Origin of the sequence: Microbacterium sp. (assembly GCF_035556355.1) — a bacterium.
GTDB lineage: Bacteria > Actinomycetota > Actinomycetes > Actinomycetales > Microbacteriaceae > Microbacterium.
Window position 1 is genome coordinate 1 of sequence record NZ_DATMFG010000006.1, and the last position, 54,621, is coordinate 54,621.

The 54,621-nt window shown below is 69.3% G+C and carries 56 protein-coding genes and 1 tRNA gene; 30 read left to right on the forward strand and 27 right to left on the reverse strand.

Annotated elements, in window-relative coordinates; translation table 11 throughout:
* The 3 genes from VNR19_RS00730 to VNR19_RS00740 all read left to right on the forward strand — a co-directional run.
* On the forward strand, positions 1-137 hold a 137-nt coding region (locus tag VNR19_RS00730; protein ID WP_325723015.1), incomplete at its 5' end, for an integrase core domain-containing protein.
* Positions 138-500: 363 nt separating this feature from the next.
* On the forward strand, positions 501-1,643 hold the full coding sequence (locus tag VNR19_RS00735; RefSeq protein WP_325722912.1) for a zinc-dependent alcohol dehydrogenase: 1,143 nt from the start codon (positions 501-503) through the stop codon (positions 1,641-1,643).
* 20 nt (positions 1,644-1,663) lie between these two features.
* On the forward strand, positions 1,664-2,245 hold the full coding sequence (locus VNR19_RS00740; RefSeq protein ID WP_325722914.1) for a hypothetical protein: 582 nt from the start codon (positions 1,664-1,666) through the stop codon (positions 2,243-2,245).
* 1 nt (position 2,246) lies between these two features.
* On the opposite strand, the gene VNR19_RS00745 is transcribed toward VNR19_RS00740, so the two are convergent.
* The 5 genes from VNR19_RS00745 to VNR19_RS00765 all read right to left on the reverse strand — a co-directional run bounded on the left by VNR19_RS00745 (position 2,247) and on the right by VNR19_RS00765 (position 5,588).
* Complete coding sequence (locus tag VNR19_RS00745) at positions 2,247-3,092, reverse strand: glycosyltransferase family A protein (protein WP_325722916.1); 846 nt, start codon at positions 3,090-3,092, stop codon at positions 2,247-2,249.
* Positions 3,093-3,259: 167 nt separating this feature from the next.
* Positions 3,260-3,820 carry a peptide-methionine (S)-S-oxide reductase MsrA gene (msrA, locus tag VNR19_RS00750; RefSeq protein WP_325722918.1) on the reverse strand — a complete coding sequence of 187 codons (561 nt, stop codon included), beginning with the start codon at positions 3,818-3,820 and terminating at the stop codon, positions 3,260-3,262.
* The gene (gene msrB / locus VNR19_RS00755) at positions 3,817-4,290 is read right to left on the reverse strand and encodes a peptide-methionine (R)-S-oxide reductase MsrB (protein WP_325722920.1); all 474 of its coding nucleotides are present in this window, start codon (positions 4,288-4,290) and stop codon (positions 3,817-3,819) included. Before msrB ends, msrA begins: the two co-directional genes overlap by 4 nt.
* A gap of 508 nt (positions 4,291-4,798) precedes the next feature.
* Entirely contained in the window at positions 4,799-5,161 is a 363-nt protein-coding gene (locus tag VNR19_RS00760) for a cupin domain-containing protein (protein ID WP_325722922.1), read from the reverse strand.
* Positions 5,162-5,201: 40 nt separating this feature from the next.
* Complete coding sequence (locus VNR19_RS00765) at positions 5,202-5,588, reverse strand: nuclear transport factor 2 family protein (RefSeq protein WP_325722924.1); 387 nt, start codon at positions 5,586-5,588, stop codon at positions 5,202-5,204.
* A 36-nt stretch (positions 5,589-5,624) separates the two neighbouring features.
* On the opposite strand from VNR19_RS00765, the gene VNR19_RS00770 reads away from it, so the two are divergent.
* Positions 5,625-5,993, forward strand: coding sequence for a DUF2200 domain-containing protein (locus tag VNR19_RS00770; RefSeq protein WP_325722926.1), 369 nt, complete (start codon positions 5,625-5,627; stop codon positions 5,991-5,993).
* Positions 5,990-6,484, forward strand: a complete 495-nt coding sequence (locus VNR19_RS00775; RefSeq protein ID WP_325722928.1) for a metallophosphoesterase family protein — start codon at positions 5,990-5,992, stop codon at positions 6,482-6,484. Before VNR19_RS00770 ends, VNR19_RS00775 begins: the two co-directional genes overlap by 4 nt.
* A 6-nt stretch (positions 6,485-6,490) precedes the next feature.
* Here VNR19_RS00775 and VNR19_RS00780 read toward each other — a convergent pair whose 3' ends face one another.
* The 3 genes from VNR19_RS00780 to erm all read right to left on the reverse strand — a co-directional run bounded on the left by VNR19_RS00780 (position 6,491) and on the right by erm (position 9,156).
* Positions 6,491-7,732: an RNA polymerase sigma factor gene (locus VNR19_RS00780; RefSeq protein WP_325723017.1), complete on the reverse strand. Its 1,242-nt coding sequence runs from the start codon at positions 7,730-7,732 to the stop codon at positions 6,491-6,493.
* Between the two features lie 23 nt (positions 7,733-7,755).
* Positions 7,756-8,175, reverse strand: coding sequence for a YciI family protein (locus tag VNR19_RS00785; protein ID WP_325722930.1), 420 nt, complete (start codon positions 8,173-8,175; stop codon positions 7,756-7,758).
* A 204-nt stretch (positions 8,176-8,379) separates the two neighbouring features.
* A complete protein-coding gene (erm, locus tag VNR19_RS00790; protein WP_325722932.1) occupies positions 8,380-9,156 on the reverse strand; it encodes a 23S ribosomal RNA methyltransferase Erm in 777 nt (258 codons plus the stop codon).
* 338 nt (positions 9,157-9,494) lie between these two features.
* On the opposite strand from erm, the gene VNR19_RS00795 reads away from it, so the two are divergent.
* A complete protein-coding gene (locus VNR19_RS00795; protein ID WP_325722934.1) occupies positions 9,495-10,592 on the forward strand; it encodes a class I SAM-dependent methyltransferase in 1,098 nt (365 codons plus the stop codon).
* Positions 10,593-10,847: 255 nt separating this feature from the next.
* On the opposite strand, the gene VNR19_RS00800 is transcribed toward VNR19_RS00795, so the two are convergent.
* Entirely contained in the window at positions 10,848-12,227 is a 1,380-nt protein-coding gene (locus VNR19_RS00800) for an FAD-binding oxidoreductase (protein ID WP_325722936.1), read from the reverse strand.
* Positions 12,228-12,371: 144 nt separating this feature from the next.
* On the opposite strand from VNR19_RS00800, the gene VNR19_RS00805 reads away from it, so the two are divergent.
* Together VNR19_RS00805 and VNR19_RS17275 are read left to right on the forward strand one after the other, a co-directional pair.
* Entirely contained in the window at positions 12,372-13,523 is a 1,152-nt protein-coding gene (locus VNR19_RS00805) for a helix-turn-helix transcriptional regulator (protein ID WP_325722937.1), read from the forward strand.
* Positions 13,524-13,582: 59 nt separating this feature from the next.
* Positions 13,583-14,224 (forward strand): cyclase family protein, encoded by a 642-nt coding sequence (locus tag VNR19_RS17275; protein ID WP_414684105.1) that lies wholly within the window; start codon positions 13,583-13,585, stop codon positions 14,222-14,224.
* A 124-nt stretch (positions 14,225-14,348) separates the two neighbouring features.
* On the opposite strand, the gene VNR19_RS00810 is transcribed toward VNR19_RS17275, so the two are convergent.
* Complete coding sequence (locus VNR19_RS00810) at positions 14,349-15,026, reverse strand: hypothetical protein (RefSeq protein ID WP_325722939.1); 678 nt, start codon at positions 15,024-15,026, stop codon at positions 14,349-14,351.
* Positions 15,027-15,060: 34 nt separating this feature from the next.
* On the reverse strand, positions 15,061-16,704 hold the full coding sequence (locus VNR19_RS00815; RefSeq protein WP_325722940.1) for an N-6 DNA methylase: 1,644 nt from the start codon (positions 16,702-16,704) through the stop codon (positions 15,061-15,063).
* A gap of 689 nt (positions 16,705-17,393) precedes the next feature.
* On the opposite strand from VNR19_RS00815, the gene VNR19_RS00820 reads away from it, so the two are divergent.
* On the forward strand, positions 17,394-18,128 hold the full coding sequence (locus VNR19_RS00820) for an HNH endonuclease (protein ID WP_325722942.1): 735 nt from the start codon (positions 17,394-17,396) through the stop codon (positions 18,126-18,128).
* Between the two features lie 119 nt (positions 18,129-18,247).
* Here the strand turns inward: VNR19_RS00820 and VNR19_RS00825 are convergent, their stop codons facing one another.
* On the reverse strand, positions 18,248-20,137 hold the full coding sequence (locus tag VNR19_RS00825) for a DUF262 domain-containing protein (RefSeq protein WP_325722944.1): 1,890 nt from the start codon (positions 20,135-20,137) through the stop codon (positions 18,248-18,250).
* A 192-nt stretch (positions 20,138-20,329) separates the two neighbouring features.
* On the opposite strand from VNR19_RS00825, the gene VNR19_RS00830 reads away from it, so the two are divergent.
* Positions 20,330-21,571, forward strand: coding sequence for an MFS transporter (locus tag VNR19_RS00830; RefSeq protein WP_325722947.1), 1,242 nt, complete (start codon positions 20,330-20,332; stop codon positions 21,569-21,571).
* Between the two features lie 91 nt (positions 21,572-21,662).
* Here VNR19_RS00830 and VNR19_RS00835 read toward each other — a convergent pair whose 3' ends face one another.
* On the reverse strand, positions 21,663-22,460 hold the full coding sequence (locus VNR19_RS00835) for a protein NO VEIN domain-containing protein (RefSeq protein WP_325722949.1): 798 nt from the start codon (positions 22,458-22,460) through the stop codon (positions 21,663-21,665).
* Positions 22,461-22,690: 230 nt separating this feature from the next.
* Here VNR19_RS00835 and VNR19_RS00840 point away from each other — a divergent pair, with 230 nt between their 5' ends.
* The gene (locus VNR19_RS00840) at positions 22,691-23,194 is read left to right on the forward strand and encodes a GNAT family N-acetyltransferase (RefSeq protein ID WP_325722951.1); all 504 of its coding nucleotides are present in this window, start codon (positions 22,691-22,693) and stop codon (positions 23,192-23,194) included.
* Between the two features lie 35 nt (positions 23,195-23,229).
* On the opposite strand, the gene VNR19_RS00845 is transcribed toward VNR19_RS00840, so the two are convergent.
* Together VNR19_RS00845 and VNR19_RS00850 are read right to left on the reverse strand one after the other, a co-directional pair.
* Complete coding sequence (locus VNR19_RS00845; protein ID WP_325722953.1) at positions 23,230-23,805, reverse strand: DUF1697 domain-containing protein; 576 nt, start codon at positions 23,803-23,805, stop codon at positions 23,230-23,232.
* A complete protein-coding gene (locus tag VNR19_RS00850; protein WP_325722955.1) occupies positions 23,802-24,194 on the reverse strand; it encodes a VOC family protein in 393 nt (130 codons plus the stop codon). The genes VNR19_RS00845 and VNR19_RS00850 overlap by 4 nt, the downstream gene beginning before the upstream one ends.
* Before the next feature lie 68 nt (positions 24,195-24,262).
* Here VNR19_RS00850 and VNR19_RS00855 point away from each other — a divergent pair, with 68 nt between their 5' ends.
* The 8 genes from VNR19_RS00855 to VNR19_RS00890 all read left to right on the forward strand — a co-directional run bounded on the left by VNR19_RS00855 (position 24,263) and on the right by VNR19_RS00890 (position 34,476).
* Positions 24,263-25,039 carry a TetR/AcrR family transcriptional regulator gene (locus VNR19_RS00855; protein WP_325722957.1) on the forward strand — a complete coding sequence of 259 codons (777 nt, stop codon included), beginning with the start codon at positions 24,263-24,265 and terminating at the stop codon, positions 25,037-25,039.
* A 91-nt stretch (positions 25,040-25,130) separates the two neighbouring features.
* Entirely contained in the window at positions 25,131-26,465 is a 1,335-nt protein-coding gene (locus tag VNR19_RS00860) for an HNH endonuclease signature motif containing protein (RefSeq protein ID WP_325722959.1), read from the forward strand.
* Between the two features lie 190 nt (positions 26,466-26,655).
* On the forward strand, positions 26,656-27,864 hold the full coding sequence (locus VNR19_RS00865) for an ROK family protein (RefSeq protein ID WP_325722961.1): 1,209 nt from the start codon (positions 26,656-26,658) through the stop codon (positions 27,862-27,864).
* 30 nt (positions 27,865-27,894) lie between these two features.
* Entirely contained in the window at positions 27,895-28,854 is a 960-nt protein-coding gene (locus tag VNR19_RS00870) for a carbohydrate ABC transporter permease (protein ID WP_325722963.1), read from the forward strand.
* Positions 28,847-29,680, forward strand: coding sequence for a carbohydrate ABC transporter permease (locus VNR19_RS00875; protein ID WP_325722965.1), 834 nt, complete (start codon positions 28,847-28,849; stop codon positions 29,678-29,680). Before VNR19_RS00870 ends, VNR19_RS00875 begins: the two co-directional genes overlap by 8 nt.
* Positions 29,681-29,758: 78 nt before the next feature.
* The gene (locus VNR19_RS00880) at positions 29,759-31,024 is read left to right on the forward strand and encodes an ABC transporter substrate-binding protein (protein WP_325722968.1); all 1,266 of its coding nucleotides are present in this window, start codon (positions 29,759-29,761) and stop codon (positions 31,022-31,024) included.
* A gap of 45 nt (positions 31,025-31,069) precedes the next feature.
* A complete protein-coding gene (locus tag VNR19_RS00885; protein WP_325722970.1) occupies positions 31,070-32,224 on the forward strand; it encodes a glycoside hydrolase family 15 protein in 1,155 nt (384 codons plus the stop codon).
* On the forward strand, positions 32,221-34,476 hold the full coding sequence (locus tag VNR19_RS00890) for a glycoside hydrolase family 31 protein (protein WP_325722972.1): 2,256 nt from the start codon (positions 32,221-32,223) through the stop codon (positions 34,474-34,476). Before VNR19_RS00885 ends, VNR19_RS00890 begins: the two co-directional genes overlap by 4 nt.
* A 13-nt stretch (positions 34,477-34,489) precedes the next feature.
* On the opposite strand, the gene VNR19_RS00895 is transcribed toward VNR19_RS00890, so the two are convergent.
* Entirely contained in the window at positions 34,490-35,536 is a 1,047-nt protein-coding gene (locus VNR19_RS00895; RefSeq protein ID WP_325722974.1) for an aggregation-promoting factor C-terminal-like domain-containing protein, read from the reverse strand.
* Between the two features lie 131 nt (positions 35,537-35,667).
* Entirely contained in the window at positions 35,668-35,964 is a 297-nt protein-coding gene (locus VNR19_RS00900) for a DUF503 domain-containing protein (protein WP_325722976.1), read from the reverse strand.
* A gap of 80 nt (positions 35,965-36,044) precedes the next feature.
* On the opposite strand from VNR19_RS00900, the gene VNR19_RS00905 reads away from it, so the two are divergent.
* Positions 36,045-36,737 carry an NUDIX hydrolase gene (locus VNR19_RS00905; protein WP_414684107.1) on the forward strand — a complete coding sequence of 231 codons (693 nt, stop codon included), beginning with the start codon at positions 36,045-36,047 and terminating at the stop codon, positions 36,735-36,737.
* A gap of 17 nt (positions 36,738-36,754) precedes the next feature.
* On the opposite strand, the gene VNR19_RS00910 is transcribed toward VNR19_RS00905, so the two are convergent.
* Together VNR19_RS00910 and VNR19_RS00915 are read right to left on the reverse strand one after the other, a co-directional pair.
* Positions 36,755-37,321, reverse strand: a complete 567-nt coding sequence (locus VNR19_RS00910) for a Dps family protein (RefSeq protein ID WP_414684106.1) — start codon at positions 37,319-37,321, stop codon at positions 36,755-36,757.
* Positions 37,322-37,408: 87 nt separating this feature from the next.
* The gene (locus VNR19_RS00915) at positions 37,409-37,753 is read right to left on the reverse strand and encodes an ArsR/SmtB family transcription factor (protein WP_325722979.1); all 345 of its coding nucleotides are present in this window, start codon (positions 37,751-37,753) and stop codon (positions 37,409-37,411) included.
* A 16-nt stretch (positions 37,754-37,769) separates the two neighbouring features.
* Here VNR19_RS00915 and VNR19_RS00920 point away from each other — a divergent pair, with 16 nt between their 5' ends.
* Positions 37,770-38,240, forward strand: a complete 471-nt coding sequence (locus tag VNR19_RS00920; RefSeq protein ID WP_325722981.1) for an SRPBCC family protein — start codon at positions 37,770-37,772, stop codon at positions 38,238-38,240.
* 35 nt (positions 38,241-38,275) lie between these two features.
* Positions 38,276-39,178 carry an arginase family protein gene (locus tag VNR19_RS00925; protein ID WP_325722983.1) on the forward strand — a complete coding sequence of 301 codons (903 nt, stop codon included), beginning with the start codon at positions 38,276-38,278 and terminating at the stop codon, positions 39,176-39,178.
* Here the strand turns inward: VNR19_RS00925 and VNR19_RS00930 are convergent.
* The 4 genes from VNR19_RS00930 to VNR19_RS00945 are packed head-to-tail and all read right to left on the reverse strand — an operon-like array spanning position 39,175 to position 43,090.
* The gene (locus VNR19_RS00930; RefSeq protein WP_325722985.1) at positions 39,175-39,720 is read right to left on the reverse strand and encodes a hypothetical protein; all 546 of its coding nucleotides are present in this window, start codon (positions 39,718-39,720) and stop codon (positions 39,175-39,177) included. The genes VNR19_RS00925 and VNR19_RS00930 overlap by 4 nt on opposite strands.
* On the reverse strand, positions 39,674-40,663 hold the full coding sequence (locus VNR19_RS00935; protein ID WP_325722987.1) for a hypothetical protein: 990 nt from the start codon (positions 40,661-40,663) through the stop codon (positions 39,674-39,676). The genes VNR19_RS00930 and VNR19_RS00935 overlap by 47 nt, the downstream gene beginning before the upstream one ends.
* Complete coding sequence (locus tag VNR19_RS00940) at positions 40,660-42,372, reverse strand: FAD-dependent oxidoreductase (RefSeq protein ID WP_325722989.1); 1,713 nt, start codon at positions 42,370-42,372, stop codon at positions 40,660-40,662. The genes VNR19_RS00935 and VNR19_RS00940 overlap by 4 nt, the downstream gene beginning before the upstream one ends.
* A gap of 31 nt (positions 42,373-42,403) precedes the next feature.
* A complete protein-coding gene (locus VNR19_RS00945; RefSeq protein ID WP_325722991.1) occupies positions 42,404-43,090 on the reverse strand; it encodes a TetR/AcrR family transcriptional regulator in 687 nt (228 codons plus the stop codon).
* Positions 43,091-43,159: 69 nt separating this feature from the next.
* On the opposite strand from VNR19_RS00945, the gene VNR19_RS00950 reads away from it, so the two are divergent.
* The 6 genes from VNR19_RS00950 to VNR19_RS00975 are packed head-to-tail and all read left to right on the forward strand — an operon-like array spanning position 43,160 to position 47,631.
* Entirely contained in the window at positions 43,160-44,647 is a 1,488-nt protein-coding gene (locus VNR19_RS00950) for an MFS transporter (protein WP_325722993.1), read from the forward strand.
* Entirely contained in the window at positions 44,628-45,122 is a 495-nt protein-coding gene (locus VNR19_RS00955) for a hypothetical protein (RefSeq protein WP_325722995.1), read from the forward strand. Before VNR19_RS00950 ends, VNR19_RS00955 begins: the two co-directional genes overlap by 20 nt.
* 13 nt (positions 45,123-45,135) lie before the next feature.
* Positions 45,136-45,606: a nitroreductase/quinone reductase family protein gene (locus tag VNR19_RS00960; protein ID WP_325722997.1), complete on the forward strand. Its 471-nt coding sequence runs from the start codon at positions 45,136-45,138 to the stop codon at positions 45,604-45,606.
* Positions 45,607-45,616: 10 nt separating this feature from the next.
* Positions 45,617-46,087, forward strand: a complete 471-nt coding sequence (locus VNR19_RS00965) for a GNAT family N-acetyltransferase (RefSeq protein ID WP_325722999.1) — start codon at positions 45,617-45,619, stop codon at positions 46,085-46,087.
* A 12-nt stretch (positions 46,088-46,099) separates the two neighbouring features.
* Complete coding sequence (locus VNR19_RS00970) at positions 46,100-47,179, forward strand: DNA glycosylase AlkZ-like family protein (protein ID WP_325723001.1); 1,080 nt, start codon at positions 46,100-46,102, stop codon at positions 47,177-47,179.
* A 14-nt stretch (positions 47,180-47,193) separates the two neighbouring features.
* Positions 47,194-47,631, forward strand: coding sequence for a VOC family protein (locus VNR19_RS00975; protein ID WP_325723003.1), 438 nt, complete (start codon positions 47,194-47,196; stop codon positions 47,629-47,631).
* Between the two features lie 35 nt (positions 47,632-47,666).
* Here VNR19_RS00975 and VNR19_RS00980 read toward each other — a convergent pair.
* The 4 genes from VNR19_RS00980 to VNR19_RS00995 form a co-directional block, all read right to left on the reverse strand.
* Positions 47,667-47,754 (reverse strand) — tRNA-Ser (locus tag VNR19_RS00980).
* Positions 47,755-47,900: 146 nt separating this feature from the next.
* Positions 47,901-50,222 carry a transglutaminase TgpA family protein gene (locus tag VNR19_RS00985; protein ID WP_325723005.1) on the reverse strand — a complete coding sequence of 774 codons (2,322 nt, stop codon included), beginning with the start codon at positions 50,220-50,222 and terminating at the stop codon, positions 47,901-47,903.
* Positions 50,209-51,456 (reverse strand): DUF58 domain-containing protein, encoded by a 1,248-nt coding sequence (locus VNR19_RS00990; RefSeq protein ID WP_325723007.1) that lies wholly within the window; start codon positions 51,454-51,456, stop codon positions 50,209-50,211. Before VNR19_RS00990 ends, VNR19_RS00985 begins: the two co-directional genes overlap by 14 nt.
* A gap of 21 nt (positions 51,457-51,477) precedes the next feature.
* Positions 51,478-52,464 (reverse strand): AAA family ATPase, encoded by a 987-nt coding sequence (locus VNR19_RS00995; protein WP_325723009.1) that lies wholly within the window; start codon positions 52,462-52,464, stop codon positions 51,478-51,480.
* A gap of 150 nt (positions 52,465-52,614) precedes the next feature.
* On the opposite strand from VNR19_RS00995, the gene VNR19_RS01000 reads away from it, so the two are divergent.
* Both VNR19_RS01000 and VNR19_RS01005 read left to right on the forward strand, forming a co-directional pair.
* Positions 52,615-53,106 carry an LpqB family beta-propeller domain-containing protein gene (locus VNR19_RS01000; protein ID WP_325723011.1) on the forward strand — a complete coding sequence of 164 codons (492 nt, stop codon included), beginning with the start codon at positions 52,615-52,617 and terminating at the stop codon, positions 53,104-53,106.
* Between the two features lie 2 nt (positions 53,107-53,108).
* Positions 53,109-54,621 (forward strand): DUF5671 domain-containing protein (locus tag VNR19_RS01005; protein ID WP_325723013.1); only part of this gene is annotated, 1,513 nt, incomplete at its 3' end.

A 54,621-nucleotide genomic window follows, 5' to 3' on the forward strand; every position in this document is an offset into this window, starting at 1 on the left:
CCTATGAATCTGAATCCCAACGCGAAGCCACCTACGCCGACTGGCTCCATCACTACAATCACCACCGACCCCACACCGGCCTCGGCGGCTCAACACCCGCAGAACGCGTTCACAACCTCACGGGGAAGAACAGCTAGCGCGCCTCGCGGCTGTCCCGCCCCGCGGCTGTCCCGCCCCGCGGCTGTCCGGCCCCGCGGCTGTCCGGCCCCGCGAAACGAGGGCATCACGCCGGACGAGGGCGCGCGGGGTTGAGTTCTCCTCGCTCCGCGAGATCCCCTCGTTTCGGGAGGTGAACCGACCGATGCGGCGGCGACACCACGCCGGTCGCTGAGCGAGCGCAGCGAAGCGAAGCGGTGCTCCGTGGCGGTGCTCCGGCTCGCCGTTGCGCGCCTCGCGCAGCATCCGCAACCCCGCCCCTGGCAAAGAGAGCGGCCCGACGCAACCCCCTCTCGGTTTCCGGCCGCCTGCGTTGGGGTGGAACAGAACCCCGAGGAGGCGCCATGAAGGCGATGACGTACCGCGGACCGTACAAGCTCCGCGTCGAGAGCAAGCCCGAACCGGTGATCGCGCATCCGAACGACGCGATCGTGCGGGTCGAGCTCGCGGCGATCTGCGGTTCGGACCTGCACCTGTACCACGGCATGATGCCCGACACCCGGATCGGGCACACGTTCGGACATGAGTTCATCGGGACGGTCGAAGAGGTCGGCCCGACGGTGCAGAACGTGAAGGTGGGCGACCGCGTGATGGTGCCGTTCAACATCTTCTGCGGCTCGTGCTTCTTCTGCGCACGCGGACTGTTCTCGAACTGCCACAACGTCAACGCGAACGCGACGGCCGTGGGCGGCATCTACGGCTATTCGCACACCGCCGGCGGCTACGACGGCGGTCAGGCCGAGTACGTGCGGGTGCCGTTCGCGGATGTCGGACCGGCGGTGATCCCCGACGACATCCCCGACGAGGACGCCCTCATGCTGACGGATGCGTTCTCGACCGGTTACTTCGGCGCGCAGCTCGCCGACATCGAGCAGGGCGACACCGCGGTGGTGTTCGGCGCGGGTCCTGTGGGGCTCGCGGCCGCCCGCTCGTGCTGGCTCATGGGCGCGGGGCGCGTCATCGTGGTCGACCACCTCGACTACCGCCTGCGGAAGGCTGAGGAGTTCGCGTTCGCCGAGACGATCAACTTCGGCCAGGTGTCCGACATCGTGCTGGAGCTGAAGAAGGCGACGGGCGGACTCGGGGCGGATGTCGTGGTCGAGGCCGTCGGCGCGGAGGCGGACGGGCACGTGCTCCAGCACGTGACATCCGCGAAGCTCAAGATGCAGGGCGGGTCGCCGGTCGCGCTCAACTGGGCGATCGACGCGGTGCGAAAAGGCGGCGTCATCTCGGTCATCGGTGCGTACGGACCGCTGTTCAGCGCCGTGAAGTTCGGCGATGCCCTGAACAAGGGCGTCACACTCCGGATGAACCAGGCGCCCGTGAAGCGCCAGTGGCCGCGACTGTTCGAGCACATCCGCGCCGGGTACGTGAAGCCGAGCGAGCTCATCACCTACCGCTTCCCCCTCGACGAGATCGCCGAGGGCTACCACATCTTCTCGTCGAAGCTCGACGACATCGTCAAGCCCGTCATCACCGTCGCGTGACGCCAGCGAAGGAGGACGACATGCCCTACACCTCTTGGAAGCCCGGAAACCAGCCAGACCCCGAGGAGCTGCGCGCCCGCATCCCCGGGTGGGGCGCCGATCTCGACCCCGCCGACCGTCCCGCGTTCCCGCGCGAGCAGCCCGGGATCGCGACGGGCGCGCATTGGGAGATTCCCGAGCAGCAGCCGACACGCGGAGGTGAGCGCGAGAGGTCGGTCGAGCACGAGCGCCTGACGCCGGTGTTCGGCACGGCTCAGCCGCTGCACGGTCTCAGCGGGCGCATCCGCAAGTACGCCTACGACCGCTACAGCGAGGGGCAGGCGGCCCACTGGCTGCTGCTCGTCGTCGGCGACCGCGTCGATTCTGCGGGTGCGCACGTGAAGTCGCTGTTCAGCAAGACACCGGATGACCCGATCACGCAGTCCGGCGTGTTGGGGGAGCGCGGTCGGCGGCCGATCTCATCGCGGCTTCAGCCCGGTCGCATCGACATGAAGCACACGTGGCTCGACCCGATCCTCGTGGTCGGGCCGTGGGTGCTCGCGGGAGTGCTGCTGTTCCGGCTCGGGCGCGCGATCGTGCTCCCGGCCCGCAAGCGGCGCTGAGTCACCCCGAGCGCTGAGCGAACCCAACGCCCTGAGACGAAGCGCGCTCCGCGCCTACGGTGCGGATGCGGCGGGCCGCCCGCATCCGCCGCGCCGCCCGCATCCGCCGCGCCCACCGCTTCGGCGGAAAGTCCCGCGGCCAGTGCACGATCACCGTCCGGAACCCCATCGCGATCCGGCGCGCGAACGAGCGTGCGTCGCCGAAAGGGCGCATCGAGATCCCCATCCCGGCGCGCGGCAGATACCGGATGCGCCCGACGTCGCCCATGTGGAAGGCGAGGTCGATGTCGTCGTGCACCTCGGGGTCGTCCTGGTGCACCGCATCGCGAACCGCTCGCCACGTCGACGCGCGCATGGCGAGGTTCGAGCCGAACAGCGGCGCGTGGCCGAGTGTCGGGACCATCACCAGGCCGAAGAACCCGAGGTACATCGCCGCGAGCACCGTCCGAAGCACGCGAGGCCCGTCGACGAACCGCGCGTGTCCGGTGAACGCGTCGACGTCGGGGCGGCGGTCGAACGCATCCGTCATCGTGTCGACCCACGTCGACGCCGGCACGCAGTCCGCGTCGAGTCGCAGGATCACGTCACCGGATGCCGCGTCGTATCCGGTCGCGCTCGCGGCGGGGATGCCCGGCCGTTCGCACCGCACCACGCGGGCGCCGGCGTCTCGGGCGACCAGGGCCGAGGCATCCGACGATCCGTTGTCGACGACGATGATCTCGTCGGCAGTCCGCGTCTGCTTCGCGAGCATGTCGAGGCACCGGCGCAGCGCACGGTCGTCGTCCTTCACGGGGATGACCACCGACACGGTCGACGCGCCGGTTCGCGGGGCTGCGGGGTGGGTCACGGCGTCTCCTCGGCTCGCGATCGCCACGTTAGCGGCGCCGCTCCGCCGGGCGCCTCACCGTTGACAGCGGCCCGCGGCCTGCGTTAGCGCCGGCTCGATCCCGGAGAAACGCGGATGCCGCGACCCGCAGAGGGGCGCGGCATCCGCCCGGCGTTCGCGAAGAGGGGTTATGCCGATGCGCTGGTCTCCGACCGCTTGGGAAGCACCCAGTTCGGCCGCGGGAAGTGGCACGTGTACCCGTTGGGGATGCGCACCAGGTAGTCCTGGTGCTCGGGCTCGGCCTCCCAGAACGGGCCGGCGGGCTCGATCGTGGTCACGGCCTTGCCGGGCCACAGGCCGGACGCGTCGACGTCGGCGATCGTCTCGCGGGCGATGCGCTCCTGCTCGGCGTCCAGCGGGAAGATCGCGGAGCGGTAGCTCGTGCCGACGTCGTTGCCCTGGCGGTTCAGGGTTGTCGGGTCGTGGATCTGGAAGAAGAACGCGAGGATGTCGCGGTACGTCGTCTTCGTCGGGTCGAACACGATCTCGACCGCCTCGGCGTGGCCGGGGTGGTTGTAGTACGTCGCGTGCGCGTTCTGGCCGCCGGTGTAGCCCACGCGCGTGTCGATCACGCCGGGCTGGCGGCGGATGAGGTCCTCGACGCCCCAGAAGCAGCCGCCCGCGAGGACGGCGGTCTCCATGCCGGGGACGCGGGTGATCTCGCCGGTGTCCATGGGTCCGCTGGTCATGATGCTGTCTCCTGCTCGTTGGTGGTCTCGAAGAGGTGTCGGTACTCGCCGTAGCCCTGGCTCTCGAGCTCGGCGGCGGGCACGAAGCGCAGCGCGGCCGAGTTCATGCAGTATCTCAGGCCTCCGGCGTCGCGAGGGCCGTCGTCGAAGACGTGGCCCAGGTGGCTGTCGGCTCCGGACGACCGCACCTCGGTGCGCGTCATCCACAGCGAGCTGTCGGTCCGCGTCGTGACGGCGTCGGGCTCGATCGGCTTGGTGAAGCTCGGCCAACCGGTGCCGCTGTCGTACTTGTCGGTCGACGAGAACAGCGGCTGCCCCGACACGACGTCGACGTAGATGCCGGGCTCGTGGTTGTTCCAGTACTCGTTGCGGAACGGCGGCTCCGTGCCGTCCTCCTGCGTGACGGCGTACTGCGCGTCGGTGAGGCGGCTCAGCGCCTCGGGGGTCTTGCGATAGTCGTGGGGACTCACGTTTCCTCCTCGGTGGCGTCGCTGGCTGCGGCGCCATAGAGAAGAACGGATGCCCCGGCGGTTTTGGTCCCGCGAAGCTGGGAGCGGGCCGTGAGTTTGTTCGCCGGCTCCTCGGTAGATTCGTGAAAGGGAGGACGGATGCCTCGCACGCACGCGTCCCATCACGGCCGCGCGGCACCCGCCCTCCCGAAACCCGCCTCCCCAGAAGGCGGCACCGCCATCCCAGTCGGCGGTGTCGTAGTCATCATGGCGGCGGGTTCGGACATCCGCAACGACGAATTCATCAACTGTGGATAACTCGGCCTGGCGGACGCCGATATCGTCGCCCGGATGCCGATTTTCGTCGCCCGGACGCCGCTTTCGTCGCCCGGATCAGGACATCTGGCGTAATCAGGCTGATCCGGCCACGAACGTCCTGCCCTCGCCAGATGTCCTGATTCCGGCGGATGGCAGGCGGTCCGACGAGAGGGCCGAGAGTGCCGGGCCCCGCCGGCATGGCACGGCGGGGCTACGGGCTCGCGGGGTAGTCGCCCACGGGGCGCTTCACCACCGTGAGCAGCACCGCGGAGTCCTCCAGCGCGTCGAGACGATGGCGCTGCGGGGGAATGGCGAGGTGATCACCGGATGCCCCGTCCCACGACCGGTCGCCGGCGACGATCCGCACGCGGCCGACGAGCACCTGCAGGGTCGCCTCGCCGGGGCTCTCGTGCTCGCCCAGCTGCTCCCCGCCGCGCAGCGCGATGACCGTCTCACGCAGTGCGTGCTCGTGGTCGCCGGTGATGGTGCGCGCCGCGCGACCGCTCGAGGCGATGCGGGCGGTCTGCATGAGCTCCGCAACCAGGTCGGTCAAGTTGTCGTCGACAGCGCGCATCGGGCTCCCCGTTCATCGTCGAGTGGGTCCTGCGCTCAGGCTACGCCGTCGCGGGCGGTTCGACGATCTTCCAGTACGAGTCCTTTCGCACGACGAGTCCGTCGCGGACCGTGTAGAAGTCGCATCCGCGCACCTCTTTGCGCTCACCCGAGACCGTCGTGCCGGTGAGCAGCCATGTGGTCATGCCCGTCTGCCGGTCGTCGTCGACGAAGTGCTCCTCCTCGCCGTAGTGCACATCGGGCAGCCCGGCGAACCGGCCCGCGAGCGCTGCGCGCACCGCCGCCTTGCCTTCGAAGCGTGACCCCCACGGCTCGGGTCCGCGCGGCATCTCGAGCACGCAGTCGTCGGCGAAGAGCGCCATGATCCGGTCGAGATCGTGCGCGTTGAACGCGTCGCACAGCTCGATCAGCGCCGACCGGATGTCCATGTCTGCACGGTACGCCTGCCGCGTACCCTGGGGAACATGGAACGGATCTTCCGGATGCCTTTCGCCAAGGTCTACCCGATGTACATCCAGAAGGCCGAGCGGAAGGGTCGGACGAAGGCCGAGGTCGACGAGGTCATCGAGTGGCTCACCGGCTTCGATGACGCGACGGTCCAGCGGCATCTCGCCGACGGCACGACCTTCGAGGACTTCTTCGCGGATGCGAACCTCAACCCGAACGCCGACCTCATCACGGGCGTCGTGTGCGGGGTGCGCGTCGAGCAGATCGAGGACCCGCTCATGCAGAAGATCCGCTACCTCGACAAGCTCGTCGATGAGCTCGCGAAGGGCAAGGCGATGGAGAAGATCCTCCGTCAGCCGAGCACGCCGGCCGCGGCGAAGCGATGACGACGCGCCTGCTGCTCATCTCCGACACCCACATCCCCGGGCGCGCGAAGCGCCTCCCCGAGACCGTATTGAGGGCAGCGGATGCCGCGGACCTCGTGATCCACGCGGGGGATTGGGTCGCGGCATCCGTGCTCGATGAGCTCGAGCAGCACGGCGAGGTGCTGGGGGTTTACGGGAACAACGACGGCCCGGACCTGCGCGAGCGGCTGCCCGAGGTCGCGCGCCGCACGATCGAGGGCGTGCGATTCGCAGTCGTGCACGAGACGGGAGCGGCGCAGCGGCGCGAGGTGCGCATGGACGAGGCGTTCCCCGACACGGACGTGCTCGTGTTCGGGCACAGCCACATCCCGTGGCACACGGTGTCGCCGCGCGGCATGCGGCTGCTCAACCCGGGCTCGCCCACGGATCGCCGCCGCCAGCCGGTGCACACGATGATGACCGCGATCGTCGACGACGGCGAGCTGCGCGAGCTCGACCTCATCTCGCTCTGAGCGCGGTCAGCGGAGTGCTTCGGCCTTCTCGCGCAGCACGCGCTGCTGCACCTCGTTCGCTGTGAGGCCGGCGGCAGTCAGCAGCTCGGACCTCGCTTCGTCGTAGCGTCCGAGCTGCGCGAGCAGCTCACCGCGCACGCTCGGCACGAGGTACGAGCCGCGGAGCGCGCCGGAGCCTTCGAGCTCGTCGACGATGCGCAGGGCGTCGGCAGCACCGGATGCCTTCGACACCGCCACCGCTCGATTGAGCTCGACCACGGGGCTCGGCGCGATGCGTCCGAGCACCTCGTACAGCAGCACGATCCGGTTCCAGTCCGTCTCGTCCACGCTGGGAGCGACGGCGTGGCACTGCGCGATCGCGGCTTGCAGAGCGTACGGGCCGCGCCCGGTTCCGCGTGCGGCGGCCAGGGCATCCGCTTTCTTGAGCAGTTCGATCGCGCGCGCGATCTGCCCGTGGTCCCACCGCGAGCGGTCTTGGTCGGCGAGCAGCACCGGCTGACCCGAGCGCGTCTCGCGCGCCGCGAACCGCGACCGCTGGAACTCCATGAGCGCGACGAGCGCGAGCGGCTCGGGCTCGCGCGGAAGCAGCCCCGCAACCATGCGTCCGAGACGGATCGCTTCGTCGGCGAGGTCGGGGCGCACCCACCGGTCGCCCGCGGTCGCCGCGTAGCCCTCGGTGAAGACGAGGTACACGACGCCGAGCACGCCCGCGAGCCGGGAGGTCCACTCCGACGGGTCAGGCGTCTCGAACGGCACGCGTGCGGCGGCGAGCGACTTCTTCGCCCGCGTGATGCGCGCCTGCACCGTGGGGACACTGGTCAGCAGCATCCGCGCGATCTCTTCGGTCGACAGTCCCGCGACGATCCGAAGCGTGAGCGCCACCTGCGATTCGCGCGACAGCGCCGGGTGGCACGCCGTGAAGATGAGGCGCAGCACGTCGTCGTCGATGGGCTCCCACGAATCGTCGGATGCCTCGTCGAGCGTGTGCGCGATCGCCGCGTATCGCTCGTCGAGTCCGTCGCGTCGTCGCCACGCGTCGATCGCGCGTCGCTTCGCGACCGCCGTGAGCCACGCACCCGGGTTGTTGGGGACGCCGTGCTCGGGCCACGAGCGGAGCGCCTCGACGACCGCCTCTTGAGCGACATCCTCGGCGAGGCCGAGGTCGCCGGTCATCTTGGCGACGGATGCCACGATCCGCAGCCCTTCGATGCGCCAGACGGCCTCGACCGTACGCCGGGTGTCGTTCATCGTCGTCGTCTCGGGGTGGAGGATCACGCCGTGCCGAGCTCGGCCCGCCACTCCTTCTGCTTCTGGATGTACTCGTTGTCGGCGAAGTCGGCGAAGTCGGACTCGTCGGTGACGCGCCGCACCTCGAGCTTGTTGCCGGGACCCAGCGGGCACCGCTTCGCCCACTCGAGCGCTTCTTCGACGGTGCTCGTCTGGATGATCCAGAACCCGTTGAACAGTTCGTGCACTTCGCCGTAGGGGCCGTCGCTCACGATCGGCGTCTCGCCCGAGAAGTCGACCACGTAGCCCGGCTCGGGCGCCAGGCCGTCGCCCGCGACCAGCACGCCGGCCTTCATCATGGACTCGTTGTAGGCGCCCATCGCGTTGATGACGGCCTCGAAGTCCATGTTCTCGTAAGCCTCAACGGCCTCCTGGGTCGCCCGCATGATCAGCATGTGCTTCATCGTTTCGTTCCTTCGTTCGGTTCCGTATGGGAGGCCGTTCGCCTCCTCTCACTATCGCGTCGAACGGCGACATCCGGAATCGACATCGGCTCTGAAGAATTTTCGGATGCCGCCTGCCCCGGTCGCTGAGCGAGCCGCAGGCGAGACGAAGCGCGCACGGAAGGGCCCTTCGTCTCGCTGCGCTCGCTCAGGATCCGGCGGTTGTCACACGCGCTGAACCGCCCGCCACAGCGCCGCCCACTGCTCCGGCCGCAGGTCGCGCGGCAGACGGCATCCGTCGATTCGCGCCTCACGCACCGCCGCTCGCGCTTGCGCCCGCGTCATACGAGCACTGTGCTGCACGAGCGAGACGATGTCGCCGCCCCTGCCCGTGAACATGTCGCGTACGAACAGCTCGTACGCGGCGCGATCCCGAGGATCGACGAGCGGTGACCCGCGCCGCGTGATGCCGATGATGCCGCCGTCGACGCTCGGCACCGGACGGAAGTGCCGAGCCGGCACCCGCCCGTGCAGTCGGAACTCGAACCACGGGGCGGCCTGCGCGCTCATCATGGTGCCGCCGCCGACGCCGGCGCGCTTGCGCGCGACCTCCCACTGCGTGAGGAGGATCGCGTGGCGCCAGGACCGGCGCGCCAGCATCCGTCTCATGATCGGCGTCGTGAGGTGGAACGGCACATTGCCGACGACGACGGGTTGATCGAGCGGATGTCGCAGCGCGTCGGCATGCTGCACGCGAACGTTCGGCAACCGACGCCGCAGCGTGCGCACGCGGTGCTCGTCGACGTCGATCGCGACGAGGGGTCGCCCGAGGCGGGAGAGCGGTGTCGTGAGGGCGCCGTCGCCGGCGCCGATCTCGAGGATCGTGCCGTCGGTGGACGCGACGAGGTCGACGATCGCATGGATCGTCGGGCGGTGGATGAGGAAGTTCTGGCCGAGCTCGTGTCGGCCGCCGTGCACGGAACGGCGTGGGTGGGTTCGCATCGAGCGCTCCAAGGAGAAGGGTTGGAGCACCCCGGATGCGGGCGTCAGCCGAGAACCGGCGGAGGTGGGACGCGCGCCCGGGGTGCGAGGACTCCCGGAAGACGGCGCTTACGCGAAGATCAGCGAGGGCGCCGTCAGGCGCCGCGCTCGCGGATGTAGAAGCTGCACGCCGTCATCGGCGCGCTCTTCGTCATTCCCATTCCCACGAGGGTCCATGGTACCCGCGGTCGCCGAGCCTGTCGAAGCGTCGCCGAGCCGAACCCGGTCGCTGAGCCCGTCGAAGCGTCGCCCCGCCCGCACCTTCCGCCCGCGCACACCGCTCACTACACTGACGCGCCATGAGCGGTGCCGACTCCGACCCGCCCGTCGAGCGCGCGGCGACCGGGGCGATGGGCTCCGGGTACGCCCAGCACTCCGGGGTGCAGCATTCCGCGGAGAGCTACGCCATGCCGATGCTCGGTCGCGCGGTGGACGCGGTCGTGCTGCCCGCATCCGGTTCGCCGTTCCGCGTCGCGGATCTGGGCGCCGCGGCCGGCACGAACTCCCTGCAGCCGATGCGCACCGTGGTCGACGGGGTGCGACCACGTGCCGGCGAGCGCGTCCCGGTGACCGTCGTCCACACCGACATCCTCGCGAACGACTTCGACGTGCTGCTGGCGAACGTCATGTCGACGCCCGGCTCGTACGCGACCGAACCCGACGTGTTCGCCTTCGCGGAGGCCCGCTCGTTCTACGAGCGGCTGTTCCCGGCGTGCGACCTGCACCTGGCGTGGAGTGCGATCGCGGTGCACTGGGTGTCGCGCGTGCCCGAGCCCATCCCCGACCACATCTTCAGCACGCGAGCGCACGGGCGCGTGCGGGAGGCGCTCGAGCAGCAGGCGCGCCGCGACTGGGTCGCGTTCCTCACCCACCGGGCGGACGAGCTCGCGCCGGGCGGCCAGCTTGTCGTGGTCGGGGGTGCGGCTGAGGATGACGGATCGAGCGGCGCGGAAGGGCTGATGGACTCCGCCAACGGGGTGCTCACGGAAATGGTGTCGGACGGGCGACTCGACGCGGCCGAGTACGCGCGCATGACGATCCCCACGTGGAACCGCACGCAGGCCGAGTTCCTGGCGCCCCTGCAGGGCGGCCCTCTCGCGCAGGCGTGGACCCTGGATGAGCACGAGCTGCTGCGCGCACCCGACACGCTGCTGGAGGAGTACGAGCGGTCCGGCGATGCGGGTGCGTTCGCGGATGCGGTCGTCAAGTTCTACGAAGCCGCGTTCATGCCGTCGCTGCTCAGTGCTCTCGACTCGGCGCGCTCGCCCGAACGGGTGGACGCGTTCGTGTCCGAGTTCAAGAGGCGGTTCGCCGAACGGATCGCATCCGATCCGCCCTCAGTGGAGACGCACTGGCACGTCCTGCTGTTGCGGCTCACCCGCCGCCCCGGTCGCTGAGCCCGTCGAAGCGTTGCCCTGCTCGGCCGCCCTTCGACACGGCGCTTCGCGCCTGCTCAGGGACCGGGTTCTGCGGCCGCTGAGCCCGTCGAAGCGTCGCCCCGCTCGGCCGCCCTTCGACACGGCGCTCCGCGCCTGCTCAGGGACCGGGTTCTGCGGCCGCTGAGCCCGTCGAAGCGTGACGAAGCGCGCGGCCCCTCAGGCTGAAGCCCCACCCGAGGAACCGCGCGCTTGCCGCACGTCGCCGGCGCCCGCTCAGAGCGCGTGCGCCGCCGCGAACATGTCGTTCGGGTCGAAGCGACGCTTGAGGTCGCGAAGCCGCTCCACGGCGACCCCGAACCCGGCCTCGCGATCCGCGCCACCGCCGTCGATGAATGTGAGCGCGAGGTTCTCGGCCGCCCAGGGCGCGAACGCGGCGATTCCGGTTCGCACCGCGGCATCCGCCCCCACCATCGCCTCGGCGACCGGCACCATCGCGACCGTGTGCGCGAGGTACGCACCGTCGATCGAGCCCACGGCTCCCGCGTGCGCGGGTCGCCGCCCGAGCGCCCCGCCGAGATGGCGCAGCTCCGTCATGAAGAGGCCCGGAACCCTTGCGGCCGCGACGAACGCGTCGACCGCGTCGTCGGGCAGCTCGGTCAGCACGCAGTGCGTCGTGACGGCGGGCGTCGGCCCGGGCGGGTCCATGTGGACGGCCACCAGTCCGGCCGCCGGAATGCGCGAGAACGTGTCGACCTCGGGCGCGAGGGCACGGAGCGGTTCGAGAAGGGCGGATGCCGCGGCATCCGTCTCGAGGATCGCCCCGTCGATCACGACGACCGACCGGCCCGACAGGAACGGCGGAAGGTCGGGCAGCGGCGGGAAGTTCAGCACGCGAAGCGTCGTCGTGGCGGACTCTGGCGCGGTGGCGGTCCATGTCGCCCACGCGCGTGCGACGTCGGCGGCGCGGCTCGCATCCCACAGCAGCATGCCCGCGAACACGTTGGCGTACGGCACCAGGTCGATCTCGAGCGAGACGACGACCCCGAACGTGCCCGAGCCGCCGCGCACCGCCCAGAAGAGGTCGGGATTCTCGTCGGCGCTCGCGCGCACGATGCTGCCGTCGGCGATGGCGATCTGCATCGAGCGCACGGTGTTCACCGCGAGCCCGTGAGCGCGGCCGTAGAACGACAGACCGCCGCTCAGCGCGTAGCCGGCCACCGAAACGTCGCCTGCGCTGCCGTGCAGGGCGGTGAGGCCGTGCGGTGCCGCCGCTTCGAGCACGTCGTTCCAGAGCGATCCGCCGAGCACGCGCGCGGTGCGCGTAGTGGGGTCGACCGTCGCGCCGCGCAGCCCCGAGAGCGAGACGAGCACGACATCGGAGAGGTCGGTGTCGGCGAGTGCTGCGGCGGCGTGTCCGGTCGACTGCGGTGCGACACGAAGGCCGGATGCCGCGGCCGCGCGCACGGCCTGGACGACCTCTTCGGCGGTCTCGGGCCGCACGACGGCGAAGGGACGCTGATCGACGGCGACGTTCCAGGGCACGCGGGCCTCGTCATAGCCGGGGTCGCCGGCGATGAGGACCCGGTCGCCGAGGGCGCGCTTGAGCTCCGCGGCGCGTTCGTCCGTCGTGAGGGTGATGTCGGGAATGGTCATGGGTTCTCCTGGTTCTCCGTGACTGGACCACCGCAACTCTCGCGACCGCCGGCGTGTGCGGTCCATCCCAGATGGTGAGGGAATTCCGGTCCCCCAGATTCCTGGGATGGCGGCGACCCGCGGTGGGGGAGCACACTGTGTTCCATGGCCTCGGCTCTGGCGATCGGTCGCGCGCGCAGCGACATCGACGTGATCTCGCGCGCCGGTCTTCCGTTGCACAGCTTCGTGGACGAGGCCGCCGCGACGCTTCACACCGTCGTGCCGTTCGTCGCCGCGTGCGTCTCCACGCTCGATCCGGCGACGACGATGGTCTCGAGCTCGCGCAAGCTCGGCGATCTCGACGGCCGCAACGAGCAGGACCTGATGTGGTCGCAGATCGAGTATGGCAGCGACGATCCGACGTCGATCACCGAGATGGTGGCCGCCGGTCAGATCGCGGTCGGCGTGCAGCACGTCACGCACGGCGTGCTCGACCGCTCCATCCGCATGTCGGAGCTGCTCGTGCCGCACTTCGACTACCGCGACGAGGCGCGTGTCGTGTTCACCGACCGCAACGGCGCGTGGGGCCACATCTCGCTGTTCCGCGGCGACGACGACCCGACGTTCGGGGTGGAGGAGCTCGAGCTGCTGGCGTCACTGTCGCCGGCGTTCACGCGCGGCATCCGCACCGGCCTGCTCGCTCAACTGAGCCGAACGGATGCCGCGACCCACACCGGCCCCGCGGTGATCATCTTCGACGCGCACGACCGCATCGTGCAGTCGACGCCGGGAGCGCAGGCGCATCTCGCGCAGATGTCGTCCGTGCCGGGGATGGGCGATCCGCTGACGTCGGTGCAGGCACTCGTGAGCGGTGCGCGTCGCTTCGCTCGCGGAGAGATCGAACGGATGCCGCGCATCCGCGCCCGCACGTACGACGGCGTGTGGGTCGTGCTCCACGCCTCGCCGCTTGGCGGCGCAGGCGACCGCGCCGGGGATGTCGTCGTGACGATCGAGGAGGCGCGTCCGCAGGAGGTGATCGACATCGTGGCGGCCGCGTTCGGGCTCACGGCGCGCGAACGCGAAGTCGTCGCGAGCGTGCTGCGAGGTGCCGACACGCGCGAGATCGCGTCCGAGCTGCACCTGTCGCCCTACACGGTGCAGGACCACCTCAAGTCGATCTTCGAGAAGGCCGGCGTCGCGAGTCGGCGCGAACTCGTCTCGCGCGTGTACTTCGACCAGTACGTGCCCCGCATGGGCGAGGGGATCGGGCCGAGTGGGTGGTTCGCGGGCAGCGTCGAACTGTCACCCGGTCGCTGAGCGAGCGAAGCGAGACGAAGCGCCCACCCGAAACCCCGCCCCCACGGCATGATGAACGGATGCTCCGTGATCTGATCCACCCGATCCGCGACGGCATGATGGTCTACCCCGGTGATCCCGGGGTGTCGATCGGTGTGGGTCTGTCACTCGCGAAGGATGGCGTGGAGGTCGCGCGAATCGAGATGGGCTCCCACACGGGCACCCACGTCGACGCGCCTGCGACACCGTGCCGGATGGGCGGCGGACTACGGCGGATGTCTCTCTCGATGAGCCCGTGGGCGAGGCTCTCGTGCTGCGCGTTGCTTCGGCGGGTGCCGGCGCGGCGTATGGGCTCGAGGAGTCGTCGTTTCGACGGCGGTGCCGTGCCGGACGCGCTGCCGCGGATCGTTATCGTCGACGCTGGGAGGGCGCAGTGGTTCGGGTCGGAGCGGGCGTTGCGGCATCCGTTCATGTCTGCATCGGCGGCGCGGGAGTTGTCGGGGCGCGAAATGCGCGTGCTTGCTCTTGACACGTTGAGTCCGGATGCCACCGGGGAGAGGAGTTCCCCGTGCACGAGGTCGTGCTCGGTGGGGATGGGGCGATCGTCGAGAACGTGTGCGGGCTCGAAGGGCTGCCGGGGGCGGGTTGAGGTGGGGTTCTTCCCGTTGCGGTTGTCGGGGGATGGGGCGTCGGTGCGGGCGATCGCGTTTGGGAAAGGCTGAGCCGCGTTCTCAACGCACGTTGAGTGTCAATGCACGCGCCGTCGAAAGCCGGGCGCACTGGGCCCTTATGATCGCCCATTCAAGCGTTCTGTTCCAGCCCAAAGAACCAGGCCGGGTCACAAGGCTACTTGGCGGCGATGACCTGGTCCACAGCTTGCTTGAATTGCGCTTCGTCAAGTACGCCCTGATCTCGAAGCGCCACTAGCCGTTCGATCTCCTGGACTCGATTACTGATCGTGATTGGAGCCGAGGCAAGGAAGGGCTTGGACAGATTTGGAAAGTGCTCCGGGGCGAGCACGGACTTGATGAAGGCGAAGGGGTCCCCCGCGCGAACTCCGCTGTTGACCGCAACCTCGAAAGGTATGAAGTTCGCCGGGTTGTTATCCCGGAACTCGCGAACGACTGCGCCACTGAGCACCAGGGCATCGCCCGTCTTGCGTACCTTGGCGTGCACCTCGTGGTGAGTCTGCGGGGCGACAAGCACAGCACCACCGAAATACGGTGCGACGAACAGTGTCGCGTCCTCCCACACGGCGTTGCTGCCGTCGCCCATAAAGTTCGTGAGGCGAATCTGTCCAGACGAGGCCGAGGCACTCGCCTTTACACTCCACAGACCGCGGGCCTTGGCGAGCAGATCTGCCAGATCGAAGCCGTTCGCGTTATGCCCCGCAGGCGCGGTGAGGATGCCGGCCGACCAGGCGGCCGAAGCCATGATCCATTCGGCCCCGCCTCCGAAAAGGAACCGCATGCCGCGGTCGGATGGATTGGCGGCGGTGAGAAGCGAAGCGAACGCAAATTCCACCTCGCGCCTCACCGTCTTGTTCGCAAGGAGGTGCTCACGCAGTCTGTCGAACTCGCTGTTTCCTGACCCCGCCAACACTTGCCCCCTTGTCGATCGGCGATATTGCCGACAGAAACGATATCCGAGCAAGGGGGAACATGTTGCTTGCGTAGAGAAGCCGCGTGTCGTGCTCACCCCGCAGGACCCAACGGTCGAGTGCTCGGACGAGGTCCTCGGGATGCTTGACGTTCTGGTTCTCGCGGCCCGCGTTAAGTTTGACGACGAGATTCCTCGCCTCGGAGTCCCGGAGTGCGGCGATCAGACAGCGGTTAATTGCGAAGTCAGGCACAGGCGTCGACATGAGCACACGGCGTGGAAGGGTGACACCGCCGTCGAGAGCTCGCCACCACAGGTATGGCAGGGAGGAGTTCAGGACAAGAGCAGCACGATCTCGAGCCTCTTCGTCGGCAAAGAAGAGCGTCGCCTTTGACGCTCGGTCCAACCTTCGGTACGTTGCCGAGATGTAGTAGCGCGGCGTTAGCCCGACGTCCAGCGCCCAGGGCGTTTCTCTGTTCACGACGAGGTCCGCCACAACCGTCTCGGCTCGCTGCAAAGAGTCCCAGACTGCTTCCATCCCAGGGCCGAGCTTGGCCCACTCTCCGTGGGGGCCGATACGTCGCGGTGCAAGCAACAGATGGCATTCCGAAAACATCGCCTCGCGCTCTGCGGCCTGCCATCGGATGATCGGCGTGATTTTCCACGACGTGTGGGCCGGCGCGCATACTGTGACTGCAGCGCGCACAAAGTTGGTCTTTGAAGTGTTCTTCGAGCCGAACTTGTACCCGCGGAACAACGTGTCGGGCACGTTGTCGAATGCGAAAACGTGGCCTCCGCCGTAGATGCGATCGATGACATCCCGCAGAGGCTGAAACTTAGACGCTGCGAGGTATGAGGCGGGTGTGACCGCAATGAACCCGCGGGAAGTCAAAGCCACCCGTTCGAGGAAGTACGCAAAAAGGTCGCGCGTCCGTCCCGTCTCTAGATCGCTACGCTCTTTCGCACGCGCGTACGGCGGATTGACGATGACATAGTCGTGGGCTGGCACCCTCGCGCTCGACAAGAAGTCGCGCTGCTGCGAACGTGCGCTGAGAGAGCGAAGGGCATCCTGGTCACCGGCGTCGGCCCAGTCGCTGCCGATGAGCACAATCGCGGTGCGTAGTGCGGCATCGTCGAGGTCAACAAGCGTCAATCGATCTCGTACAAACGCGCCAGGATCGACCTGAACACTGGTCAGGTGCCAAGACAAGTTTCCAACCCCGCAGCACGGATCCAGCCAATGGCCCTCGTCAAAGTCCAGCGACTGCTTTGCCATGAACTGGGCCGCATCATCGGGCGTGAAGAACTGCCCCGATGATCTTCGGTCGTCGCGGTGCATGAGGGCGAGCAGTGCCTCATAGCACACACCCACCTCGCCGATAGTCAACCCCTTGAGGTAGTCCTCCCCGACGGGCCCGACGCCGAGGATCTCTCGGATCGATTCAGACAAGTCCGGGCGGGACGCCGTTGTACGGACGGCGACCGCTTCGAGCCAGCGTCGACGGACATCTCGCTCGCTCGGGTGGTCTCCGATTAGGGCGCGGATGACCTGACTTACCTTCGACGCTGAGAATGAGACGCGTCGCGCGTCTCGAGCATCCACGCCCGTTCTCTGAACCAGCCCATCTAGCGTCATGCAACCGACCTCCGTACGTAATAGCTAACAGCCGATCCCGTTAGAATCGTTCGCTCGGACAGGCGGGTCGCGCCGTGTCGCCGGGCAGAACATCAATCTCGAGACAGTAGGTGCAGCCTAGGTCCAGGCTTCGACATCGCTGCCCCCGCGTCCCGACGATAACGACGGTCGCGGTCCCGCCCTCCCCCCGGGGCGCCGCCGGGGCGTTGCGCATCTGAGAACAGCAACCCTACGGCGCGCCGATCGACGGTGCTCCGGTGCGTAGGGCGACGCCGTTTCGTGGATGAACGCATTGCGGCACGTCCCTCCCTCGAGTTGCATCTAGTCCGTCCCATCCCACGCGTCACCGCGACATCCCCGGTGACGGCTCCTACATTCGCCCGATTGCCTCTCTCTTTCTCGTCGGAGTCGCGACATCCGCGCTGCTGAGCTCGCCACTCGCGCTGCGCCGCCTATCACCGCATCCATTTCGGTATCACTGCAGGGGCCGCGATGCTCCCATTGCCGGCGACGACCGTCGCGTTGCTCTGGCTACCGTGAGCCGTACTAGCCATCACAGATCGGTCCGGAGGAGTTCCAGCACGGCGGTCGAGGTCGTAGCGACAATTCGGCCTGGACGGCGGCCCTGGGACTCGGGGCTGCGCTAATGTTCGCCCATGCTGCGCAAACAAGAACTTGCAAAGTCAGTTGGTGATCTCCTAGGAGTACGTGAACGAGAAGAGTGGTTCTCGGGAGGCTCAAAGGTCACCGCGGACTTCCAACGAGATATCGGCCCGAAGGTGGGAGTCGCGAAGTACGGCCCAACCAAAGTGCAACACATGCGGGCCATTCTTGAAAGCGTCGGCGTGCCGTGGAGAGCCGACAGGCATTCATCCGAGGAGACGGAGAACCCCGGTGGGAACGTAACCAGGGAGGCGTACGAGGACCTCCTGGAAGCGCTGAAGGCGGCCGACTCTGAACCAGCAGTGGTGGCCGGGGGAATGATGTCTTCGGGCGACGGGCCTCGTGACGTGTTCGTGCAGAGAGCGATCCGACTTCGGCGTGGTCAAGCCCAGTTCCGTGCGCAACTGATGAAAGCCTATGACGGTGCGTGCGCTGTTACTGGTTCCACCGCACACGCAGTCTTGGAAGCGGCTCATATCGTTCCCTTCGCTGAAGGCGGTCCGACAGACCCGTCAAACGGGCTTCTGCTTCGCTCGGATATTCATACCCTGTTCGATTTGCGCTTAATTTCAATCGATACCCGAGACTGGAGCCTGCTCGTTCATGCTTCGCTTACTCGCACGGAGTATTGGGCCATGCGTGGTGCGGCCGTCGCGCGGCCCCGACGGAACCAAGCAGCGCCCGATGAGCGTCTCGTCGATGCCCATCGCAAGCGGAGCGGCCTGTAAGTCAGGTGTGCGCTGATCCTTCGCGTGCATGTGGTTGTCTGGCCGGGCGCGGACGTCGCCGCAACTCATTGGGTGTGGCTCGCCCTTGGCAACGCACGTACGCGGCGTGCTCGTCGCACCTAGCTCCGCGGCCACCTGGCCAACGCTGCCTGGGCGAGAATGATGGTCCGTTTGTCGATGTCCCCGGGCGTCCACTTATTCAGCGCCTTGAACGAGTCGTGGAGCTTGAGTGACGCCGTCTGGGCAAGAAGCTGCTTCTTTTGACCGAAGGGCCTCTTGCCATTCTTCTTGTTATCGAACCCGGTGACAGCGGTGAGGTTTCCGAGAACGTATCTTCGGGCGTCCATGTCGTCCTTCTTCACCTTCCACTTGTGAAGGTCCTCGATCCAAAGTGGGCCGATGTTTGTCGTCTGGGGATAGATGTGCTCGATCGTGAATTGATGCTGCTGACTGCCGTACGGCAATGGGTGTGCGCTGCCACCGGGACCCGAAAGGTGGTACTCGATACCCCGAAGGATGGGGAACACTGCGCTTCGGAGACTCTTCGTGTCGACAGTGTTCACTACGGCGAGTACTTCGGCGTCCGTTTTCCATCCCGCGTTTTGGAGGGCAGTTCGCAACCCGGCAATGGTGAGGGTCTCGGGCAGCATCCTTGCGACAGCCGCGAAGGTTGAGCGCAACAGGTTGAGACCCTCGCCAGCGAGTACGTGTCGCACCATATAAGACTGCAGATCCAAGAGAATGGTGAGCAGCTCCTGGTTGTCCAGGCTTCCCGTCTCCCTGCCGTGCAGTGCCTTCAAAATCAGAGGAACGGCAGGTCCTCCCGACATCGCCATGACTTCGGCGATCCGGGCATGTTGTTCATTGGAGACCGCGATTACTCTCCCGCCCGGGATGCTCACTGACTGTCTGTTGCCGACCGCGATGGGGTATAGCCAGGCATTCTCGACAAGTGGTTTCGCATACTTCGCCTCGAACTCCGCCTCCGTCGCGGGGGTGATTTGGTACCCGAGGTCACCGATCACCCGGTTCAGCCATCGCCGGTGGAGAGTCGCTTTGTTGACCTTGTCCTCACCGACGCTAATCAAGTACTCATAGAGAAATTGCTCGGGTCCGCTATCACGCTTTGACGAGTAAGTGACGCTTGCGAGGACCCCCTCGACCGGCTCAAACTCCTTTGCGTAGAACTCATCTTTGAGGTTAGGCATCCGGACGAACATCGAGTTACGAACCAGATCAAACTGTGCGAGTGGCGTGTTCTTTGCGTTCATTGTCTCAAAGATAACCCCTGCCTCTTCGTCAGTTGAGTCGATCTGCAGCTCCAACAGCGTCAACTCATTCGTGACGATTGCATCGAGCCGAGGTAGGTCAAATGCTGCAGAGCCCGAGGCTGTTTGACCCCACGGAGCGAAGGACCCGCGCGGAGGTGCATTCTTATCGTTAGCCGGCTTGGGCGGTGTCGACGCTCCAGATTTCGAGGTCGCGGTTTCACCGAGCCAAAGTTGGTATCGGAAGAACCGGTAGGCCTGGACGAGTCGGTGGCCAAAAAGGACTTCCGAGATCTCCGTTACAAAGGCGCCGGTCAAGATGGCGTCGAGGGCCTTCTCGTCCTGCTTCTTCGGAACCACGCGCTTAACCGGTGACGCAAACTTCGGTTTGACAAAGGCGAGCTCGTCATCGGGGGCGACGCGGTCCCCCTTCGAATACGCGATCTGGTCTCGGATGGCTGACAGCACGACCAGGAGGGTGAGCAGCCGCTGTTGTCCGTCAATCACATTGAACGCTGTCACGCCGCTTGGCACGTTCGCGAGGCTCGGCTCAACAATTAGGGCACCCATGAAATGACGCTTGACCGCGCCAGCCTGCGGCCTTCGGTACTGGCTCATGACGTCCCGCCATAGATCGGCATAGCGGTCCGAGTCCCAACTGTACGGGCGTTGATACTCCGGGATGTGGAGCTGCAATGTTTCCTGCAAGTAGTGCCCGGTCGCATACTCAGCTGGCTTCACAGAGAGTCCTCCTCATGACGAACTCGAGCCTATCGGCTGCTAGCGCATGGGAGGAGCTTTGCAATGGTCACTATCACCTGGATTCACTCGACGGTAGTGCGAGTTGGCGAGATCGGTACGCCGCTCTTTCGCCGGGTTCGCGAAAGGCCCACCGTCCGCCAGAAGGTCCAGGGTCGCACTACCGTCGAGGGAATGACGTCCCCCGCGTTCACCGGCCACATCCCCGGCGACCGCGCATACCGCCGCCTGATCGCCGGGCTCTTCTTCGCCGGAGTCGCGACGTTCGCGCAGCTGTACTCGCCGCAGGCGGTGCTGCCGCTGATCGCATCCGAATTCGACGTCGAACCGGCGACGGCGGCGCTCGCGGTCTCGGCAACGACCCTCGGCCTGGCCGCCACCGTCATCCCGTGGTCGGCCGTCGCCGACCGGGTCGGCCGTGTCCCCGCGATGGCCGTCGGCATCGTCGCCGCCACCGTGTTCGGACTCCTCGCCCCGCTCAGCTCCGACCTCGAGATCCTCCTCGCGCTGCGGCTCCTCGAAGGCGTCGGCCTCGGAGCCGTGCCCGCGATCGCGCTCGCATACCTGAGCGAAGAGGTCGACGCCGCGCACACCGCCGCAGCGGCCGGCAGCTACATCGCCGGCACGACGATCGGCGGACTCTCCGGACGCCTCATGGCCGGCCCCATCGGAGACATCGCGGACTGGCGCATCGGCGTCCTCGCCGTGGCCGTCGTGTGCGTGGCATCCGCTGTTCTGTTCCTCGTTCTCGTGCCAAGAGCACGGGGATTCGTCCCGCTCCGCCTCCGGGTCACGCGCGGCCCATCACTCCCAGAACGACTCGCCGAGAACCTCCGCTCGCGTCGGCAGCTCGCCCTCTATGCGCAGGGCTTCCTGCTCATGGGCGGCTTCGTCGCGCTGTACAACTACCTCGGCTTCCGCCTCACCGAGCCGCCGTACTCGCTCCCGCACACCGTCGTCGGGCTGCTCTTCCTCGCGTACCTCGCCGGCACGGTCGCCTCACCCGTCGCCGGCACCCTCGCGTCGCGGTTCGGGCGCCTGCCGATGCTCCTCGTCTCGAGCGCGGTCATGGCGGCGGGCACCGCACTGACGCTCGTCCCGGTGATCGTCGCGATCCTCGCGGGACTCCTCGTGCTCACGGCCGGCTTCTTCGCCGCACACGCGGTCGCGTCAGGGTGGGCGCCGGCGGCGAGCGAACCGGATGCGCGAGCCCAGGCATCCGCCCTCTACTACCTCGGCTACTACGCCGGGTCGAGCCTGTTCGGCTGGTCGCTCGGCTTCGTGTTCGCGTGGGCCGGGTGGGACGGCGTCGCCCTCGCCGTGCTCGCCCTGATCGCGACATCCGCTGTTCTTGCGGGGGCGGCGCTACGTCATCGTCGGGCGCGCGAGGTGCGAGGGGCTGGGTCTGGTCCGTGAACCGTCGAGGTCCCGTCATCGAGCGAGGTGCGCGAGCACACTGCTAAGAGCCGCTAGGTCTACGTCGGGTCGCTTCGCACCCTCGTCGCACTCAGTCAGTGCGTAGTAGTCCCCTCCACTGGCTGGGTTCAAGGACCAATGCTTGATAGACGAGCGGACCTACGTGTCTATGCACCTGGGGCGGCTTCGACCCATTCAGGTCTATGCCGGCGACCACGATCAGCTCGTACGAGCTGGCATTCGCAAGCGAAAACAGGCGCTCACCCTCGCTGAGCCAGAACAGGGGCTCTGCGGATTGCGTCCCCTTGACTCCGACGTAGAGGTGCGGATCTTGCGCCTCCCCAACACGGATATCGAAGCCTGGATTGTTCGGCGGTAGGTCCACCACTGGTCTGTCCGGGTGCTCGGCACGCAGGAGGTCGAGAGCGAACTGGACGGCGTATCGCTTGGCGTTCAAGCGGACTTCAGGTGTCGCGTTTGCGGTCTGCACCTCGTTCTTAGCGAGCGGCGCCGCGTCCGCCGCAGCGACGATGCGTTCAAAAGAAGACTCGGTAAGGGATCGGACTCCCTGCGCCCAGTACACATTCGCCTTGCCAGCTTCGCGATCGACTTCGAAGTACTCGCCGTCCGGGTCCTTCAGTGGAACAGGGGGATCGAATGGCTGCCAATCCAGAATCTCGCAGACGCTCCGGCCTGGGTTGCGCGACGGCACCACCCGGCCTATGACGCCCGTGCCCGTATAGAACCGCGGTTGGTGGTATACGAACCGTTCCCCCTCGAGTACACGGCTGAGGTAGCTGTCGGGAAACTCATATGACACGCCAGTTCTGTCGTCGTACACGTAGCCATCGCGCGATGGGCCGTCGCCGCTGTAAAGGATTAGTGGCATTGCGTCTCCCTGAGGGCCGTGGGATGGCTTCGCGCCTCCCATTCTGATAGTCGCCGCAAAGAGGATCTTCGGGACAGGCTGTCGAAAGCGTGCTTTCTCTACATACCAGACGGCGTCGCCCTCGCGGTGCTCGCGCTGATCGCGGCATCCGCTGCCCTCGCCGCCGGAGCGCTGCGCGACCGCGCCCGCCCGGTCAACGACCGTCGCACCCGCTGACTACGCTCGGACGCATGCTTCCGAAGACCCTGCCCGACGGCGCGATCCTGCGCGAAGCGCGGCCCGGTGACGAGGCGGGGCTGCTCGCCTGCATCCGTGGGCTAGCTGAATACGAGCGCGAACCGGATGCCGTCGAGAACACCGTCGACGCCCTCACGCGCACGCTCTTCGGTGAGACGCCGCACGCGTTCGCGCACGTGGTCGAGCGCGACGGCGAGATCGTCGGCATCGCGATCTGGTTCCTCACCTACTCGACCTGGACGGGCACGCACGGCATCTGGCTCGAAGACCTCTTCGTCGACGACGCGCAGCGCGGGCGCGGCTACGGCAAGGCCCTCATGGCGTCGCTCGCGGCGGTGTGCGTCGAGCGCGGGTACGCGCGCTTCGAGTGGAGCGTCCTCGACTGGAACGAGCCGTCCATCGCGTTCTACCGCTCGATCGGCGCGGTCCCGATGGACGAATGGACCACCCAACGACTCACCGGCGTCCACCTCGAGGAGCTCGCGCGCGAACTCTGAATCGACGGATGCCGCCACCGCGGCCCCTCGCCGAGTCACGCGCTCCGCGCGAACCGCTCCACCAGCCGCAGCACCGTCGGCAGCCCGCGCGCCGACGCGCGCGTGCCGGTGATCCGCTCGATCGTCGGAGTCGCGTGGCCCTCGCCCTCCACCTTGTTGCGCACGAGCGCCCACCCCGGACCCGTGTCGACCAGCTCGCAGCGGTTGCGGTCTGCTTCGGCCGCGGCATCCGGATCGTTCATGTCGATCGTCCCGCCGCCGTGGAGCGCGAACTCGAACGTTCGCGGATCGCGCGCGGCGCCATGCTTCGAAGCGACCTCGATGAGCGTGTCGAGCGGAGTCCAGAGGATCTCGCGCTCGTGACCCGAGCGGGCGGCGATCGACTGCTCGGCGGTCGCGACGACGTCGGCGGGGGCATCCGACTCGAACACGATCGTGCCGTTGGCCTGGAACAGCGCCGCGTCGGGGCATCCGGCGTCGGTGAAGCCCGCGCGGATGTCGTCGGTCGACGGGTGTCCGCGTTGGCCTTGGTTGACGTTCCGCATGAACGCGACGCAGCGCATGCCTCCGAGAGTAGGGGAGGGCATGCGCTGCGTCGGTGTGTCGCTCACGCCTGCTCGGGCGGCGTCACCCACTGCACGAGCTGGTAGACGATGCCGTTGGGGTCGGCCATCTGGAAGTAGCGCTCGCCCCACGGCTCGGTCTCGATCGGCGTGATGATCTCGACGCCGTCCTGGCGCAGGCGCGCGTAGTCAGCGTCGATGTCGTCCACCGTGAAGACGACGAGCAGCCCGTCGGCGTGGCCGGCCGCCGACGCGGGCTTGAATGTCGACAGCCCGGTGCGCAGGTAGATGAGGTTGAAACCGGCATCCGGATGCGCCAGCGAGCAGAACCCGTCAGCCTCCATCGCGACCTCGAAGCCCAGATATTTGCGCGCCCACTCGGACGACGCGTCGACATCGGCGACATTGAGCGAGATGGCGGAATCGGTGATGGTCAAGAAGCGCCTCCTTGTTTCGTACAACGTACAATGTATACCGTACGGCGAAAGGGTGCAAGGATTAGTTCATGACCTTGAATCGCACGGGTGCCGGCTCGCCGAGCACGACTCTGGCGCTGCTGTGGGGGCTGTCCGACGAGGCGCCGCGCCGCAAGGGGCCGGCGCGTTCGGTCACCGTGGCGCAGGTCGTCGAGGCCGCGCTCACGCTCGCCGACGAGCAGGGGCTCGCCGCACTCACGATGCGCGCGGTCGCCGAGCGCGTCGGCATCTCGACGATGTCGGTCTACACGTACGTCCCCGGCAAACCCGAACTCCTCGACCTCATGGTCGACGCCCTGTACGCGCGCATGGAGCGCGGCGCCTTCGATGGCGAGTCGTGGCGTGAGCGGGTTTCGACGGTGGCGGAAGAGAACCGGATGCTGCTCCTCCAGCATCCGTGGATGACAGAAGTCGCCGCCCTCAGCCGGCCACCCCTCGGCCCGGGCTTGATGGCGAAGTACGAGCACGAGCTCGCCGCTTTCGACGACACGGGTTTGTCGGATGTCGATATGGATGCGGCTCTGACGTGGGTGCTGGGATTCGTGCAGGCGCATTGTCGCGCGGTGCACGACGCGCGGAGGGCGACGACCGACACGGCGATGAGCGACGCCGAGTGGTGGCGGGCGAATCAGCCGATTCTCGCGCGGGCGTTCGATCCGGAGAAGTATCCGCGCGCGGTGCGCGTCGGCGCGGCGGCGGGCGAGGCGCAGGGGAGTGCGTGGAACGAGGAGCCCGCGTGGGAGTTCGGGCTCGCGCGGACGCTGGATGGGCTGGCGGCGCTGATCGACGGGCGGTCGCTTACCTGAACCGTTCCTCCTCAAGCCGGGCACCGAGCGAGTTCTCCACGATGACCTCGGCGCGCCTCGCAATGTCGTACGTATGTTCTAAAGTCGGGGTATGTCGATCGCAGCCGAGGGCGCTTCCGGTTCTCCGGTGTCGGATGCGATGGACCGTGTCCGGGAGACCGGTGACGTGGTGACGATGTTCGCCGCGGAGTACTTCGTCACCGTGGACCGTGCCCGCCGCGAGGCGCTCGAAGACGCGGCCCGGTTTGGGCGTGAGCTGACCGGGGTGGTGGAGCGGGGCATCCGGTTGGAGTTGGCGGCGGGGATGCGGATCACCGAGCACGCCGCCGGCGACCTGATCCGGCGAGCGGAGGCGCTGGTGCACCGGTACCCGGACGCGTTGGAGTCGCTGAGTCGGGCGCGTATGACGGTGGCGCACGCGGAGTACCTCGTGGACCGGCTCGACGAGCTGGAGCCTGCTGTGCGTGACGGGTTGGTCGCGGAGGCGGTCGCGCTCGCCGAGGAGCTCCCGGTGGGTGCGTTCCGGCGTGCGCTGCGCAAGCTGATCGAGGTGCACCGGTCGGTGACCCTTGCCGAGCGGCATGAGGCCGCGGTGGTGCGGCGTCGGGTGGTGGTGGAGCATGTGGATGACGGGATGGCGTGGCTGAGCGCGTACATCCCGGCGGTGGAGGCGCACGCGATCTACGGGCGGCTCACCGCCATCGCTAAGGCGATCAAGGCGCACGACGAGGCAGCGGCGACGCCTCGGCAGGACGCCACGAGCCGCGACTGCGACGCGGCGCCGCCGGATGAGGATCGCACGATCGACCAACTCCGGGCGGACGTTCTCTCCGATCTGCTGATCGAGGGTGACACGATCGTGCATCCGGTCGAGGCGCGCGGTATCCGCGCGACGGTGGCGGTGACGGTGCCGGCGCTCGCGCTGCTCGCCGAGAGCGACTCCGCCCGTGCCGCGCAGGGTCTTGCTCCTGCGGTCGTGGAGGGTGTCGGTCCGATCCCGCTCGACCGTGCCCGAGAGCTGTGCGGGAGTGCGGACGGGTGGATGCGGATCCTCACCCACCCCGAGACCGGAATGGTGCTCTCCGTGGGCCGCTCGCAGTACCGGCCGCCGCCGATGTTGCGGAAGCTGGTCAGGTGGCGCGCCGACCGGTGCATGGCTCCCGGATGCGGCATCCCCGCGTCCCGATGCGAACTCGACCACACCGTCGCGTGGGAGCACGGCGGCGAAACCTCGCTCGACAACCTCGCACCCCTGTGCAAGGGGCATCACACCGTGAAACACCACGGCGGCTGGCGGGTGCGACAACTCCCCGACACCGGCGGAGCGCTGGAATGGACCTCACCCGCCGGGCGACGATACGTGGTGCAGCCCGAACGGCGGGTGCCGGTGTTCCGCCCCGCCGACGCTGCAGACGCACCCTTCTGACGCGGCCTTCGGAGCAGGGTCGGCGGAGCTCGCCGCCAGGCGAGAGGATCCGCCGTGCCCATTCGCCACTACTTGCACTCACTACCACTCTTGCAGACACCCCCGCCCTCGAGATCACGCCCACAGACCGTGCTTGACACCGCAAACGAGATACTTCTACTCTTTATTCACGCCTAAACAAAGGAGTGAAGTGGTCGCAACGCCGCGGAACCAGGCCGACGTCAATCGCACGGCGATCCTCGCGCACCTCGGTGCCCAGGGGCCGGCGTCGCGAGCAGACCTCGCCCGCGCTCTTGACGTCTCTCCGGCGCTCATCACTCAGCTCACTCGCGACCTCCTCGCGGAAGGCCTCATCGAAGAGCTCGAAGCCGCCAGCAGCGGCGGCCGCCCCGCCCGCATGCTCGGACTCGTCTCGCGCGACATCGCGGCGATCGGCGTGAAGGTCGCCCCCGACCACGTCGCGCTGGTCGAGGTCGCGATCGACGGCGCCGTCCGCCGCTCGGGGACCCACGCCTTCGACGCCGTCTCACCGCTCGCCGCATCGAACCTCATCGAACTCGTCCAGCGCTTCATCTCCGAGGGCGAGTCGAACAACATCCTCGGCGTCGGAGTCGGACTCCCCGGAACCGTCGCCCAGCAGGGGATCGGCGTCGTCGACTCGACTCAGCTCGGCTGGAACCAGGTCCCCCTCGGCGAGCAGCTCCGCCGCGCGCTCGACCTCCCCGTCGTCGTTGAGAACAACGTCAACGCGCTGAGCGTCGCCGAGCAGCTCTTCGGCCAGGGCCGCGACTTCGACAACGTCCTCGTCGTCACGGTCGGAAACGGCGTCGGCGCGGGCCTCATTGCCGACGGCGCCATCGTGCGGGGTCGCGCGGGCGGCGCCGGCGACCTCGGCCACGTGCCGGTCCGCGAAGACGGCCCGCTCTGCCAATGCGGAAACCGCGGATGCCTCGAAGCGATCATCGGCCAGTCGGCACTCGTCAACGACGCCCGATCGATCCGCCTGCTCGGACCCGACGAGGGCATCGACGATCTGCGAGCACTCGCGGATGCCGGCAACGAAGGCGCTCGCGAGATCTTCTCCCACGCCGGACACCAGCTCGGACGCGCCCTCGCGGGAGCCGTCAACCTGATCGACCCCGAGATCGTCGTGCTCTCCGGCGAAGGCGTCGAGGCGTGGGCGCACTGGTCGTCCTCGTTCGAGCACGCCCTTCGCAGCGCGCTCGTTCCCGGCAAGCGCGGCATCCCGGTCGCGGTCGAGCGCTGGCAGGACGACCGCTGGGCGCAGGGCGCCGCCGCCCTCGTGCTCGCCACCCCGTTCGACGCGCAGGGTGTCGCCGGCGACCAGGGCCGCCTCGTGCGCGAACGCCTCGTCGCCTCGATCGAGGCCAAGGCGTAAGCGAGCAGGTCGAGCAAGGACAGCACCCCCGTGAGCACCATCACCCTCCGCGCAGCGGCGGCCGAGGCATCCGTCTCAGCCCCACCGCCAGCCGCCGCGCGCCGCAAGGCGCCGAAGGGCAAGCGCCTCAAGTACGCGCTGACCATCGCGGTCTTCCTGCTGCCGAGCCTCATTCCGCTCGTGATGTTCGTGCTGGGCCCGATGGTCTCGGCGGCGTGGACGAGCCTCCACTCGTGGAATCTCATCGGCCCCATGCAGTGGGTCGGGCTCGGCAACTACGCCTTCCTGCTGACCGACCCCGCGACGCACCAGGCGTTCCTGCACACGGTGTATTACATCGTCGGATACCTGCCGCTCGTGTACGTCGGCGGCCTCGCCCTCGCCCTCGCCCTCAACACGGCGCTCAAGGGGCGGGCGTTCCTGCGCGGCGTGTACTTCCTGCCGGTCATCACGAGCTGGGTCGTCGTCGCGCTCGTGTGGCGGTGGCTGCTCAACCCGAGCACGGGCGTCGTCAACACCGTGCTCGCGTGGTTCGGCATCGAAGGACCCGGCTGGTGGGCCGACCCCGCATGGGCGATGCCGTCGATCATCCTCGCGTCGGCGTGGAAGGACCTGGGCTTCGTCATGGTCCTGCTGCTCGCGGGCCTCCAGGCGATCAACCCCGACCTCTACGAAGCCGCCGAGCTCGACGGGGCCGGCTGGTGGCGACGCCTGTTCAGCATCACGCTTCCGATGCTCTCGCCGTCGACGTTCTTCGTGATCGTCCTGTCGCTCATCAACGGCTTCCAGGTGTTCGACCAGGTCTACGTCATGACCGGCGGCGGACCCAACAACGCGAGTCAGGTCGTCGTGCAGCAGGTGTACGACCTCACGTTCCGCTACGGACAGGCGGGCATGGCATCCGCCCTGTCGTGGCTGCTGTTCTTCGTCATCCTGATCGTCACGCTCATCCAGTTCTACGGCCAGCGCAGGTGGGTGAACTATGACTAGCACCGCGCTCAAGAACAGCACCCTGCGCAGAACCGCCCTCTACGTCGTCCTCATCGCGGGCGCGCTGATCATGGTGTTCCCGTTCGTCTGGACGGTCGTCACGAGCATCACGCCCGGTGCGACGCTCACGACGACGCCGAAGATCATCCCGGATGACCCATCCCTCGCCCCCTACTTCGAGCTGTTCGATCGCGTGCCGTTCGCGCGCGTCATCATGAACTCGCTCCTCATCGCGGGCGCGAGCACGATCCTGCAGGTCGTCACGAGCGCGATGGCCGCGTACGTGTTCGCACGCCTGCCGTTCCCCGGCCGGGGAGCGATCTTCGTCGTGTACCTCGCGACGATGATGATCCCGTTCCAGGTGCTCATCGTGCCGCTGTTCGCCGAGATGAAGACCCTCGGCCTCATCAACACCTACTGGGGCGCGATCCTCCCCACGATCGCCTCCGCCTTCGGGGTCTTCCTGCTGCGGCAGGCGATGAGCACCGTGCCTTACGACCTCGATCAGGCGGCGACCCTCGACGGCGCGGGACATTTCCGGATCTTCTTCCAGATCATGCTCCCGCTCATCCGTCCCGCGCTCGCGACCCTCACGGTGTTCGCGTTCCTCAACACCTGGAACAGCTTCCTGTGGCCGCTCATCATCCTGCGCGACCCGCTCATGCAGACGCTGCCCGTCGCGCTGTCGAGCCTGCAGGGGCAGTTCTCGACCCAGTGGGACGTGCTCATGGCGGGCTCCGTCATCAGCATCATCCCGATGTTCGCCCTCTACGTCTTCGCCCAGAAGTACATCGTCCAGGGCGTCGCCGGCACCGGCCTCAAATGACCCGCATCCGATACCCGCACCGAACGAACCAACCCACCGATCCGCACCGATAAAACATCGAAGGAGATGGCAACTCACATGAGAACCACGAAGACACTCATCACGGCGACGTCGCTCGCGGCCCTCACGGGCCTCGTCCTGACCGGATGCTCCACCGCGAGCAGCTCCGACTCGGGTGGTGACAGCGGCGAGAAGGTCACGATCACCTACTCCAACTTCATCTCGAACGGCGGCAATGAGGAGAACCTCCAGAAGATCGTCGACGCGTTCGAGGAGGAGAACCCCGACATCACCGTCGAGGTGCAGACCGCGCCCTACTCGGACTACTTCACGCAGCTGCAGACCGACCTCGCCGCCGGCACGCAGGCCGACGTGTTCGACGTCGACGCGGGCAGCTTCCCGAACATCGCCGCCAACGGCGTGCTCGCACCGCTCGAGGGCGTCGACGCGTCGGCATACCGCGAGTCGGTGCTCGACGTCTACAGCGTGGACGGCGTGCAGTACGGCCTGCCGACCTCGTTCTCGGACGTCGTGCTCTTCTACAACAAGGAGCTCTTCGACGCGGCCGGCGTCGACTACCCGACGTCCGACTGGACGTGGGCCGACGAGAAGGCGGCGGCCGAGAAGCTGACGGATGCCGCATCCGGCGTCTGGGGCGACTACCAGCCCATTTCGTACTACGAGTACTACAAGGCGGTCGACCAGGCCGGCGGCTCGTTCCTCAACGAGGACGGCACCGCGGCCGCGTTCGACTCCGAGGCGGGCCTCGCCGCGGCCGAGTGGCTCGCCGGCAAGTCGGGCACCGTCATGCCGACGGCCGCCGACGGCGCGGGCACGCCCGACTTCGACACGAACCTGTTCAAGGACGGCAAGCTCGCGATGTGGCACACGGGCATCTGGATGATCAGCCTCGTCGGCGACCTGCCGTTCGAGTGGGACATCGCGGTCGAGCCGGGTGACGTGCAGCAGGCGAGCGCGACGTTCTCGAACGCGGTCGTCGTGTCGGAGAGCTCGGAGCACAAGGAGGCCGCGCAGAAGTGGGCGGAGTTCCTCACCAGCTCGAAGACGATGGTCGACGTGCGCCTCGAGGCGGGCTGGGAGCTCCCGGCGATCAGCGACGAGTCGCTCCTGCAGCCGTACCTCGAGCAGACCCCGCCGGCGAACCGCCAGGCCGTGTTCGACTCGCTCGACAACATCGCGGTCGCCCCTGACCTCGGCCCGAACGCGACCCAGATCCAGGACGCCGTCACGAACGCCCTCGGCGAGATCGCCGCAGGACGCGCCGAGGCGGATGCCGCGATCGCCGCGCTCGCCGAGCAGGTGAACTCGCTCCTCGAGCAGTAACCGCGCCCGTCCCACCACTCGTCCGCTCACAACGAAGGACCGTTCGTGTCATACGACCCTGCGCTCGCGGCGCTCGCCGAGAGAAGCATCCGCCTCATCACCGAACTGCAGACCCCCGAAGGGGCCTATCCGGCGAGCCCCACGTTCTCGGCGTACGTCGGCTACAGCTGGCTGCGCGACGGAGCGTTCATCGCCGACGGCGCATCGGCGGCGGGGCAGGTCGCGTCGGCGAGCCGGTTCTTCGACTGGTGCGCCGCGGTGACGGTGCGCCGGGCGGAGAAGATCCGGTGGATCGTGGAAGAGTCCCGGGCGGGCCGACCGCCGGGGCCGGAGCACATGCTCCCCGCGCGCTTCACGTTCGCGGGCGACGACGGGGCGGACGAGTGGTGGGACTTCCAGCTCGACGGGTACGGCACGTGGCTGTGGGCGCTCGTCGAGCACCTCGAGCGGCACGGCCTCGACGGCTCGCGCTACCGCGAGGCCGCGCAGCTCACCGCCGAGTACCTGCTCGTCTCGTGGGAGCGCCCCTGCTACGACTGGTGGGAGGAGCACTCGCAGCACGTCCACGTGTCGACGCTCGCGTGCATCGCGGCCGGCCTCGAAGCCGTCGCCCGTGCCGGCCTCGTCGACGACGCCACGGTGCGCGCCATCGGCGACGAGACGGCCAGACTCCGTCGCCTCGTCGCCGAGCGCGGCACGAAGGACGGCCACCTCATCAAGTGGCTCGGCAGCACCGCGGTGGACGGCAGCCTCGCGGCCGCGATCGCTCCGCTGGGCTTCACGGATGCCGCATCCGACGTCGCCCGTCGAACAATCGACGTCCTCGAAGCGCACCTCTTCGTCGACGGGGGAGTGCACCGCTACCTCGGCGACACGTTCTTCGGAGGCGGCCAGTGGCCGCTGCTGACGTGCTTCCTCGGGCTCGCGCATCTCGCGGCGGGCGACCGCGAGCGGGCCGAGGAGCTCTTGCAGTACGCCGCAGCGACGGCGACGCCCGAGCTCGACCTGCCCGAGCAGGTGCCCGGGCACCTCATCGCACCGGGAATGCGGCAGGAGTGGATCGACCGCTGGGGTCCGGTCGCGACGCCGCTCCTGTGGAGCCACGCGATGTTCCTGCGCCTCGGCATCGCGCTCGATCGCATCGACCCCGCCGCCCTCGCCGCACCGCAGACCGCTGCTCAGGAGGAGACCCTCGCATGATCCGTCACCGACCCGCAGGATCGGGACACCCGTACTCCGTCGACACCGAGCAGCGCTGGCCGGTCGTGCCCGAGGCGGGCTCGACCGCCACCCTGGGGTTGCGCGCCGACGCCGGCGTCGTCGCCGTGGCGTGCACGCTCGAGTGGCGGCCCGACGAAGACACGGGCGCGTCGCCGGAGACCGTCGAGCTGAGCCTCGAGCGCGTCGCGACGACCTCGCGCGGACGCGTGACCGACGGCGGCCACCTCGCCTCCGCGGCTGCTCGCCTCGCCCGGTCGACGGGCGGTTGGCAGACCCGCACGCCCGAGCTCCGCTATGGAGGCACATACCGCTACCGGTTCACCGCGACACGCGGCGATGGTGACGGTGGTCGCACCGAGCGCACGCGCTGGTTCGAGTTCCGCGCGGCGCAGTGGCGACCCGACACCGACGCACATCCGCGAGTCATCCCGGGCACGACCGAGGTGCTGCACGACGGCCGCCGCGCCTGGCGCGTGCGCTTCGCGCTGCCGCTCGCGCAGGGGGAGCACGTCACGGGGTTCGGCGAACGCTACGACGCCGTCGACCAGACCGGACAGCTGCTCGACGCCGTCGTGTTCGAGCAGTACAAGAGCCAGGGCGCGGAGCGCAAGACGTACCTGCCCATGCCGTTCGCGCACGTCGTCGGCGGCGACGGATGGGGGTTCCACGTCGACACGACGCGGCGCGTGTGGTTCGACATCGGAGCATCCGACTCTTCACGGATCGTGATCGAAGCCGAGACGGATGCCGCGGGCACCGTGCCCCTGCGCATCTTCGACGGCTCGCCGACCGAGGTGCTCGGGCAGTTCCGCGACGGCGTCGGTCGCGCGACCGAGCTGCCGTCGTGGGTCTTCCGCCTGTGGGCGAGCGGCAACGAGTGGAACACGCAGGCCGAGGTCATGCGGCAGATGGACCTGCACCGCGAGCACGACATCCCGGTCGGGTCGGTCGTCATCGAGGCGTGGAGCGACGAGTCGACGTTCACCGCCTTCCGTGACGCGCAATACGAGGTATCGGCCGACGGCGCCCCGCACCGACTCTCCGACTTCACGTTCCCCGGAGACGGCGCGTGGCCCGACCCGAAGGGCATGGCCGACGAGTTGCATGAGCGGGGCATCCGCCTCCACTTGTGGCAGATCCCGCTCATCAAGATGCGTCCGCACCCGACCGGTCAGGTGGCGGCCGATGCGCAGGCGGCGATCCGCGAGGACGTGCTCATCCGCGAGCCCGATCCGCGCGGCGGGTTGCGCCCGTACCGCAACCGCGGCTGGTGGTTCCCGCTCGCGCTCATGCCCGACCTCACCGATGAGCGCGCCGCGCGCTGGTGGACCGAGAAGCGCCGGTACCTCGTCGAGGAGATCGGCGTCGACGGGTTCAAGACCGACGGCGGCGAGCACGCGTGGGGCTCCGAGCTCGTCTACCTCGACGGCCGACGCGGCGACGAGAAGAACAACACGTTCCCGGTGGCGTACGCGAAGGCGTACGGAGACCTGCTGCGGTCCGCGGGCAAGGCGCCCGTGACGTTCAGTCGCGCGGGATTCACCGGCTCACAGGCGCACGGCGCCTTCTGGGCCGGTGACGAGAACTCGACGTGGGAGGCGTTCCGCTGGTCGATGAACGCGGGGCTGACCGCCGCGGCATCCGGGATCGTCTACTGGGGGTGGGATATCGCCGGCTTCTCGGGCGAGATTCCGACCGGCGAGCTGTACATCCGCGCGACGCAGGCGTCGGCGTTCGTGCCGATCATGCAGTACCACTCGGAGTTCAACCACCACCGCACGCCGTCGCGCGACCGAACCCCGTGGAACATCGCCGAGCGAACCGGCGACGAGCGCGTGCTGCCGCTCTTCCGCCGGTACGCCACGCTGCGCGAGCGGCTCGTGCCGTACCTCGAGCGCTCGGCCGCGGCGGCGATCGCGACCGACCGCCCGCTCATGCGTCCGCTGTTCTTCGAGTGGCCGCACGACGCGGCGGTGTGGAGCGCGCCGACCGAGTGGCTGCTCGGCGACGACATCCTCGTGGCGCCCGTGCTCGAAGAGGGTGCGACCGAGTGGTCGGTCTACCTCCCCGAGCTTCCCGAGAGTGAGCGGACGAACGGGTGGACGGATGCCTGGACCGGCGAACGCATCACGGGCGGCCGCACGGTGACGGTGCCCACGCCGATCGACCGGATCCCGGTGTTCTTGCGGGGCGAGTCGGTCGACGAGCTGCTCGAGGCCTTCCGCGAGTAGGTGCCAGGCGGGGTCAGTACCAGCCCACGGACTGCGAGTGACCCCACGCGTTGCACGGGGTGCCGTAGCGGCCGGAGATGTAGCCGAGGCCCCACGCGATCTGCGTGCGCGCGCTCGTCTGCCAGTCGGCGCCGGCGGAGGCCATCTTGCTGCCCGGGAGCGCCTGCGGAATGCCGAACGCGCCGCTCGAGGCGTTGTACGCCTGGTAGTTCCACCCCGACTCGCGCTGCCACAGGTTGTAGAGGCAGCCGAACTGGTCGTCGCCCCAGCCGTAGCTGCCCAGCATGCCGCGAGCGGTCGCCTGCGCGCCGGCCGGGCTGTTGTCACCCGAACCGCCGCCGACGGGCACCGAAGGCACCCAGCCGCCACCGCCCGAGCCGGACGACTGCTGCTGACGCGCGCGCTCCGCGGCTTCGGCAGCCTGGCGAGCCTTCTCCTCGGCTTCGCGGCGCGCCTTCTCCTCAGCCTCCTTCTTGGCCTGGACCGCCGCGTCGAGGCGGCCGCGCAGACCCGAGACCTGCTCCTGCACCGAAGCCACGAGCGCGGTCACGTCCTCAGTCACGCTCGGAAGAAGCGACTCGGGAAGGCTCTCGATGCTGAGCTCGAGGCGGTCCGCGGTCTCTTCGAGCTGCGTCGTGTCGACGGTGGTCGTCGCCACGCCGATGTCGAGCCCGGACGCCTCGATGTCGGCGGCGACCTTCGCCGCGCTCGCGACAGCGGCGTCGGCCGCCTCGACGGCGGCCTTCGCCTCGATCGTCGCCGTGTCCGCGGCGGAGACGGCGAGTTCGGCGTCCGCGGAAAGCGGAGCCGGCGTCGAGTACGACGCGAGCATCATGTACGGCGTGGCAGGTGCGGAATCGACGGATGCCTCGGCCGACGAGAGCGGCATCGCACCGGCACACCCGACGATCGTCGCCACCGCGAGACCGAGGCCGGTCGCGAAGAGGAGGGGCCGGCGGCGCGCGCGGCGCTCGGCGAGGCGGCGGTTGCGGCGGGCGGGAGCGGAGTGCTCGGCAACGGGCGTGGACGACGTGGAAGACGTGGCAGTACTGGAGCGCATGAAGATTCGGGTTTCGTGTCGGGTTGTCAGCGCCGGCGAGAGACGCAACGCGCGGCCGCTTCGCGGACACACAAAGCCCCGATCCTTGCCGCCTTTTCTGGGCGTTACCTGACCGTTACCTGGCCGCGACCTCAGTCGTCGCTCGAATGGAGGCCTCGACGCGAGGCCAGAAGGGTGACTTCCGGATGCTCCTCCGCGAGCATCCGTTCGGCCCGTTCGAGCACGTCCCGGACATGCCGCGCATCCCTTGCGACGACCGACATCCCGATGGATGTGCGCCGGTGCAGATCGTTCGCGCCGACCTCGGCGACGGCCGCCTCGGTGCGCCGGCTCAGGTCAGCCAGCAGCGGGCGCACGATGCTGCGCTTCTCTTTCAGCGAATGCACGTCGCCGAGCAGGATGTCGAACTCGATCCAGCCGATCCACATGTCGTCTGCGAGCGTAGCCTGAACGGGTGCCCGCCGAACCCGCCGCCGAACCGCCCGCAGAGTCGACCGCAGAATCGACCCTGCAGAACGCCCGAGCCCAGCTCGCCGCGCTCGCGCAGGCGAACCACGCGTCCTCCCGAGCGCACGCGCCGGGGGAGGCCCGCCCCGCCGCCGTGCTGATCCTGTTCGGTGTGCTCGACAGGCTCCCGAGCGAGCACGAGGCGCAGGCGGCCGCCGTGCCGCGCGACCTCGACCTGCTCCTGCTGGAGCGCGCGACCACACTGCGCTCGCACCCCGGTCAGGTGGCATTTCCTGGCGGACGCCTCGATCCGCGCGACGATGGCCCGGTCGCGGCCGCCCTGCGCGAGGCGCACGAGGAGACGGGCCTCGACCCGGCCGGCGTGGAGGTGCTCGGAACCCTGGAGAACATCTGGCTCGAGTACTCGCAGCACCTCGTGACTCCCGTGCTCGCGTGGTGGCGGCATCCGTCACCGGTCCGCGTCGTCGACGAGCGCGAGTCCGCCGCGGTCTTCCGCGCGCCCGTCGCCGACCTGCTCGACCCCGCCAATCGCGGCGTGACGGTCATCCGCCGCGACGGCCAGGAGTGGCGCGGACCAGGGTTCCTCGTGCACGGCGAACACGGCGATCACCTCGTGTGGGGCTTCACCGGACTCGTGCTCGAGGGCCTCTTCGACCGCCTCGGCTGGACCGAGCCGTGGGACGACACGCGCGAGCTGCCGCTCGAGCTGCCCGACATCGAGCCGGAGGTTTGAGCGGCCCGAGGTTCAGCTCACTTCTTGGGCGTGCGGTTCTCGGCGCTCACCATCCACGACAGCTGCTCGATCTTCTCGAGGATCGCGTGCAGGAGGTCGGCGCTCGTGGGGTCCTCTTCGTCGACGTCGTCGTGCACCTCGCGGCACGTCGAAGCGACGGCGTCGAGGCGCTCGGTCATGAGGTCGATGACGTCCGTGGTGGCGATCTCACCCTGCGGGAACTCGGGGAGCGTCGTCGTCTGCGCCACGACGTCGCTGCGACCGTCGGGCAGGGCGTGGAGCGCCCGCATCCGCTCGGCGACGTCGTCGCTGAACCCTCGGGCGGCCTCGATGATCTCGTCGAGCTGAAGGTGCGTGTCGCGGAAGTTGCGGCCGACGACGTTCCAATGCGCCTGCTTGCCCTGAAGGGAGAGCTCGATGAGGTCGACGAGCACCTTCTGAAGGTTGTCGCTGAGCGTCTCGGATGCCTGGAATCCGCGCTCCGCGTTCTGCTCGCGCGTCAGCTCGGCGCCCTTGCGCGCGGGCCGGCGCTTGCTGCCGGCCGTCGAGCTCTTGCTGGTCTTGGTCGCGGTCGTTGTAGCCACGGTGAATCTCCATCCGTCAGGAACACGCCCGACCGTACTCGGCAGACCTTGCGCGTCCGCGGGGATTGAGAGCGCGGCCGGGCAGTGCTAGGGGTTCCGCGTATCCGCGTCGAGTCGCGCCAGCAGGTCGACGGCCGCACGCGTGTACTCGCTGATCCACCGATCGTGGATGCGCTTGATCGGCAGCGGCGCGAGCGACAGGCGCCGCTCCCGCCCGACCCGGCGGCCGGTCACGAGCTCGGCCGCCTCGAGCACGCGCAGATGCTGCAGCGCCGTCGTGCGGTCGATCTCGGGAAACGCGTCGCACAGGGCGCCCGTGGAGAGGGGCGACTCCTTCAGCAGGTCGAGCATGCGACGACGGATGGGGGAGGCGAGGGCCTTGAAGACGCGGTCGTCGTCATCGAGGTGGGTCTTGTGCCCGGCATCCGACATGTTATAAAAATACAACATGTCTACCGAACTCACCGAACTCCACTTCACCGTGTCGGGGCGCATCGCGCGACCCGTCGCCGAGGTCTACGAGGCCGTCGCCGATCCCGCGCAGTTGTCGCAGTACTTCACGACGGGCGGCGCGCGCGGGCGACTCGAACCGGGCGCCGAGGTGACGTGGGACTTCGCCGACTTCCCGGGCCGGTTCCCCGTGAACGTCGTCGAGGCCGACCCGCCGCGCCGCATCGTGATCCGGTGGGAGGGGATCGCGGCCGCATCCGACGACGGCATGACGACCACGACCTTCGAGTTCGAGCCCATCGACGAGGGCACCCGCACCCTCGTCACGATCACCGAGTCGTCGTGGCAGGCCACGGCCGACGGCGCGAAGAGCGCGTTCGGCAACTGCGAGGGCTGGACGGGCATGCTCGCCGCGCTCAAGATGTGGGTCGAGCACGGGATCAATCTGCGCGAAGGCTTCTACCGCTGACCGCTCCTGGGGGAGGGGCGGGGCAGACTGGCCGGATGCTGGCGATCGTCTCCGCACCAAGCAACCTCGGCCTGCGGCCTCCCGAGCCCGGCGCGGTTCCAGGCACGGCGAAAGCGCCCGAAGCGCTGCGCGAGGCGGGCCTCTACTCCCGCCTCGCCGAACTCGGAGCACGGGACGCCGGCACCGTCCTGCCCGCACGATACGTCGACGACGACGCGACCCGCCCCGCCGGACACGTGCGCAACGAAGCGGCTCTCGTCGATCACGCGCTGCGTCTTGCCGAGCGGCTCGACCGCGTGTGGACGGCGGGCGCGACGCCGCTCGTGATCGGGGGCGACTGCAGCCTCGTCATCGCCGCGGGGCTGGCGGATGCCGCCCCCAAGGGTCGCGGGCTCGTCCACGTCGACGGGCACACGGACTTCCGGCATCCGGCGATCAGCGACGAGTGCGCGAGCGTCGCGGGGGAGGACCTCGCCGCCGCAATCGGACTGCATTGGCCGGCGATCGCCGACATCGACGGGCGCGGACCGTACTTCGACCCCGAGCGGACGGTGCACATCGGATGCCGCGACGACGACTCCGAGCTCGACCTCGTACGCGCGACCATCGGCGCGGTCGCACCCGCGAGCGAGGTCATCCTGCATGGCGGCGCTCGCGCGGCGGCACGCGTGCGCGACGTCGCAGACCAGGGGGCGGGTTACTGGCTTCAGGTCGACGTCGATGTTCTCGACCCCGAGGTCATGCCGGCCGTCGACAGCCCCGACCCCGGGGGACTGCGGCCCGACGAGCTCACCGCCCTGCTCCAGGGGCTCGCGCCGCGCGCGATCGGCGCCTCGATCACGGTCTTCGACCCCGACCTCGACCCCGACGGACGGTATGCCGCGCTTCTCGCCGACATCCTCGCCGGCGGGCTCGCGGCGCTGGGCAGTGAGCTCTAGACCTCGTCCCTGAGCCCCACCCGGTCGGGGATCTCGAACGGCAGGTGCGGCAGCCACGACGCGGGGTCGGGCCACGGCCGCGACGCGGGCAGCGCCTTCAACAGTCGTCGGATCGCCGCGTCTCGTGGTCCTTCCGGTGCCCGCGACGCGAGCACGCGCTGCGGAGCGTGATGTCCGAGAGCCCCGAGCCACCAGTGGCGCCACGTGTCGGGCGCCTCCTGCGGATCGAGGACGATGTAATAGTCGGGCATGAGCGCCGAACCCTCCTCGAAGCGGGCGATGGCCGCCTCGACCTCGAGTTCGAGCACGCCGAGGGTCGAGCGCTCTTCGAAGAGCTCGACCCACGCCGCTGCGACGTGCTCGAGCGGGTCGGCGTCGTGGATGATCCAGGGAGTGCTTGCGGCCGCGATGCGCCGTGTCGCCAGGCCGGGGTCGCTGCCCTGCAGCGCGAGGATCTCGACCCCGGGGATGCCGTCGAAGGTCGCGAGGGCGTCTTCAGACTGCTCCCCGACGATCGCGACGATCGTGCCGGTCGGTGTCATGTGCGCCATGCTCGATATTAAGTCGATCACGCCGCAAGAGGACGGAACGCGCCGCGAGTCCGATCGCCGCCACGACCACCGCCGCGATGATCGGACGAAAGGCCAGTTGGGGTGTGAACGCCGCCATCTCGAACACCCGCAGCGCGTAGTCCGCCATCTCGCTCACCCGGCCCCCGAACACGCGCATCCCGGCGGCGGCCGTCACCGCGGTGATCGCCGCGGGCGCGAGCCACACCATCGCGATGCTCACGAGCGCCGCGATGACGCGACCCGCCGTTCCCACACCGGTCCACGCGATCGCGACGCCGACGAGCACGGGCGCCACCCACTGGACCAGGCCGACGATCTCGTACGGGGTCTCGACGCCCATGAACCCCGTGAGCCACGATTGCGTCGCGATCGCCCCGATCGTCAGGCCGATGAGCGCGCCTCCGCGCGGCGCGCGTGCGATGAGGAACACGACGAGAACCCCGACGAGAAGCGACAAGACGCTCGCGACGACGAGCGCCCCGAGATACAGAGCGGACTCCGTGCCGCCGCGAAGCCCGCCGCCGACGGCCACCGCCGACTGGGTGATCGCGATGATCTGGATCACGACGAGACCGCTCGCGATGAGCGGGAAGCCGCCGCGCGGCATCCGGGGCCGCAGCGCCCGCGCCGTGATGCCCGCGGCTGCGGCGCCGACGACGAGCAGCGCGAAGATGAGGCTCAGCGAGTACTGACTGAACGGCAGCATCGCGACGGGCATCGCCTCGGGAGGCGCGTCCACCGCCCACAGGTTCTGCAGCGGCAGCCGCATGCCGGTCACGAGCCACGGCACCAGTCCGACGAACGCCGCCGCGACGCCGATCACCGCGCACAGCCACGGTGCGACAGGCCGCGCGGAGCGCGTGGGCTCCGCGGCATCCGTCGATTCGGTGTCCTGGTCGACCGCCTCGCTCACGAGACGCCGCCCACCGAAGCGAGGGCACGATGAACGGATGCCACGGCGCTCGACCCCTCGCCGACAGCCGCCGCCACGCGCTTCATCGATCCGCGGCGCACGTCACCTGCGGCGAACACCCGCGGGAGCGACGTCTCGAACGGCAGTGGTTCGCGTCCGAGCCGCCGCCAGTCCTCGCCGAGCGCGTCGAGCGGGATGTCGACACCCGTCCGGAGGAATCCCTCGGGGTCGCGGTCGACCCCGTTGAGCCACGACGTCGCGGGCTCGGCGCCGATGAAGCAGAAGAGCCCGCGCGCCTCGACCTCGCCGACGCGGTCGATGTGCACGCGCCGCAGGTACCGGTCGCCGTCGAGGCCGACGACGTGCGAGCGGGTGAGCACCTCGACGCGCGGGTCTTCGAGCAGCCGCGTCACGAGGTACGACGACATCCGCCGGCTGAGGTCGTCGCCGCGGACGACGAGGCGCACGGGGCATCCGTTCGATGCCAGGTAGAGCGCCGCCTGGCCGGCAGAATTCGCACCGCCGACCACCACGACGGGCGATTCCATCACCTGGCGCAGCTCGAGCGGCGTCGCGGCGTAGAAGATGCCCGAGCCCTCGAAGTCGTTCCAGCGGTCGAGGTCGAGCGTGCGGTACGCGGCGCCCGACGTGACGATCGCGCTGCGCGTGTGGATCGTGCGTCCGTCGCGGAGGGTGACCTCGAGGCCTTCGTCGATCGTGGTGAGGCTCACTGCCTCGCACGGTGCGTAGACGCGAACGCCGAACTTGAGCGCCTGCAGCGATGCCTGGCCGATGAGCGCGCGCCCGGTGACGCCGAACGGGAACCCGAGGAAGTTCTCGATGCGCGAGGTCGCTGCGGCCTGTCCGCCGGGAGCGACCGCGTCGAGGAGGACGGTGCGCAGACCCTCGGATGCCCCGTAGATCGCCGCCGCGAGGCCGGCCGGCCCCCCGCCGATGACGGTCAGGTCGACGAAGTCGTCGGTGCTGGCCTGGTAGCTCAGTCCGAGGCGGTCGGCGACGAGCCCGGGAGTCGCGCGCAGGATCGGCTCGCCCTGAACGTACGCGATCGGGAGGTCGGCTTTCGTGAAGCCGCGCTCCTCGAGGTAGTCGGCGTGATGCGTCTTGTCGACGACGTCTTCGAGGTCGATCGCCGTGTGCACGAGGTCGGTGCGCTCGGCGAACCGACGCAGGGCGAGGAACTCGCTCGACGCCTTGGAGCCGACCAGTTTGAGCGTGAGCGCGGCGGGGCCGCTGCGCAGAGCCTCGCGCCGTGCCCACAGGGCGTGCAGCAGGATGTCGCACAGCTCGTCGTCTTCGGCCATGAGCCTCCGCAGGTTCTCCTCGCTCACGCGGTACGCGATGCCGGGCTCGGTGACGCGGGCCGACAGGAACGCGGCCTGGCCGTTCAGGATGCCGAGCTCGCCGAGGAACGAGCGCGGACCGATCGTGGTGATGACGACCTCGCCGACCCATCCGAGCGGCTCGCGCACGATCTCGACCTGCCCGCTCTCGATGAGCATGAGGTTGTAGTCGCGCTGGCCGGTGCGGAAGAGGTAGTCGCCGGGCTCGATCTCCTCGGGCTCGCCGAACTCGAGCAGCCGTGCCCACTGGTCATCGGTCAGACGGGGCGACTGGACGGGGTCGTGCGCCGGTTCGGGCGCGGCCCCGGCGGATGCCGCAGGCAGGGTTTCGTCTTTCTCGGGGGGCATGCTCCGACGCTACTCGGGGCGCGGCGCACTGTCATCGGGCGGTTTCTCGGCTTGAGCCGGGCAGCATCCCGTCCACCAGCGCGGCCAGGCCCACGCGGAAGGTGTCCCGGGCCGCGAGCTCCGGCCAGCGCGCGCCGATCGCGGCGAGCTGCGGCATACGCGGGTCGGCGAAGGTCTCCCGGGCCCAGTCCGCGCGGCGCTCCGCGTTTTGGCTGAGCTCGCCGGACCGCGCGCGGACGAGGAGCTCGCCGACGGTGAGGTACCAGGCGGTCCGGAACAGGTCGACCGCCTGCTCCTGCGTGCACCCCAGCTCGACCGCAGCGGACAGGACTGCCTCGACCACCCGGAGGGCCGGCTCGCCCAGGCGGGGGAGGAAGCCGTCGACGGTGAGCACCTCGGCCGCCCACGGCGTCTCGGCCAGTGCGTCGTGCACCGCGACCATCGCGGTGATGATGCGCTCGCGGGGTTTCTCGGGCAGCTCGACTTCGGCCAGGCTCTGCGCGGCGTCCTCGTTGAGGAGCTGGATGAGCAGATCCTCACGGTCGCGCACGTGGTGATAGAGCGTCGTCGTGCCCACATCGAGCTCGGCGGCCAGTCGGCGCAGGGTGAGACGTCGCCACCCCTCGCGATCGATGATCCGACGCGCGGCGGCGAGGATCCGGGCCCGCGACGTCACCGCGGGCCGGCCGCGGCGCGGGGTGGGGGTGGCCTCGGTCATGTCACTCATCCTGCCCTCTCCGGGCCCTCCGGTTTGACTCCCGAACCGCGCTCTCCTTATTTTAGGAACATGTTCCGAAAAGATGAGACCGCCGCTCGGCCGGGGTTGACGCTCGCGGCCGTGGGAGTGGTGCAGTTCTTGGTCTCCCTGGATCTGTCGGTGGTGAATCTCGGCCTGCCCGAGATCGCGTCGGGCCTCGGATTCGGGGGCGTCGACGTCACGTGGGTCATCCACGCGTACGCGCTCGCCTTCGGCGGGCTGCTGCTCCTCGGGGGCAAGCTCGCCGATCGCCACGGCCGTCGGCGGGTCCTCCTCGGTGGGCTCGGCCTCTTCGCGCTCGCGTCGTTGCTCGGCGGCTTCGCCCAGGAACAGGGCCAGCTCATCGCCGCTCGTGCCGCGCAGGGGATCGGCGCGGCCGCCCTCGCGCCCGCCGCGCTGGCGATCCTCACCGTGTCCTTCCCGAGCGGTCGCGCCCGTGCGCAGGCGTTCGGCGTGTGGAGCGCGATGAACGCCGCCGGCGGCGCTCTCGGTGTCCTCGTCGGCGGCGTGCTCACCGAGTACGCCGGCTGGCGCTGGGTCATGTGGGTCAACGTCCCCATGGCCGTGCTCGCCGTGGCGCTGGCGTGGTGGGGCGTGGCGGCCGACCGACCCGTGGCGCGCCACGCACGGCCCGACGTCCTCGGCGCCGTTCTCGGCACGGCGGGGATGACCGCTCTCGTGTACGGGATCGTCGGCACGGACCAGCACGGCTGGGCGTCGCCGGTCACCCTCGGCTCGCTCGTGGCGGCATCCGTCCTTCTCGTCGCGTTCGTGCTCGTCCAACGGGCGACCACGCGTGACGCCGTGCTTCCGCTCGCGCTGTTCCGGCTGCGCACCGTGTCGGGGGCGAATGCCTACAACCTCCTGCTCGGCGCCGCGATGGCCTCCGCGTTCTACTTCATGTCGCTGTACCTCCAGGACGTCCTCGGCCACGGTCCCGCGCTCGCGGGGCTGATGTTCCTGCCCTTCGCGCTGGGCGTCGTCGCCGGTTCGTTCCTCGCGATCAGGCTCGGCTCGCGGATGCCGCCCCGCTCGCTGCTCATCTGGGGCGGGCTGCTGACCGCGGCCGGGTTCGCCTGGTTCGGCCGGATCGGCGCCGACGGAACGTTCCTCGCCGACGTCCTCGGCCCGTCGCTGGTGACGAGCATCGGCTTCGGCCTGTGCTTGGGGCCGGTCGTCGCCACCGCCACCGTCGGCGTCGAGGAGCGGCACAGCGGCGTCGCCTCGGGGGTGCTGAACACCTCCCGGCAACTGGGAGCCTCGCTCGGTCTCGCCGCGCTGGGCACCGCCGCTGCGGCCCGCGCGGGCGGCTCCACCAACGGCTCCATCGACGTGGAGGCGCTCACCGGCGGCTACGCGCTCGGGTTCAACCTCGGGGCGGTCCTGCTCGGCGTGGCCGTCCTCGTCGCCGCCCTCGTCCTTCCGCGGCCCACCGGCCGCACGACCTCACGAAGCACGACCTCACGAAGCACGACCTCACGAAAGGAGTACCACCACCGTGACCGCTCGAACCCCTGACACCCGCACCCCCGACACCAGCCTCCGGGGCCCGGTCCTGGCCAGCCTGTACGCCGGGTTGATCCTCACGGTCCTGTCCGTCGCCTTCGTCTACGTCGACCGAGCCGGCACCGGCCTGCTCGCCGCGCACCTGAAGGCGAGCTACCCGTCATACGGCCCCACCCGGATCGAAGAGGCGGTGACCCTGTGGACCATCGTGCTGACGGTCGTCGGCGCCCTCGGTGCCGTCGGCTGGATCCTGGCGATCTGGGCGACCCGACGCGGATTCCGGTGGGCGGACTGGCTGATGGGCACGCTGTTCGCGGTCGGGACCGTCCTGGCGCTGTACCTGCTCACCGTCCGCGACACGTCAGGCGACACCGGGCTGCCGATCGAGCTCGGGCTGATCGGGCTGCTGCCGTCCGCTGCCGGGCTGGCCGCGGTGCTGCTGATGTGGAGAGCCCGGAAGTCGGTGACCCGCGGCGTACCCGCCTGAAACACTGGTCACCGTGCTCGGAAAGCTGAAGCGCCGGCTGTACGGCTCGGACCGGCACCGGCCGGGCGCGTTCATGCGGGCCTTCAACCGGGCAGACGCCGCACTGTTCTCTCGCGGCCTCGGGCCACGGCAGGCGGTCACCCTCGAAGTCACCGGGCGCAGATCCGGTCGCACCATCGAGGTGCCGCTGGCCGTGGCCGAGGTCGGCGGGGATCGCTACCTCGTGTCGATGCTCGGCGATGACGTCGGCTGGGTGCGCAACGTGCGCGCCGCCGGCGGGCGGGCGGTCCTGCGGCGGCGACGCCGCGAGGAGGTCCTGCTCGAGGAGGTTCCCGTCGCGGAGCGGGCGCCGATCATCAAGGCGTACCTCAAGGTGGCACCGGGTGCGCGGCCGCATATCCCGGTGCGTCCCGATGCGCCGCTGCAGGAGTTCGAGGCGGTGGCGGATCGGCATCCGGTCTTCCGCGTCGGTCGGCGCCGCTAGCCTGACTGTCATGCGAATCCGTCCCGCAGTCGCTTCGGATGCCCCGCGAATCGCCGAGGTCTGGGAGGCGGGCTGGCGGGATGGCCACCTGGGGCACGTCCCCGAGGAGCTCGTGCGGCACCGCACGCCGGAATCGTTCGCGCGTCGCGCGGCCGCGATGATCGACCGCACGTTCGTCGCGGAGGTGGACGGCAGCGTCGTCGGATTCGTGACGCTCAAGGGGGACGAGCTCGAGCAGCTGTTCGTCGACGCGGACGCGCGGGGCACGGGGGTCGCGAAGGCGCTCCTCGACGAGGGGGCGCGCCGGCTCATCGAGGCGGGGCACGAGCAGCCGTGGCTCGCCGTCGTCGCCGGCAACGCACGCGCCCGCCGCTTCTACGAGCGCGAAGGGTGGCGCGACGCGGGCCCCCTCGCGTATGAGGCGCCGGTCGACGGCGGTTCGGTCACGGTCGACGGACGCCGGTACGAGCTCGTGCGATAGGGATCACGGACCGTGACGCACACCCTCACCCGCGAGCAGGCGCGCCGAATCATCGTGCGAGCCCAGCTGCTCGACGCGGAGCGCCCGGGTGACGTCGTCGAAGTCGCCGAGCAACTCGGCCAGATCAAGATCGACCCGACGGCGGTCATCGCGCCGTGCGAGCACACGATCATGTGGTCGCGCATCGGCTGGTCGTACGAGCCGGGCCAGCTGCGGAAGGCCGTCGAGGAGGACCGGCTGCTCTTCGAACTCGGCGGCATGTTCCATCCGATGAGCCTGCTGCCGCTCATGATGCCGGGCATGCGTACGTGGCCGCGCCGCAAGAGCACGCGCGAGTGGCTCGAGGCCAACGATCGGTTCCGCAAGGACGTGCTCGCGCGGCTGCGCGCCGACGGTCCCCTCCTCGCGAGCGACATCCCCGACACCGCGCAAGTCAGCCGCCCTCCCGACGGCTGGTCGGGCTCGAACCAGGTGCCGATCATGCTCGACTTCCTCTCCCGGCAGGGCGTCGTCGCGATCACGCGACGCGAGGGCCGGCACCGCGTGTGGGATCTCGCGGAGCGCGTCTACCCCCAGGATCTTCCCGAGATCGACCCCGAAGAGGCCAAGCGGATGCTCCACGAGCGCACCCTGCAGGCGACAGGCATCGGACGATCGCACTGGTGGTGGTCGCCCGTCGGCGATGCCGGCGAGCCGGCCACCGTCGAAGGCAGCACCTGGAAGTTCCGCGTCGACCCAGAGGCGCTCGCCGCCCTCGACGAGGACCGGGGCGGCCGTGTCGCATTCCTGAACCCATACGACGGTCTGCTGTTCGACCGCGGGAGGCTCGAGGAGGTCTTCGAGTTCAAATACGTGCTCGAGCAGTTCAAGCCGAAGGCGCAGCGCGTGTACGGCTACTTCGCGCATCCGATCCTGCTCGGCGACCGGTTCGTCGGCATGCTCGACGCCGAGGTCGACCGCAAGGCGGAGGTGCTGCGCGTCAACGCCATCCACGAGTTCCTGCCGTTCGAGCCCGAGGAGATGGACATGGTGCGCGCCGAGATCATGGACCTCGGAGAGTGGCTGGGGGTGCCGGTGACGGGGATCGGGTGAGTAGGCTCGCCCGCATGTCCATCAAGCTCGAGAACGTCGGCGTCGCCGTTCGAGACCTCGAAGAGGCGATCGCGTTCTTCACCGACCTCGGCCTGACCGTGCTCGGCCGCGACGAGATCAGCGGCGAGTGGGCCGACACCGCCGTGGGTCTCGACGGCAACCACGCGCGCATTGCGGTGCTGCAGACCCCGGACGGCACGGGTCAACTCGAGTTCTTCGAGTACATCCACCCCGACGCGATCGAACGCGACCCCATCCTGCCGAACGAGATCGGCATGCATCGGGTCGCGTTCTCGGTCGACGACCTCGACGAGGCGCTCGCGATCGCGGCGAGGCACGGATACCACCCGCTGCGCGGCGTCGCCAACTACCAGGGCGTGTACAAGCTCACTTACCTGCGCGGCCCCAGCGACATCCTCGTGATGCTTGCGCAGGACCTCACGAAGGCCTGACTCCGAACGTCCAGGCGACGGCGGAAGAAGGAGTGTGGCGGAGGATGGGGGATTCGAACCCCCGAGGGCTTGCACCCAACACGCTTTCCAAGCGTGCGCCATAGGCCACTAGGCGAATCCTCCAGGAGGCCCCGGAGGGCCACAGGCCATCCTACCGTGCCCTCCACCGCGCTCCCGACCGCCGCCCGACCCCGCTCAAGCCCCGCCGAGATTGCGCGAACGGCTGCGGATGCCGGCATCCGGCGGTGATTCGCGCAATCTCGGCCGCCCTAGGGGCGAGCCCGCAGGCGCGCCCCGACCCGCGCCCCCGCACCGGCGTAGAGGCTGCCCGGGCGGATGACGAGAGACCGCGGCGCGAGGATCGCGAGGATCCGACGCGGAAGTTCGACCTCCGCGAGCATCGCACGCGACGCCGACACCGCCGCGTTCGCGATCGCCTCACCCTGCCAGAACCCGTGCTTTCCGCCGGGCGCGTAGCTCGCGCGCTCGATCGCGCTGATGAGGAGGCTCATGTCCGACGGAGGAGCGCCGTGCTGCTCGACGAGCCGGGCGCCGAGACTGCGCGCGCTCTCGGACGCCGGAACGCTCACGCCGAGGTCGATCGCGACGTCTTGGACGATGGTCCAGGCGGATGCCGCATCGCCCGTGCGCGCCGCCGCGAGAAGCTGCCGGCGCCGCATCTCGCGCACGAGCCCAGGAATCGCGAGGGCGAACAGGATCCCGAGGACCACCGTGGCCGCGGGCGTGAGGTCGAGCGGACCGGTGGCCGAGGCATCCGAAGATCCCGAATCGTTCGGTCCGCCGTCGTCGGGGGTGAGCCCGGGAGCGGACGAAGGAGCCGTGCTCGGCAGAGGAGTCGCCGGATTCGCAGGGTCGTTCGGACCGCCCTGTGACGCCGCGGGCGAGAACGCGGTCGGCGTGCCGAGGCTGTTCGTCGGCTCGAACTGCACCCAGCCGATGCCGTCGAAGTAGACCTCGGGCCACGCGTGCAGGCGTCCGCTCGTGACCGTGTACACGGTCTGACGGTCGATCGCGTCGGTCGTCGCCTCGCCCGGCAGGTACCCGACGACGATGCGCGACGGCATGCCGAGCGTGCGCGCCATGAGCGCGAACGCCGATGCGAAGTGCACGCAGTACCCGGCGCGGGCCTCGAGGAACCGCGCGACGGCCTCGGCGCCCGTCCCGTCGAACCCGTCCTCGACGGGCGCCTCGAGCGAGTACTGGAACTCGCTCGAGCGGAACCACGACTGCAGCGCGATGAGGCGGTCGTAATCGGTCGCCGCGTCGGCGGTCACCTCCTGTGCGAGCTCGGCGACGATGGGCGGCAGATCTGTCGGGATCTGCGTCGTCTCGTCGCGCTGCTCGTTGGCGCGCGACGGCCGCGCGCGGATCTGCTCGAGCGTGGGCCGCGGCACGTGGCTGACCACCTCGTACACCTGCCCCTGCGTCGAGCCCGAGCGCGCCGTGACCGTGCGGTTGTACGGCACCGCCGCCCACTGACCCGTCAATCCGGTGACTTCGACCGCCGGATACGACACCGGCAGCCACGGCGACGACAGATTCAGCACCACGACGTTGGTGCGGTACTCGGCGACGTCGATGTTCGGTGCGACGCTGATCTCACTGAGCCCCTCGGGGCCGTCGAGCGGAACGCTGCGCACACGGTCGGGGTTCCACACCGCGCCGTCGAACCCGGTGAGCGTCGCGACGCGCAGATACGGCGGCGTCGGCGCGTTGCTGCGCATGACGAGCACCTCGATCTCGCGCGGCCGCCGCAGGTCGTCGCCCAGCTCGAGCGTCACGTCGATCCCGGTGCCGGGGCCCAGCCCGCCGGCCCCCGCGCGCACGGTCGGCTGCGGGAGCAGCGGCGACGCCACGACGGCGACGACGACCGCGATCGCCCCGATGCCGAGCGCCGTCGCGGGGACGCCGGCGGTCCGCTCCGCGTCGCGCTCCTTCTGCCGTTCGCGCGCACGCGTGTCGGCGCGCATGAGGAAGAGGATCGCCGCCGCGAGGAGCACGAACGCCATGACATCCAGGTCGCTGGGCACCGCGATCGCGGGGATGAGCGAGACGGCGATGAGTCCGATGGCGGCGAGAAGCGGCATCCGCGCGGTCAGCACGACGTGATCGATGACGATCGTGAGCAGGCCCGTCGTCGCGACGATGAGGAACGACAGCGCGACGCCGGCTTCCAGCGGGGCCGCTCCCAGAGCGATCTCCTCGGATGCCACGCCGACGAGCCGCGGAACCTGACGTGTGATCGTCTCAGGTGTCGGGATCATCCACAGCAAGGCGGTGTCGCGCAGGAACACGAGCGACACGAACACGACCCACACGGCTGCTTCGATGAGGGACACCGCGATCGCCGCGAGCCGGTATCGGCGAGCGACGTAACCCGAGGCGAGGATGCCCGTTGTGAGGATGACCGCGCCGAGCAGCCATCCGCTCGGGCGCACGACGCGCATGAGCGGCAGGAGCGCCGCGAGCACCGCGACGAGCACGCCCGCTGTGAGCGTCAGGTCGGCGCCGCGGCGGCCGGCCCGGACGTCGTCGATGATCCCGGTGGGATCGCGGTCACTGGAGGACATTCGCCGCCGCCCTGTCCACCGCGTTGACCCACGCCGGAGCGATCTCCGCCTCGTCGCCGATGCGCCCGACCCGCCAGCCGAGATCCGCCGCACGCTCGAGCGACCCCGCCGACGGCGAGACCGTCAGCAGCACCGGGAGCGTCGAGTGATGCACGATCGGCGCGAGGGCGGAGGCATCCGCCGTGTCGAATCGACCCGTGATGACGACCACCGGACCGGTCATGACGCCCGAGAAGACGCGCGACAGCTGCTGGAGGTGGTCGTCGCGCCGCGCCATGAGCTTCGCGAAGCCGTTGATCACCAGCTCGACCTCGATCATGTCGCCGCCGTCGATGCGCTCGGCCAGCTGCGTGCCGTCGGAGTCGATCACCTCGACCGCGTACCCGTCGTGCGCGAGACGGGCGATGACGGATGCCGCCGCCGACACCGCGATCTCGAAGCCGGGGTCCGCGCCGGGAGCCTGCATCGCTTCGCCCGCCCAGCGCAGCACGCCCCGGTCGAGCACGACCGTGGCCTCGGGCGTCGACTCCTGCTCCTCCTGCCGCACCATGAGCTCGTCGCGGTGCGCCGTCGCCCGCCAGTGGATGCGCCGCATCGAGTCACCGGGCACGTACGGCCGCGCGATGAGGTTGTCGGCGCCCTGACCGAGCTGCGTCGTCGTCGTGTGCAGCATGCCGCCCGCCTCGCCGGCGAAGTTGCGAAGCGCCGGAAGGTCGACGACGGCCGGTGCGATCGTGATGTGGGTCTTCTCGCCGAAGATGTTGCGGCGCCGCGCGAGACCGAACGGGTCGGTCGAGCGCACCGAGAGCGGGCCGATCGGATGCACCCCGCGCCGCGTGCCCGTCACGGTATACGTCAGCTCGACGATGCGGTCTGATCCGCGCAGCCCCGACCCGAGGGCGGGGAACACACCGCGCGCGTCGCCCGCGACACCCTTCGGCAGGGTGTCCTGCCACGCGCCCGGGGGAGTGGGGAACGCCGTCCGCACACCCACCCGCACCGTGACGCGCGCGTCGCGTCCGACGGATGCCACATCCGGCATGAACGACCGCGCCACCGTGTCGGCCCGCCGCGTGAGGTACAGCGACGCGATGCTCGCGCCCAGCACCGCGAGGAGGAGCACACCGAAGTACATGAGCTCGGGGATCCCCACCTCGTTCGCGATGATGAAGCACGCGATCGCGAGCACCAGCGCGCCCGTGCCCCGTGCGGTGAGAGGCCAAAGGCGGTTCATGATGGATGCCTCACAGACCGGTCACTGGCGGGTCGCGAGCGGCACCCGCACGCTCGCCGCGATGCGGTCGAGGATCGTCGCGATCGCATCGGCGGTCGACCGGGCGCGTGCGCCGCCCGCCGACCGGGTCGGGATGAGCCGATGCGTGAAGACGGAATGCAGGAGCGCGGTCACGTCGTCGGGGATGACGAATCCGCGTCCGTCGAGCGCCGCCCACACCTTGGCGGCGCGCACGAGCTGGAGCGTCGCGCGCGGGCTCGCGCCCAGACGCAGGTCGGGGTGCGAGCGGGTGGCGGCCGCGAGGGCGACCGCGTACTCCTCGATGGCCGGCGCGACGTGCACGGCGCGTGCCCACGCGATGAGTTCGGCGACGCGCGTGCTCGAGACGACCGGGGCGATCGAGTCGAGGGGGTTCACGGTGTCGCGCTGCCGCAGCATGAGCGCCTCGGAGCTCGCGTCGGGATACCCCATCGAGATGCGCATCATGAAGCGGTCGCGCTGCGCCTCGGGGAGGGCGTACGTGCCCTCCATCTCGAGCGGGTTCTGGGTCGCGACGACGAGGAACGGGTCGGGCAGGGGGTAGGTCTGTCCGTCGACGGTGACCTGGCCCTCCTCCATCGCCTCGAGGAGCGCGGACTGGGTCTTGGGGGAGGAGCGGTTGATCTCGTCCGCGATGACGATGTTCGCGAAGATCGCGCCCGGCTTGAACTCGAACTCGCGATCGACCGGGTTGAAGACGCTCACGCCCGTCACGTCGCCGGGGAGCAGGTCGGGAGTGAACTGGATGCGGCGAACGGTCGCGTCGACGGATGCCGCGAGGGCGCGAGCGAGCATCGTCTTGCCGACACCGGGCACGTCCTCGATGAGCAGGTGTCCCTCGGCCAGCAGGCACACGAGTGCGGAGCGCACGGCATCCGGCTTGCCGTCGATCACGCGCGCCACCGAATCGAGGATGGCGGTCGTCGCGCGCGCGAAGTCCGTAGCGGTCTCTGTCGCGGTCTCTGTCATGCGACTCCCCTCGCCGTCCGAGGAAACGGCCCCTAGAGCGGGCGACTCTGCCCGATCTGTCGATCGTAACAATCCGGGAGGCGCGGCGGCCTGTGAGATCGGCACGAGTCCCTGCGGCGCAACGGGCCGCGGAACCGGCATGATGTGGCCATGACGGATGCCGGAACGGGTGCTCCCGAGGACGCCTCGAACAAGTCGCTGAAGAAGGCGCGCTGGCCGCTCATCGCCCTCATGGCGGGGGTCGCGGTGGTCGTCGTGGTCGCGCTCATCGCGGTGTTCGCGCGCGGCGGCCCCGTCGAGTACGCGGAGGACACCCCTGAGGGGGTCGTGCAGCGCTACTCGCAGGCGGTCATCGACGGCGACACGCAGACCGCGCTCCGGTATCTCGCGCCCGATCTCGCTGACGACTGCGAGCGGCAGCAGCCGGGTACGGACGACCTCCGGGTGACGCTGGTCGAGACGACCGAGCGCGAGGACTCCGCGCGGGTCGAGGTGATCGTCGCGACCGTGTACGAGTCCGGACCGTTCGGCACGAACGAGTACCGCAGCGAGGAGGCGTTCGACCTCGTGCGCGTCGGCGGGCAGTGGTACGTCGACGCGGCGCCGTGGCAGCTCACGATCTGCTTCGACAGCGGGCTGTGATGATGGCCACCACCGCGACCGGCCGGGCGCAGACCGTCGTGCGCCGCATCATCGTCTTCGTCCTCCTGCTCACGCTCGTCGTGATCGCCGCGATCGGTCTCGCCGGTCTGATCGAGCGGATCATCGGCGCAGGCGCCACGCTCGCCGGCGACGACGCAGGACTCGCGAGATCGCTCGCGTTCGCCGTCATCGGCGCGCCCCTCGCCGGGGTGCTGTGGTGGTGGGAGCGCCGCCGCCTGGTGTCCGACGTGTCGGAGCGGGCGTCGCTCGTGTGGACGCTCTACCTCACGGTCGCGACCCTCACGGCGCTCGTCACTTCCGCATCGGCGCTCGCGATCACCGTGAACGCCGCCCTCGACGGGCGGTGGCAGCCCGCGGACGCGGCAGCCGCGATCGTGTGGGCGGGCATCTGGGTGTGGCACCGGCACATGCGCCGCAGCTCGGCGACCGCGCCCACGCGGCTGCCGCTGCTGCCCGTGCAGCTCTCGGCGCTGTACGGGCTCGCGGTCGCGGCATCCGGCGCCATCAGCGCGATCGCCGCACTCGTGTCGGAGGCGCTCGCCGGCGTGGCGCCCGTGCTGGCCGACTCGCGCACGTGGTTCGTCCCGGTGCTCCAGGCGCTCGTGTGGCTCGCGGTCGGAGCGGTGGTCTGGTGGTGGCACCGGTTCCGCGAAGGGGCGCGCGACGAGCGCGGCGGCTTCGCGACCGTCGTGCTGGTCGTCATCATCGGCGCGTCCGCCGCGACCGCTCTCTTCGGGCTCGGAACCGTGCTCTTCGTCGTCCTGCGGCTGCTGTTCGACGCGGATGCCGCCGCCGAAGTGCTCTCGCCGCTCGGCCCCGCGATCGGAGCGGCGCTCGTCGGTGCGATCGTGTGGGACTACCACCGTCAGGTGATGGCCGCGCGCTCGGAGCGTGCGCGCCGCGCCGCCCGCCTCGTCACCTCGGGCGTCGCGCTCATCGGGGCCGCGAGCGGCTTCGGCGTCGTGATCAACGCGCTGCTCGCGACCCTCGGTCCGACGCTGGTGGACTCGAACCCGCGCACACTCCTGCTCGGCGGACTCAGCGCCCTCGTCGTCGGCGCGCCCGTGTGGTGGATCGCGTGGCGTCCCGACCGGGCGGTGAGCGAGACGGATGCGGGCGACCCCGCCCGCCGCGTGTACCTCATCGTCGTGTTCGGCGCGAGTGCGATCGTCGCCCTCGTCGCGCTTCTGGTGATCGCGTACCGCGTGCTCGAGGTGCTCATCGTCGGAGGAGCGGGCGGGCTCATCGAGCACATCCGCGCCCCGTTCGGACTCCTGTGCGCGACGGCCGTCGTCTTCGCCTACCACCTCGTGATCTGGCGGCGCGATCGCCGCGTCGCACCGACCGCGACGACCCCCGAGCGGCCCGCGCTCGCGAGGGTCGTCCTCGTCGCCGGCGGCGACACGGATCTTCTCGCGACCCGGCTGCGCACCGAGCTCGGCGTGCCCGTCACGGTGTGGCGGACGACAGGCGACGGCGGGGCGCTCGGCGACG

Excerpts from the sequence above, each read along its gene's own strand:
- VNR19_RS00940 (WP_325722989.1), bottom strand. The coding sequence starts at position 42,372 with ATGCCCCCCGAGAAAGACGAAACCCTGCCTGCGGCATCCGCCGGGGCC.
- VNR19_RS00820 (WP_325722942.1), top strand. The coding sequence starts at position 17,394 with ATGCTGCGCAAACAAGAACTTGCAAAGTCAGTTGGTGATCTCCTAGGA.
- VNR19_RS00900 (WP_325722976.1), bottom strand. The coding sequence starts at position 35,964 with ATGTGGATCGGCTGGATCGAGTTCGACATCCTGCTCGGCGACGTGCAT.
- VNR19_RS00770 (WP_325722926.1), top strand. The coding sequence starts at position 5,625 with ATGGAACGGATCTTCCGGATGCCTTTCGCCAAGGTCTACCCGATGTAC.
- VNR19_RS00890 (WP_325722972.1), top strand. The coding sequence starts at position 32,221 with ATGATCCGTCACCGACCCGCAGGATCGGGACACCCGTACTCCGTCGAC.
- VNR19_RS00830 (WP_325722947.1), top strand. The coding sequence starts at position 20,330 with ATGACGTCCCCCGCGTTCACCGGCCACATCCCCGGCGACCGCGCATAC.
- VNR19_RS00765 (WP_325722924.1), bottom strand. The coding sequence starts at position 5,588 with ATGGACATCCGGTCGGCGCTGATCGAGCTGTGCGACGCGTTCAACGCG.
- VNR19_RS00965 (WP_325722999.1), top strand. The coding sequence starts at position 45,617 with ATGCGAATCCGTCCCGCAGTCGCTTCGGATGCCCCGCGAATCGCCGAG.
- erm (WP_325722932.1), bottom strand. The coding sequence starts at position 9,156 with ATGCGAACCCACCCACGCCGTTCCGTGCACGGCGGCCGACACGAGCTC.
- VNR19_RS00895 (WP_325722974.1), bottom strand. The coding sequence starts at position 35,536 with ATGCGCTCCAGTACTGCCACGTCTTCCACGTCGTCCACGCCCGTTGCC.
- VNR19_RS00945 (WP_325722991.1), bottom strand. The coding sequence starts at position 43,090 with ATGACCGAGGCCACCCCCACCCCGCGCCGCGGCCGGCCCGCGGTGACG.
- VNR19_RS00975 (WP_325723003.1), top strand. The coding sequence starts at position 47,194 with ATGTCCATCAAGCTCGAGAACGTCGGCGTCGCCGTTCGAGACCTCGAA.
- VNR19_RS00735 (WP_325722912.1), top strand. The coding sequence starts at position 501 with ATGAAGGCGATGACGTACCGCGGACCGTACAAGCTCCGCGTCGAGAGC.
- VNR19_RS00780 (WP_325723017.1), bottom strand. The coding sequence starts at position 7,732 with ATGAACGACACCCGGCGTACGGTCGAGGCCGTCTGGCGCATCGAAGGG.
- VNR19_RS00880 (WP_325722968.1), top strand. The coding sequence starts at position 29,759 with ATGAGAACCACGAAGACACTCATCACGGCGACGTCGCTCGCGGCCCTC.
- VNR19_RS00835 (WP_325722949.1), bottom strand. The coding sequence starts at position 22,460 with ATGCCACTAATCCTTTACAGCGGCGACGGCCCATCGCGCGATGGCTAC.
- VNR19_RS00855 (WP_325722957.1), top strand. The coding sequence starts at position 24,263 with ATGACCTTGAATCGCACGGGTGCCGGCTCGCCGAGCACGACTCTGGCG.
- VNR19_RS00795 (WP_325722934.1), top strand. The coding sequence starts at position 9,495 with ATGAGCGGTGCCGACTCCGACCCGCCCGTCGAGCGCGCGGCGACCGGG.
- VNR19_RS00985 (WP_325723005.1), bottom strand. The coding sequence starts at position 50,222 with ATGTCCTCCAGTGACCGCGATCCCACCGGGATCATCGACGACGTCCGG.
- VNR19_RS00860 (WP_325722959.1), top strand. The coding sequence starts at position 25,131 with ATGTCGATCGCAGCCGAGGGCGCTTCCGGTTCTCCGGTGTCGGATGCG.
- VNR19_RS00925 (WP_325722983.1), top strand. The coding sequence starts at position 38,276 with ATGCTGGCGATCGTCTCCGCACCAAGCAACCTCGGCCTGCGGCCTCCC.
- VNR19_RS00775 (WP_325722928.1), top strand. The coding sequence starts at position 5,990 with ATGACGACGCGCCTGCTGCTCATCTCCGACACCCACATCCCCGGGCGC.
- VNR19_RS00785 (WP_325722930.1), bottom strand. The coding sequence starts at position 8,175 with ATGAAGCACATGCTGATCATGCGGGCGACCCAGGAGGCCGTTGAGGCT.
- VNR19_RS00805 (WP_325722937.1), top strand. The coding sequence starts at position 12,372 with ATGGCCTCGGCTCTGGCGATCGGTCGCGCGCGCAGCGACATCGACGTG.
- VNR19_RS00990 (WP_325723007.1), bottom strand. The coding sequence starts at position 51,456 with ATGAACCGCCTTTGGCCTCTCACCGCACGGGGCACGGGCGCGCTGGTG.
- VNR19_RS00800 (WP_325722936.1), bottom strand. The coding sequence starts at position 12,227 with ATGACCATTCCCGACATCACCCTCACGACGGACGAACGCGCCGCGGAG.
- VNR19_RS00950 (WP_325722993.1), top strand. The coding sequence starts at position 43,160 with ATGTTCCGAAAAGATGAGACCGCCGCTCGGCCGGGGTTGACGCTCGCG.
- VNR19_RS00760 (WP_325722922.1), bottom strand. The coding sequence starts at position 5,161 with ATGCGCGCTGTCGACGACAACTTGACCGACCTGGTTGCGGAGCTCATG.
- VNR19_RS17275 (WP_414684105.1), top strand. The coding sequence starts at position 13,583 with ATGCTCCGTGATCTGATCCACCCGATCCGCGACGGCATGATGGTCTAC.
- VNR19_RS00840 (WP_325722951.1), top strand. The coding sequence starts at position 22,691 with ATGCTTCCGAAGACCCTGCCCGACGGCGCGATCCTGCGCGAAGCGCGG.
- VNR19_RS00740 (WP_325722914.1), top strand. The coding sequence starts at position 1,664 with ATGCCCTACACCTCTTGGAAGCCCGGAAACCAGCCAGACCCCGAGGAG.
- msrA (WP_325722918.1), bottom strand. The coding sequence starts at position 3,820 with ATGACCAGCGGACCCATGGACACCGGCGAGATCACCCGCGTCCCCGGC.
- VNR19_RS00915 (WP_325722979.1), bottom strand. The coding sequence starts at position 37,753 with ATGTCGGATGCCGGGCACAAGACCCACCTCGATGACGACGACCGCGTC.
- VNR19_RS00930 (WP_325722985.1), bottom strand. The coding sequence starts at position 39,720 with ATGACACCGACCGGCACGATCGTCGCGATCGTCGGGGAGCAGTCTGAA.
- VNR19_RS01000 (WP_325723011.1), top strand. The coding sequence starts at position 52,615 with ATGACGGATGCCGGAACGGGTGCTCCCGAGGACGCCTCGAACAAGTCG.
- VNR19_RS00995 (WP_325723009.1), bottom strand. The coding sequence starts at position 52,464 with ATGACAGAGACCGCGACAGAGACCGCTACGGACTTCGCGCGCGCGACG.
- VNR19_RS00920 (WP_325722981.1), top strand. The coding sequence starts at position 37,770 with ATGTCTACCGAACTCACCGAACTCCACTTCACCGTGTCGGGGCGCATC.
- VNR19_RS00875 (WP_325722965.1), top strand. The coding sequence starts at position 28,847 with ATGACTAGCACCGCGCTCAAGAACAGCACCCTGCGCAGAACCGCCCTC.